Annotated in this window: 33 protein-coding genes, 1 tRNA gene, 1 other RNA gene and 1 pseudogene; 11 read left to right on the top strand and 25 right to left on the bottom strand. The window is 61.3% G+C overall.

Going from position 1 to position 55,062, the window contains the following annotated elements; genetic code table 11:
• Positions 1 to 115 precede the first annotated feature (115 nt).
• Positions 116 to 994 (bottom strand): LysR family transcriptional regulator, encoded by an 879-nt coding sequence (locus tag DW003_RS08155; protein WP_118388507.1) that lies wholly within the window; start codon positions 992 to 994, stop codon positions 116 to 118.
• Positions 995 to 1,228: 234 nt separating this feature from the next.
• Between DW003_RS08155 and DW003_RS08150 the strand changes: the two genes are divergently transcribed.
• The 4 genes from DW003_RS08150 (at position 1,229) to DW003_RS08135 (ending at position 6,874) form a co-directional block, all read left to right on the top strand.
• Complete coding sequence (locus DW003_RS08150) at positions 1,229 to 2,110, top strand: SDR family NAD(P)-dependent oxidoreductase (RefSeq protein WP_118388506.1); 882 nt, start codon at positions 1,229 to 1,231, stop codon at positions 2,108 to 2,110.
• Between the two features lie 66 nt (positions 2,111 to 2,176).
• Positions 2,177 to 3,433 (top strand): MFS transporter, encoded by a 1,257-nt coding sequence (locus DW003_RS08145; protein ID WP_117646283.1) that lies wholly within the window; start codon positions 2,177 to 2,179, stop codon positions 3,431 to 3,433.
• Positions 3,434 to 3,502: 69 nt separating this feature from the next.
• Positions 3,503 to 4,543: a Gfo/Idh/MocA family protein gene (locus tag DW003_RS08140; RefSeq protein ID WP_118388504.1), complete on the top strand. Its 1,041-nt coding sequence runs from the start codon at positions 3,503 to 3,505 to the stop codon at positions 4,541 to 4,543.
• Between the two features lie 183 nt (positions 4,544 to 4,726).
• Positions 4,727 to 6,874, top strand: coding sequence for a Tex family protein (locus DW003_RS08135; RefSeq protein ID WP_118388502.1), 2,148 nt, complete (start codon positions 4,727 to 4,729; stop codon positions 6,872 to 6,874).
• Between the two features lie 885 nt (positions 6,875 to 7,759).
• Here DW003_RS08135 and DW003_RS08130 read toward each other — a convergent pair.
• From DW003_RS08130 to DW003_RS08110, 5 genes are all read right to left on the bottom strand, one after another.
• Positions 7,760 to 8,464, bottom strand: coding sequence for a transaldolase (locus DW003_RS08130; RefSeq protein WP_233506782.1), 705 nt, complete (start codon positions 8,462 to 8,464; stop codon positions 7,760 to 7,762).
• Between the two features lie 324 nt (positions 8,465 to 8,788).
• Positions 8,789 to 10,180 carry a PTS ascorbate transporter subunit IIC gene (locus DW003_RS08125; RefSeq protein ID WP_117635569.1) on the bottom strand — a complete coding sequence of 464 codons (1,392 nt, stop codon included), beginning with the start codon at positions 10,178 to 10,180 and terminating at the stop codon, positions 8,789 to 8,791.
• Positions 10,181 to 10,251: 71 nt separating this feature from the next.
• A complete protein-coding gene (locus tag DW003_RS08120; RefSeq protein WP_022094539.1) occupies positions 10,252 to 10,527 on the bottom strand; it encodes a PTS sugar transporter subunit IIB in 276 nt (91 codons plus the stop codon).
• Positions 10,528 to 10,602: 75 nt separating this feature from the next.
• Entirely contained in the window at positions 10,603 to 11,049 is a 447-nt protein-coding gene (locus tag DW003_RS08115; protein ID WP_117564351.1) for a PTS sugar transporter subunit IIA, read from the bottom strand.
• A gap of 9 nt (positions 11,050 to 11,058) precedes the next feature.
• A complete protein-coding gene (locus DW003_RS08110; protein WP_117564350.1) occupies positions 11,059 to 11,769 on the bottom strand; it encodes a transaldolase in 711 nt (236 codons plus the stop codon).
• A gap of 348 nt (positions 11,770 to 12,117) precedes the next feature.
• Here DW003_RS08110 and DW003_RS08105 point away from each other — a divergent pair, with 348 nt between their 5' ends.
• Positions 12,118 to 12,909 (top strand): DeoR/GlpR family DNA-binding transcription regulator, encoded by a 792-nt coding sequence (locus tag DW003_RS08105; RefSeq protein WP_158548938.1) that lies wholly within the window; start codon positions 12,118 to 12,120, stop codon positions 12,907 to 12,909.
• Between the two features lie 45 nt (positions 12,910 to 12,954).
• On the opposite strand, the gene DW003_RS08100 is transcribed toward DW003_RS08105, so the two are convergent.
• Entirely contained in the window at positions 12,955 to 13,782 is an 828-nt protein-coding gene (locus tag DW003_RS08100; RefSeq protein WP_158573214.1) for an HAD hydrolase family protein, read from the bottom strand.
• 75 nt (positions 13,783 to 13,857) lie between these two features.
• On the opposite strand from DW003_RS08100, the gene rlmKL reads away from it, so the two are divergent.
• The gene (gene rlmKL / locus DW003_RS08095) at positions 13,858 to 16,425 is read left to right on the top strand and encodes a bifunctional 23S rRNA (guanine(2069)-N(7))-methyltransferase RlmK/23S rRNA (guanine(2445)-N(2))-methyltransferase RlmL (RefSeq protein ID WP_118388498.1); all 2,568 of its coding nucleotides are present in this window, start codon (positions 13,858 to 13,860) and stop codon (positions 16,423 to 16,425) included.
• 95 nt (positions 16,426 to 16,520) lie between these two features.
• On the opposite strand, the gene DW003_RS08090 is transcribed toward rlmKL, so the two are convergent.
• The 5 genes from DW003_RS08090 to DW003_RS08070 all read right to left on the bottom strand — a co-directional run bounded on the left by DW003_RS08090 (position 16,521) and on the right by DW003_RS08070 (position 22,269).
• On the bottom strand, positions 16,521 to 17,234 hold the full coding sequence (locus DW003_RS08090) for a response regulator (RefSeq protein WP_199665671.1): 714 nt from the start codon (positions 17,232 to 17,234) through the stop codon (positions 16,521 to 16,523).
• Between the two features lie 4 nt (positions 17,235 to 17,238).
• The gene (locus tag DW003_RS08085) at positions 17,239 to 18,864 is read right to left on the bottom strand and encodes an ATP-binding protein (protein WP_118388496.1); all 1,626 of its coding nucleotides are present in this window, start codon (positions 18,862 to 18,864) and stop codon (positions 17,239 to 17,241) included.
• Between the two features lie 113 nt (positions 18,865 to 18,977).
• The gene (locus DW003_RS08080; protein ID WP_147352194.1) at positions 18,978 to 19,172 is read right to left on the bottom strand and encodes a hypothetical protein; all 195 of its coding nucleotides are present in this window, start codon (positions 19,170 to 19,172) and stop codon (positions 18,978 to 18,980) included.
• A 61-nt stretch (positions 19,173 to 19,233) separates the two neighbouring features.
• Entirely contained in the window at positions 19,234 to 21,261 is a 2,028-nt protein-coding gene (locus DW003_RS08075) for a KUP/HAK/KT family potassium transporter (protein ID WP_118388492.1), read from the bottom strand.
• A 159-nt stretch (positions 21,262 to 21,420) separates the two neighbouring features.
• On the bottom strand, positions 21,421 to 22,269 hold the full coding sequence (locus DW003_RS08070; RefSeq protein WP_118388490.1) for a nitroreductase family protein: 849 nt from the start codon (positions 22,267 to 22,269) through the stop codon (positions 21,421 to 21,423).
• Between the two features lie 213 nt (positions 22,270 to 22,482).
• Here DW003_RS08070 and DW003_RS08065 point away from each other — a divergent pair, with 213 nt between their 5' ends.
• On the top strand, positions 22,483 to 24,783 hold the full coding sequence (locus tag DW003_RS08065; protein ID WP_118388488.1) for an LTA synthase family protein: 2,301 nt from the start codon (positions 22,483 to 22,485) through the stop codon (positions 24,781 to 24,783).
• A 602-nt stretch (positions 24,784 to 25,385) separates the two neighbouring features.
• Here the strand turns inward: DW003_RS08065 and DW003_RS08060 are convergent.
• The 4 genes from DW003_RS08060 to DW003_RS08045 form a co-directional block, all read right to left on the bottom strand.
• Positions 25,386 to 29,474 carry a fibronectin type III domain-containing protein gene (locus DW003_RS08060; RefSeq protein ID WP_118388487.1) on the bottom strand — a complete coding sequence of 1,363 codons (4,089 nt, stop codon included), beginning with the start codon at positions 29,472 to 29,474 and terminating at the stop codon, positions 25,386 to 25,388.
• Positions 29,475 to 30,275: 801 nt separating this feature from the next.
• Entirely contained in the window at positions 30,276 to 30,827 is a 552-nt protein-coding gene (bilS, locus tag DW003_RS08055; protein WP_118206638.1) for a flavodoxin family protein BilS, read from the bottom strand.
• A 111-nt stretch (positions 30,828 to 30,938) separates the two neighbouring features.
• Positions 30,939 to 32,798 carry an ABC transporter ATP-binding protein gene (locus DW003_RS08050; protein ID WP_118388485.1) on the bottom strand — a complete coding sequence of 620 codons (1,860 nt, stop codon included), beginning with the start codon at positions 32,796 to 32,798 and terminating at the stop codon, positions 30,939 to 30,941.
• Entirely contained in the window at positions 32,799 to 34,643 is a 1,845-nt protein-coding gene (locus DW003_RS08045; protein WP_118388483.1) for an ABC transporter ATP-binding protein, read from the bottom strand.
• 209 nt (positions 34,644 to 34,852) lie between these two features.
• Here DW003_RS08045 and DW003_RS08040 point away from each other — a divergent pair, with 209 nt between their 5' ends.
• Positions 34,853 to 35,845: a hypothetical protein gene (locus DW003_RS08040; protein WP_118388481.1), complete on the top strand. Its 993-nt coding sequence runs from the start codon at positions 34,853 to 34,855 to the stop codon at positions 35,843 to 35,845.
• A gap of 353 nt (positions 35,846 to 36,198) precedes the next feature.
• Here DW003_RS08040 and ffs read toward each other — a convergent pair.
• The 3 genes from ffs to tadA form a co-directional block, all read right to left on the bottom strand.
• Positions 36,199 to 36,294, bottom strand: an RNA gene (ffs, locus tag DW003_RS08035) — signal recognition particle sRNA small type.
• 94 nt (positions 36,295 to 36,388) lie between these two features.
• Entirely contained in the window at positions 36,389 to 43,708 is a 7,320-nt protein-coding gene (locus DW003_RS08030) for a Spy0128 family protein (protein WP_147352193.1), read from the bottom strand.
• A gap of 403 nt (positions 43,709 to 44,111) precedes the next feature.
• Positions 44,112 to 45,893, bottom strand: coding sequence for a tRNA adenosine(34) deaminase TadA (gene tadA / locus DW003_RS08025; RefSeq protein WP_118388477.1), 1,782 nt, complete (start codon positions 45,891 to 45,893; stop codon positions 44,112 to 44,114).
• A 51-nt stretch (positions 45,894 to 45,944) separates the two neighbouring features.
• Between tadA and DW003_RS08020 the strand changes: the two genes are divergently transcribed.
• A tRNA-Ser gene (locus DW003_RS08020) sits at positions 45,945 to 46,034 on the top strand.
• Between the two features lie 2 nt (positions 46,035 to 46,036).
• Here the strand turns inward: DW003_RS08020 and DW003_RS08015 are convergent.
• The gene (locus DW003_RS08015; protein WP_158573212.1) at positions 46,037 to 46,621 is read right to left on the bottom strand and encodes a TetR/AcrR family transcriptional regulator; all 585 of its coding nucleotides are present in this window, start codon (positions 46,619 to 46,621) and stop codon (positions 46,037 to 46,039) included.
• 211 nt (positions 46,622 to 46,832) lie between these two features.
• Between DW003_RS08015 and DW003_RS08010 the strand changes: the two genes are divergently transcribed.
• Positions 46,833 to 47,384 (top strand): LemA family protein, encoded by a 552-nt coding sequence (locus DW003_RS08010; protein ID WP_082421874.1) that lies wholly within the window; start codon positions 46,833 to 46,835, stop codon positions 47,382 to 47,384.
• Positions 47,385 to 47,682: 298 nt separating this feature from the next.
• Here DW003_RS08010 and DW003_RS08005 read toward each other — a convergent pair whose 3' ends face one another.
• On the bottom strand, positions 47,683 to 48,735 hold the full coding sequence (locus DW003_RS08005) for a branched-chain amino acid aminotransferase (RefSeq protein ID WP_022093821.1): 1,053 nt from the start codon (positions 48,733 to 48,735) through the stop codon (positions 47,683 to 47,685).
• A gap of 288 nt (positions 48,736 to 49,023) precedes the next feature.
• Complete coding sequence (locus tag DW003_RS08000; protein ID WP_117848562.1) at positions 49,024 to 49,671, bottom strand: DedA family protein; 648 nt, start codon at positions 49,669 to 49,671, stop codon at positions 49,024 to 49,026.
• A gap of 224 nt (positions 49,672 to 49,895) precedes the next feature.
• Here DW003_RS08000 and cysE point away from each other — a divergent pair, with 224 nt between their 5' ends.
• Positions 49,896 to 50,600 carry a serine O-acetyltransferase gene (cysE, locus tag DW003_RS07995; RefSeq protein WP_118388475.1) on the top strand — a complete coding sequence of 235 codons (705 nt, stop codon included), beginning with the start codon at positions 49,896 to 49,898 and terminating at the stop codon, positions 50,598 to 50,600.
• 111 nt (positions 50,601 to 50,711) lie between these two features.
• Here cysE and DW003_RS07990 read toward each other — a convergent pair whose 3' ends face one another.
• From DW003_RS07990 to DW003_RS07980, 3 genes and pseudogenes are all read right to left on the bottom strand, one after another.
• Positions 50,712 to 52,715, bottom strand: a complete 2,004-nt coding sequence (locus DW003_RS07990) for an ABC transporter ATP-binding protein (RefSeq protein ID WP_118388473.1) — start codon at positions 52,713 to 52,715, stop codon at positions 50,712 to 50,714.
• Between the two features lies 1 nt (position 52,716).
• A complete protein-coding gene (locus tag DW003_RS07985; RefSeq protein WP_118388471.1) occupies positions 52,717 to 54,441 on the bottom strand; it encodes an ABC transporter ATP-binding protein in 1,725 nt (574 codons plus the stop codon).
• 149 nt (positions 54,442 to 54,590) lie between these two features.
• Positions 54,591 to 54,683 (bottom strand): annotated as a pseudogene (locus DW003_RS07980) (GTP-binding protein); the annotation flags it as partial.
• Positions 54,684 to 55,062: the final 379 nt, after the last annotated feature.

Raw genomic sequence — 55,062 nt, 5'->3', positions numbered from 1 at the left:
AGGATGTTTTTTCTGGGACGGGGATTAAATAATCATTGTGTACCGAATGATTATTTAATCCCCGTCCCAGAAAAAACATCCTCGAAGTAGCTAAAAGAGCCCCGTCCCAAATGAGCTAGTTGAGGAGTTGGGCCATGGCGTTGACGAATTTTTGGACTTGGAGGGTTGGCTCGAACGGATAGTGCAAAAAGACCGGCACCTCGCGGCCACAAAGAAACGGCACGCCCACAAAGGCCGGGTGCACGCCCGACCACGATCCGCAGGTGAGCACCGCATCGCCCTTTTCTTCCGCATCGTTAAAGAGCGCAAAGTCAAAGCTGTCCACGTCGATCACGTCCACGCCGCCGTCGGCCAAAAGATCGATACGCAGACTGTCCATGGCGTCGTTGCCGTGACGAAGCACGCGCAGGCGCATGCCCTCGAGGTCGGCAACCGTGATGCGCTTTTTGCGCGCGAGCCGGCTCGTGCGCGGCACGTCGATATAAAACGGCACGTTGACGATACGGAGTTTTTGACAGGCATCGCCCCAGCGCGGAGTCGAAAAACTCGACTGCACTACATCCACCTCGCGGCCCAAGCTGCGCATGACGGTCTCGCGCTCGTCATAGAGGTCGCTTACCGGCACGATCTCAAATCGCAGCGACGGTTCTAGATCGTGGATGCCCGACCACATCGACAACGTTTGGCGCCCCGGGCACATCATCGACACGCCCAGGCGCACGGCACCGCCATCGCCCGCCGCGCGTCGGGCACGGCGCAGCGCGTCCTCGGACTGCCGCATGATCGAGCGCGCGTCGTCCACCAGCAGAGCGCCCGCCGGCGTCACCTTGACGCCCGAATGCGAGCGCTCAAACAACGTGATGCCAAACTCGGCCTCGAATCCCGACACCTGCTTGACGAGCGCCGGAGTCGACACACGCAGTTTTGCCGCCGCGCGCGAGAAGCTTCCCAGCTCCGCGGCGGCCGTTATGGCCTCGAGTCGTCGATCGTACACGTCAATCTCCCGTTTCCAGACGTATGGACATGAGCTGCCGAAGGGGGTCGTTTTGGCAGGTCACACACTCAACTAAGAACAAATTGCCTTGCGTGCTATAAACCACAGGTTTACGCCATTCTAACAAATATGCAATTCACCTGCGCAAATTCAAAGCATACGATAACCAGAGAAAAACCGCGTGGGTCGAGTAATGGAAGCGGCCCACAGGGAGGTACAAGAAGGGAAGTTCCTATGAGCAACTGGCTTAAGCTCGAGGACGATGTCTGCGCCGTGACCGGCGCGCTCGGCGGCATGGGCGTCGAGATCTGCCGCGAGTTCGCCCGCAACGGCGCCAACGTCGTCCTGCTCGACCTGGATGAGGAGAAGGTCAAGGCCGCAGCCGCCGACCTCGCCGCCGAGTTTGGCATCCACGCCGAGGGCTACAAGATGAACGCCACCGACGAGGCCGAGGTTCAGGCCGCCGTCGATGCCACCATCGCCGACTTCGGCCGCGTCGACGTCCTCGTCAACACCGCCGGCATCCTGCGCTTCGCAGCCATGGAAGACCTGCCGCTGAGTGACTGGAACGAGGTCATCAACGTCAACCTCACCGGCTACTTCATCACCTCGCAGCGCTTTGGCCGCGAAATGATCAAGGCTGGCCAGGGTCGCCTGGTGCACATCTCGACCGTTGCCAGCCACTCCCCCGAGACGTTCTCGGGTGTGTACAGCTCCACTAAGGCCGGCGTCAACATGATGTCCAAGATGCTCGCCGCCGAGTGGGGCCCCTACGGCGTGCGCTCCAACTGCGTCGAGCCCTGCTTTGTCAAGACCCCCATGTCGGCGAGCTTTTACGCTGACCCCGAGGTCGAGAAGAGCCGCAGCCGCCTTATCGCTACGCGCCGCATCGGCGAGGTCAGCGATATCGCCAACGCCGTCATGTTCCTGGCGTCCAGGCGCTCGGACTTTACCACCGGCGACGCCATCAAGGTCGACGGCGGTTTCTCCAATATGATGGGCGACCTCACCGCCAAGCCCGGCGGCCGCCGAGCCTTTGCCGACAACTACCTTAAGAACAAGGGTGTCGAGCTTTGGTCTGACGAGTCCGGCGTCGCAAAGCCGACCGACCAGTAAACCAGCCTGACAGGGAGGCCCCGCGGACGTGTCCGCCCCTCCCCCGCATCGATCAGAAAGAGTCCAATGGCTTCCACCAACTCCAACAAGGGTCGCGCCGTCGTGCTTTCCGCCGCGTGCGTCACCATGTTCTTTATCAGCTCCATCGCGCTGTATTCCGTCGTGAGCAAGAACCTGCTCGCCGTCTACCCCGAGTGGTCCAGCGCCCTTACCTGGGCTTTCCCGGTCTTTCAGACCATCATGGCCGTGACGGGCATCTTCGCCGGCCGCATCTCCGATAAGATCGGCCCCCGCAACGTCGTGATCGCCGCCGCCGTGTGCTACGGCCTGGGCTGGTTCATGTCTGGCACCGTCACCGAGCCGTGGCAGTTCTACCTGTGGTTCTCGCTCGTCGCCGCCATCGGCAACGGCCTGGGCTACAACCCCGCGCTCACCACGGGCCAAAAGTGGTTCATCGACAAGAAGGGCCTCGCCTCCGGCATTACGCTCGCCGCTTCGACCGCCGGCCCCGCCGTGCTGTCCCCGGTGCTCGCCTCACTGCTCATCCCGAGCCTGGGCATCTTTGGCGCCCTCAAGGCACTCGGCGTCATCTTCTTTGTGACGATCGCCGCCTCCGCCCTGTTCCTGAAGGCCCCCGAGGCCGGCTGGCTGCCCGAGGGCTTCGAGGCCCCCAAGGGCGGCGCACATGCCGGCACCTTCGGCGACCTCACCCCGGGCGAGATGGTCAAGACCCCGCGCTTCTGGGTCCTCATCGTCACCTTCGCCTTTGCCGCCACCGCGGGCACCCTGCTCGTGGGCAAGGTTGCCTCCATCGCCGCCGTCCAGCTCTTCGCTGACCCCACGAGCGCCGCGGCCGTCGCCCTCGGCGGCGTGGTGGTCTCCGTCAACACCTGCGCCAACCTGGTCGGCCGTCTGTCCTTTGGCCAGATCATCGACAAGCTCGGCGCCTACAAGTCGCTGCTCATCAGCCTGGTCGTCACCATCGTCGCGCTCGTCATCATGTCGATGAGCTTTACGCAGAGCATGTTCTTTGTGGCGCTCGCCCTGCTCGGCTTTAGCTTTGGCGCCCTGCTCGTCATCTACCCGCCGCTCACCGGTGGCGCCTTCGGTACCAGCAACATCGGCGTCAACTACGGCATCATGTTCCTGGGCTACGCCGCCTCTACCTGGATCAGCCAGCCCATCACTGCCGTGCTGTATCACGCTGAGGCCGGCAGCGCCGCCTACCAGCAGTCCTTCTACGGCGCCATCGTGATCGCCGCCATCGCCGTCGTGCTCACCGTCTACATGATGGTCTCCGACAGCAAGAAGAAGTCCGCCTAGTTTTACCGCTGCGACAAAGGGACAGTCCCTTTGTCGCATTCCACCGGTCACCAGTATTAAGGAGTCGAAATGTCTGAGCTCAACCCCGTCCGCATTGCCGTTATCGGCGCCGGCGCCATGGGCCGCAACCACATCCGCTTTGTCACCGAGGAGCCCGAGGCCGAGCTCGTCGCCATCGCCGACGCCTTTGAGGGCGCCCGCGCCACGGCCGAGGCCGCCGGCGTGCCGTTCTTTACCGATCCCGCCCAGATGATGGACGAGGTCAAGCCCGAGGCCGTCATCATCGCCACCCCCAACGACCTGCACCTGGGCGTTGCCCGAGAGGCCATCAAGCGTAACATCGTGCCGCTGGTCGAAAAGCCGATCTCCAACGACCTTGAGGATGCCCAGGCCTTCGCCGCCGAGGCCGAGACCGCCGGCGTGCCCGTACTCGTGGGTCAGCACCGTCGCCACAACCCGTTTGTGAACAAGGCCAAGGAGATCATCGAGTCCGGCGAGTTGGGCAAGCTCACCGTGTCGAGCTTCCACTACATGATCTATAAGAACGATGAGTACTTTGATGTCGAGTGGCGCCGCAAGAAGGGTGCCGGCCCGATCCTGGTCAACCTGGTTCACGACGTCGACCTGCTCCGCTATCTGCTGGGCGAGCCCGTCGCCGTCCAGGGTATGCAGTCCAGCGCCGCCCGCGGTTTTGAGACCGAGGACTCCGCCGTGGTCAACGTCCGTTTTGCCGATGGCGCGCTCGCAAGCATGACCATCTCCGATGCCACCGCCAGCCCCTGGAACTGGGAGGCGACTGCTCGCGAGGACCCGCAGTACCGCCCCTTCGACGCCGATGCCTACTTTATTGGCGGTACCAAGGGCGCCCTTTCGCTGCCCCGCCTGCACCAGTTCTCCTACGCCGGTGCCTCCAACTGGCACAAGCCGCTGCAGATGGAGATCCCGGCTGTGGACCCAGCGCTGCCGCACAAGATGCAGCTCAAGCACTTTGTGAAGGTCGTCCGCCGCGAGGTCGAGCCCGTCGTGACCCCCGCCGACAACGTCAAGACGCTCACGCTGCTTAACGCCATCAAGGAGGCCGCCGAGACCGGCCAGCTCGTCGAGCTGTAACGCCTTAAGAGCGGCCGCGACAGAAACCCCATGCCGAGCCCCTCGGTCCGCCACAAATAAGCCCCTCTTCTTTGCCCCGCGAGCAGCCTCCTGCCCGCGGGGCTTTCTTTGCAGCCGCGGCGCGGGCGGGTGGTAGACTGGGTGGCTCATGCACCTGTAACGTACTCACAGACAGGAAGTTCCATGGATCTTATCGCCCAGCTCGCCCGCGAGCTCAACCTTAAGGCCGCCAACGTCGAGGCAGCCGTCAAGCTCATCGACGAGGGCAACACCATCCCCTTTATCTCGCGCTACCGCAAGGAAGCAACGGGCGGCATGGACGACGTTGCCCTGCGCGCGCTCGACGAGCGCCTGTCCTACCTGCGCAATCTTGAACAGCGTAAAGAGGACGTCATCCTGCTCATCGACGCCCAGGGCAAACTCACGCCCGAGCTCGAGCAGCAGATTCGCGAGGCCACACAGCTCCAGCGCGTCGAAGACCTCTACAAGCCCTACCGTAAAAAGCGCATGACCCGCGCGCAGAAGGCCCGCGAGGCAGGTCTGGAGCCGCTTGCCAACATGGTCATCATGCAGGCCTCGGCCAAGGGCAGCGCGCTCGACGCCGCCGCGGCATACGTCAACGAGGAGGCCGGCTTCGACACGCCCGAGAAGGCGCTCGCTGGCGCCGCTGACATCGTGGCCGAGACGGTAGCCGAGGACCCCGAGAACGTCGCCGACGTGCGCGCCTTTACGCAAAACACCGCCGACATCGTCGTCGAGGCAACCGACCCCGCCGAGAAGACCCCCTACGAGCCCTACTACAGCTATGACGAGCCGTTGCGCCGTATACCCAACCACCGCGTGCTGGCTATCGACCGCGGTGAGCGCGAGGGCAAGCTCCGCGTGCGCGTGAACGTCGACGGCGTTGCCGCCACGGCGCGCCTCAGCAGCCGTTGGCCCCGACGCCAGGGCGTGTTTGCTCCCATCTTCGATGCCGCCATCGCCGACGGCTACAAACGCCTCATGGCTCCCTCGCTGGAGCGCGAGGCCCGCGCCAAACTCACCGTTCGCGCCCAGACCGAGGCCATCAACGTCTTTGCCAAGAATCTCGAGGGCCTGCTCTCGGCGCGCCCCGTGCGCGGCGCCCGCGTACTCGCGCTCGACCCGGGCTACCGCACCGGCTGCAAGGTCGCCGTCATGGACGAGACCGGCAAGCTGCTCGACCACGGCGTGGTCTACCCCACCAAGCCGCGCCACGACGTCGCCGGCACCAAGCGCGAGCTCGCCCGCCTCGTCAAAAAGGACGGCGTCAACACCATCGTCATCGGCAACGGCACCGCCAGCCGCGAGACCGAGGAAGTCGTCTCGGAGTTCATTGCCGAGCAGGCGTCCAGCCTTCGCTACACCATCGTTAACGAGGCCGGCGCGTCGGTGTACTCCGCCTCCGAGCTCGCCAGCCAGGAATATCCTGACCTGGACGTCACCGTACGTGGCGCCATGAGCTTGGGCCGTCGCCTGCAGGACCCGCTGGCAGAGCTCGTCAAGATTCCGCCCCAGTCCATCGGCGTGGGCCAGTACCAACACGACCTTGACCAGGCCGAGCTCTCGCGCACCCTGGGCCACGTGGTGGAGGACGTCGTCAACCGCGTGGGCGTCGACGTCAACACCGCGAGCGCAAGCCTGCTGGGATACGTATCGGGCATCACGCCGAGCGTGGCAAAGAACATCGTGGCGTACCGCGAGGAAAACGGCGCCTTTACCGATCGCCGCCAGCTTAAGAAGGTCCCCAAACTTGGACCCAAGGCATATCTCAACGCCGCGGGCTTTTTGCGCATCAGCGGCGGTAAGAACCCGCTCGACGCGACAAGCGTCCACCCCGAGAGCTACGAGGTGGCCACGGCCGTCCTGGAGCGGGCCGGCGTTGCGGCAAGCGAGCTCAGCCGCGGCGGCGTGCCCGACATCGAGCGCCGTCTGGGCAGCATTTCGGCACTGGCAAGCGACCTGGACTGTGGCACCCTGACGCTCATCGACATTGTCAACGAGCTCAAGAAGCCCGGTCGCGACCCGCGCGACGACGCGCCCGAGGTGGTCTTTAGCCGCTCGGCACTTTCTATTGACGACCTGGAGCCCGGCATGGAGCTCAAGGGCACGGTGCGCAACGTCGTCGACTTTGGCGCCTTCGTCGACGTGGGCGTGCACCAGGACGGCCTCGTGCACATCTCCAAGCTGGCCAGCCGCTTCGTCAAGCACCCCAGCGACGTGGTGCGCGTCGGCGACACGGTGAAGGTATGGGTAGAAAAGGTCGATCGCGACCGCAAAAAGATCTCCCTCACCATGGTGCGGGGCAAATAAGCCGCTGCAGGCGCTCGGCGGGTCCCATTCCGCCGAGCGCCTCTCCTTCTAAAACGATTTGGCGATATCCCGAAGTGCGAGACGCCGTTTCCGCTAATCATCACCTGCAATTTTTGAGATATTCGGCCTCGCTGGGCCGCGATAACACTTCTTCAAAGTGCAAGCTCAACAAATAGGCATCAGATATTCCACAAACGTCCCATATCTGCACCCGCAGAGGTGCGGTACGGGACGTTTTTCAGCCATATTGGCAATCTTGACGGCACTCTGAGGCCGAATATCTCGATTTCTGTTGGTGGGACACTTATGGGCACGAGCCGCAAAGACCTCGTTTGCCCGGTAGAGCTGTTCAACCACGTCAAGCATGAGATCTTGCATGCGCGGAACAAAGGGATAATCGAAGGGTCTTGGGCGACTTGCGCATCGCCCCGAACACATAGCCGGCAGGGTCCTTTGCCTTGGCGATGACTGCCAACTCGGGGCCGGATCGTTTTCGATACTTGATAGATATGGATTAGAAGATCATTAGATTACAGGTTGATCCATAATGCGGAACCGCGTTGTCCACGCGATGCCGTCGGAGCCCACGCCGCCGTCCGAGGTGACGCCGGCCGCGTAACACGAATCGTCATCCGGCGAACGAAGCCGCCAGTGGCACGCGGCGTTGCCATCCGAGCCCAGCCCCATTACTGCCCGAGACAGTTGGCGGGGTAGCACTGTCGACCCCCATCGGAATAAAGGTAGCGATTCAGCTCAGGACCTACCGACGGGTTCGTGTCGGCAGCCCCGGCCTTTCCTTTGCCTAGCGCGACCCTCGCGAAGCGCGTGAGCGATAGGGAAAGGAAAGGCCGGGGCGAACAACCCGCGGCGCAGCCAGTGTTCGCGTTACGGCAGGATATGGAAGCCCAAAGCGGCGATATCCTTGGCAAAGCCGCGCACGGTATCGAGCGAAACCTCATACGGGTCGCGACCGATGTTCTTGCGCTTGGCCAGGATGCTGTTGGGCACCGTGATGATCTGACAGCCGCAGGCCTGCGCCTGGTAAATGTTGATAAGCTCGCGCGTGGACGCCCACAGGACCTCGCAGTTGGGCTTGGCGGCGGCCTTCTTGACCGACTCCGTCATAAACGGAATGGGATCGACACCCGTGTCGGCGATACGGCCGGCAAAGAGCGAGATGATGGACGGCGTCTCGGCGTCGACAGCGTCGACCATCTCGTCGACCTGCGCAGGCGTAAAGATGGTGGTGACGTTGACCTTAATGCCGTCGGCGGAAAGCTTGCGCACCAACTCGGCCGTGGACTCGCCCTTGGTAGTCACGCACGGAATCTTGACGTAGACGTTCTCGGCCCAGGTAGCGATCTCGCGGGCCTCGACCTCCATGGTCTCGACGTCGTCGGCAAAGACCTCAAACGAGACGGACACATCGGTGATGTGGGCCAGGACCTCCTTGGCAAACGCGCGGTAATCCGTCACGCCGCCCTTCTTCATAAGGGACGGGTTGGTCGTGAAACCCTGAACGTTGCCGTTCTCGTACATGTCGAGCATGCCCTCGAGGTTTGCACCGTCAGCGAACACCTTGATTGCCATCTGCCTGATTCCTTTCGTTAGCATACGGCCGATAAACTGCTAAACACTTTACCTACGTTTATCAAGGCGTGAGCTGCGGGTTTTCATCTTCTCGGCGAACGGTTTTGCAGTTTTACCATTTTTATATCGACACCCCAGCGGCAAAACGTTTTTGCTGATCATCGCGGTTGATTCCGTTCGCGGCGCAGAGACAGCGCTTCACCGGTGCGTTTTCACAACCAGTCCAAAACAAAAAGCGGTGACGCCTCATTTGAGACGTCACCGCTTCCGTGTAGGAGCCGGTTATCGGAGCTCCGCCCGATTAGGGCTTAACGTATGCCTGGATTACTCTTCCTCAACGTGATTGATCACAGCACCCTTGGTGTGGATGAAGTTGGGGACGAAGGCGACGATCAGAAGGACAGCAAGAATCGCGTAGACACCGGTGGTACCGAAGGCCTCGGCAGCGCGGCCAAGCGTAATGCCAATGACGGAGAAATCAAAGTCGCCGAACGTAGTGTTCTTGAAGCCAAAGACGTCAAGAACGGGCAGGAGCAGGGCCGGGGCAAAGGTGATGAGCAGGCCGTTGACGAAAGCGCCAAGAGCTGCGCCCTTGCGACCGCCGGTAGCATTGCCGTAGATGCCCGCGGTAGCACCGCAGAAGAAGTGAGGAACCATGCCCGGGATGATGAAGATGCCCAGGGTAGCGCCCACGATGAACATACCGACCACGCCACCGATAAAGGAAGCGACAAAGCCGAGGATGACGGCGGTGGGAGCATAGGGGAAGAAGACGGCGCAGTCGACGGCGGGGATGGCACCGGGGATCAGCTTGTTGGAGATGCCCTGGAAAGCCGGGACCAGGTCGGCAAGGATCATACGAACGCCGTTATAGACGATGGTGACACCAACGGCAAAGGACAGGGCACAGGTCAGGGCATAGACAATCACGTTGTCGCCGCCAGCGGTCTTGGTAACGACCGCAGGATCTGCGATGTAAGCGGCGAAAGCGGTAACCAGGTAGAAGAAGGCCATGGTAAGAGCCGTGGAGATGGTAGTGTCGCGCAGGAAGGCGAACTTCTCGGGAACCTCGATCTTCTCGGTGCTGTTCTCCTCGGCGTCCTTAGCAAAAAGCGTACCGACTGCAGCGGAGATGTAATAGGCGAGTGAACCGAAGTGGCCCATGGCGATTTCATCGCCATCGGTAACCTTCTCGGTGAAACGCTGACCAACGGCGGGAAGCATAGCGCTCACGAGGCCCAGGAACATGCCGCCCACGATGACAAGCTGGACATCCTGGAAGCCAGATGCCTGCAGAACGGCAGACAGCAGGCAGGCCATAAACATGCTGTGATGGCCCGTCAGGAAGATGTACTTAAACTTGGTAAAGCGGGCAATGATAATGTTCACGACATAGCCGAGAATCAGGATCATCATGGTCTGAACGCCGAGGACGCTCTGAGCCATCGAAACAACGACCTCGTTGTTGGGCACGACGCCGGTGATGTGGAAACCGGTCTCGATGAAGGTACCCAGCGGAGCAAGGTTCTCCTGAACAACAGCGGCGCCGGCGGACAGCATGATGTAACCAAGAATGGGCTTCAGGGTGCCCGTCATCACCTTGTGGGCAGGACGCTTAAGCGCGACAAGGCCCACAAAGGCAAATAGACCCATAATCCACGCTGGCTTGGTCAGAATCGATTGGATAAACTCAAGTATGGGAAGGATGGCTTGCATCTGCGCTTCCTTTCTCTCTAACGTGGGCGCGTTTCCCTCTTCCACAGGGAACCGCCCTTTTTTGTGCCGCTTTAGGCGTTAGCGGCGGCCGCCTTGATTGCCTCGAGGGCGTCTTCGCGGATCTTCTTCTTGTTCACATAGCTGCGAACGATCACAACGTTGCCGTGGAGCTCGGGGGCGAGTTCTTTAACGGTGATGAACAGATCCGGATTTGCGGAAGAAGCACCGTTCAGGTCCATAGACTCAACGTCGGCCTTGATGCCCTCCTCCTCGCAAAGCTCCTCGACTTTGCCAGCGAGCATCAGGCTGGACCCGATGCCGTTTCCGCATACGGTGATGATATGCATGGCAACCTTCCTCTCCTACACGTGACGGTTTTCCGTCTATCCAAAAGCGGCGACGCATCGCCGTGCCATTAAGGCCTAAAAGAATGAACGCATGGTCTCCAAAACCTGCTCGGGCGTATCGCATGCGCTGAGCTTGGCAACGCAGTCCTCGTCCTCGAACATCTGCGAAAGCTCCGCCAAGCAGCCAAGATGAGCCTTGGGGTCGGGTGCGCAAATACCCACGAGCACGTGAACCGGATCGAAATCCTCGTGTCCAAACGCAATGGCAGGGTCAAGCGTGACGATACAGATCCCCGCTTCACTCACATTGCCATCTGCCTGAGCGTGGGGCATGGCGATGCCCTCTTCCAAGACCATATAGGGGCCGAATTTGTGAACCGATGAAATCATGGCGTCAACATAGCTCTGGTCGCATTTGCCAGCGTCTACGAGCAACTTACCGCATGCCTTGATCGCTTCCTCCCAGTCGGAGGCCTCGACGTGGCAGGCAACAAGCTCGGGCTTAAGAAGATCGGTCAGCATGCTCGTCCCCTACTCCTCGGGCAGGATATGAAAACCAAGCGCCTGAATGTCGCGGGCAAAGCCCTTGACCGTATCAAGCGAGTACTCAAGCAAATCTTTCCCGAAATTCTTGCGCTTGGCAAGAAGGGCATTGGGGACCGTAATGATCTGACAGCCAACGGACTCCGCCTGGAAGATATTGAGGACCTCGCGCGTAGACGCCCAGAGAACCTCGGCAGCAGGCTTAACGGCAGCCTTCTTTACGGACTCCGCCATGAGGGGCAGCGGATCGACGCCGGTATCGGCAATGCGACCGGCAAAGATGGACAGAATAGAGGGGGTCTCAGCAGAGACGGCATCGACAAACTCGTCGACCTGCTCGGGCGTGAAGATAGTGGTGACATTCACCTTGATGCCGTCGGCAGAAAGGCGCTTGACCAGCGCGGCAGTGGACTCGCCCTTAGTGTTGAGCGCCGGGATCTTAACGTAGACGTTGTCTGCCCAGGTTGCGATCTCGCGAGCCTCGGCTTCCATACCAGCCTCGTCGTCGGCGAATACCTCAAAAGAAACCGACACATCGGTAATGTGCTCAAGAACCGTCTTGGCAAAAGCGCGGTAGTCAGTCACGCCACCGGCCTTCATAAGGGAAGGATTGGTCGTGAAGCCCTGAACGTTGCCATTGTCATGCATGTCAAGCATGCCTTCGAGGTTAGCGCCGTCGGCAAACACCTTAATCGCCATGTTCGGTCCTTTCTCATCTAGCACTATTGCTATCGAAAGCCTTCTTCTTTGTTTCAAAAGCTTTTCGGCTTTCTTTTATAAACTATTTCAAAAGCCATCGAAAGCTCAATTGTCAACTTTCCGTGAACGGTCGAATATCGGGTGTGAACGTACTTCTTTTGGGCGGCACCTTCAGAATGAGACTCTTTATAGCCCGTCTACGTGCGAACTATCTGCTACGCATGCATTTGTGACATGCCATTCCGTTCTTTTGATTCATTCGAATTTGCCTTGTTCTTTTCATATCGATACGTTATATTTCGATTACGAAAGGCGCATCTTTTACCTTTTGTTCAAAAGGAGCGGCATATGGCATCTACTTCAGACCTTTCGCCGGCTGAGCGCCAGCGATTTATCATGAATTGGCTGGCCGAAAAGCCAAATATCTCGGTATCCGACATCGTTCGCCGTTTTTCGGTTTCGGAAGTCACCGCACGACACGACCTCATCTCGCTGGAATCCGAAGGCAAGCTGCGTCGCGTACGCGGTGGAGCGGTATCGCTTTCTCGCTCCAACGCAATCTCGTATCCCGAGGAGCGCATCAATGTCCAAGTCGAGGCCAAGGAGGCCATCGCCGCAACCGCAGCAACTCTTGTTGATGATGGCGATGTTCTGGTAATTGATATCGGCACCACAGGCTTTTACTTCGCTAAGGCCCTCATGGACAAGCGTGAGATCACCATTATCACCGGCGATCTTGCAATCGCGAACTACGCCAGCTTCAATCTCCCCAACGCTTCGGTAGTGCTGCTGGGCGGCTCCGTGCGCAAGGGCCACCTCTATCTCGCGGGCGCACTAACACTCGACTGCATGAGCAAACTACATGCCGACAAGGCGTTTGTCAGTGCCGATGGATTCCACCCCGACCACGGTTTTACCGTCGAGCACGACTTCTCGGCCATGATCAAGCATATGTACCTTACCAACTCAAACCAGGGCTACATGATGGTTGACCAGGGAAAGTTCAACAAGACCAGTTTTTATCAGTCCGCGCAGATCGATGACCTCGACGGCATCATCGTTGATGGAGACGACGAGGGCATCATGACGGCGGCGATCGAGAGCAGTCGCAGTCATCCCAAGCTCTATATTGCAAAATAGCTCAAATGGCCGGGTCGCCCCCACTGCGGGCGACCCGGCCATTTATTAAATCAACCCAAAGTGGCGCATCGCTGTGACGGTGCCGTCGTGTGCGACGTCGTCGGTCACGTAGTCGGCGAGCGCCTTGACCTCGGGCATGGCGTTGCCCATGGCGACAGCCGTCTCGACAGCGGCGAGCATGCCCAGGTCGTTGCCCGAATCGCCAAAGCCAAAGGTGCGCGCATTTCCCTCGCGCCCCAGGTACGCCAGCGCTCGCGCCACGCCCACGCCCTTGTCGATGCCCTTGGGGCTCAGCTCGCGATTCTGACCACCGGTGTTGCACAGCTCAAACTCGCGATCGATAAAGCCGTCATCGTTGGCAACGCGAGCCAGGTTGCACGCGTTAATGCACACCTTGCCTACGCGCAAGCGGCCATCGACGCGCATCTGATCAACGCCATGCACCACGCCGGCGCCTAGCAGAAATGACTGTTCGACACCAACTGGCTCAAGTGAATAGGTGGCACCGTTCGTCTCGAACAACGCCTCACCGCCCGCCGCGGCAATGCGGCGCGCAAGCTCCGCGATAACGTCCTCGTCAAAACAGTCCTCATGCACCACGCGGCCCTCGACCTCGAGCGTGGCGCCCGCCACGGCAACGATGCCCGCCGGATTCAGGGCACGCAGACCATCGGCAACCAGCCACAGGGGGCGGCCCGTGCAGATAAATGCCTGGTGACCCGCATTGCGCAGGCGACCAAATGCATCGACAACGGCCTTCGACGGATGGATTGCATTGAAGTCCTTATCGGTCATATCGTCGGGATCGAACGACGTCAGCGTGCCGTCCACGTCAAAAAAGAGCACAGCGGGTTCGGGACACGCATCAATCATATGGGTTCCTTTCGAGGATAAGGGCAAACGAAGCATCCATCATATAATGGAGCGACGCAACCAGAGAGGTCACCCATGGAATTTTACGCAAGCTGCCCCGAGGGCTTTGAGTCCGCACTCGCCGATGAGCTTAAACGCCTCGGGCTTTCGCATGTCCGCCGCCTGAAGGGCCGCGCTACATTTGAGGGCGAGCTCGAAGAAGGTTACCGCGCCTGTCTGTGGTCGCGCCTGGCCAGCCGCGTGTTTGTAGTGCTTGGGCGCTTTGAGGCGCAGGATGCCGATGAGTTGTACGACGGCGTTTACGACATCGCCTGGGAAAGCATCGTTCACCCGGGCGCTACCATCGCCATCACCGCCCGCGGCGTGACCGAGCAGCTGCGCAACACGCGCTTCTCGGCCCTGCGCGCCAAGGACGCGCTGTGCGACCGTCTTGCCGAGACCACGGGCCGTCGCGCCGACGTCGATGCCGCCGACCCCGATGTTCACCTACTGCTTTCGCTGCGTCAGCGCCGCGCGAGCATCAGCCTGGACCTTTCGGGCGACCCGCTGTTCAAACGCCTGCCGCCCGCTGCGACTCGTGCCGGCGAGGGCGCACACGTGTTGCGCCCCGACTACGCCGCCCTGGTGCTGGCGCAGGTCGGCTGGACCGCACTATGCGAGCGCGAGCTGACGGCCGACGATTACGAGAACGAAGCCCTTCCCACGCTGATCGATGCCTCGTGCGCCGGCGGCGGTCTGCTGCTGGAGGCCGTGAACATTCTGACCGACCGCGCCCCGGGCGCCACACGCGAGCGCTGGGGCTTTGAGGGCTGGCAGCTGCACGATGCCGCCCTGTGGGAGCAGCTGCTTGCCGAGGCGCGCGAGCGCGAGGCGGCAGCGCGCGAGCGCCAGGCGCGCATCGTGGCCGTGGATGTTGACCCCGCCGCCCGCAAGACCGCTGAGCGCATGGTTAAATGTGCCGGCTACAAGCGCTTTGTCGATTTTTGCGCCGCCAAGTCCGCCACCGTACTGGACCACGCGGGCGCTGTCGCCGGCGCCGCCGTGGTCGCGGATACGACCGAGACACCGCTTTCGCTCATGCATGACACCATGACGCTCATCGGCGAGTTGCGCCGCGCGCCCGAGCTTGCCGCGGCGCCGGTCGCCGCGCTCACCCGCGACGGATTGCTGGCCCGCGCGCTCCACACCGAGCCCGAGCGCTCGATCGCCGTCATGCCCAACAACGAAGAGGCGACCGTCGAAGTCTGGCCTTCGCTCGACCACGCCGCCGCAGCGTTTGAGGCTGCGACCAGTGCGGATGCCGAGGCCGAGGCTGCGGATGCCAACGAAGTCAACGATGAAGCCGCCGTTTCCGCCATGCCCGAGCCTGCCGCCATGCTCGACCTGGGCGACGGCAAGCCACTGCCCGTGCTCATCCCCGAGTCCGAGCAGTTCGCCAACCGCCTGCGCAAGAACGCACGTCTGCGCCGCAAGTGGGCCAAGCGCGAGGGCGTGAGCTGCTACCGCGTCTACGATGCCGACCTGCCCGACTACTCCGCCGCCATCGATCTGTACGAGGGTTGTCCGCAGACGCCGGGCCGCTGGCTCGTCATCGCCGAATACGCCGCGCCCAAGACCATCGACCCCGCACTGGCCCAGGCCCGCATGCTCGACATTCTGGCCATCGCGCCGCGCATCCTAGATGTTCCCGCCGAGCACGTGCACGCCAAGGCCCGCATGCGTTCGCGCGGCGGCTCGCAGTACGGCAAGCAGGGTGCCGGCAAGGGCGGATCGGGCGAACGCGCCAACATCGCGCGCCGTCGCCTCCCGCTCATCGAAGAGGGCGGGCTCACCTTTGCCGTCAACTTTGACGACTATCTGGATGTGGGCATCTTCCTGGACCACCGCGTCACCCGCAACCTAGTGCGCGAGCACGCCAAGCAGGCGCGCCGCTTCCTCAACCTGTTTGCCTACACCGGCACTGCCACCTGCTATGCGGCAGACGGCGGCGTCGAGGAGACCGTGACGGTCGACCTCTCCAACACCTATCTGGACTGGGCCGAGCGCAACATGCGCCAGAACGGCTTTGTGGGACCGCAGCATCATTTTGTGCGCGACGACGTGCTCGCCTGGATTCGCGACCAGCGCCAGACGCGCAACCGCTGGGACCTGATCTTTGTCGACCCGCCCACGTTCTCGAACTCGTCCAAGATGGGCCGTCGCACCTGGGATGTTCAGCGCGACCATGTTGAGCTTTTGGCCGGCGTGTCGCGCCTGCTCGCACAGGGCGGTCATGCCATCTTTAGCTGCAATCTGCGCGGCTTCCGCCCCGAAACGCGCAAGCTCGCGCGCGCGGGCGTCGTGCTGGAGGACATTACAGCGCAGACCATCCCCGAGGACTTCGCACGCAATCAGAAGGTGCACCATTGCTATATCGTGCGCCGCCTGCCCATCGAGGACGCCATGGCCGAAGCCGGCTTTAGCGCCGAGGAGATTGCCGAGCGAACCGAGGAGCTGCGCAACCCCGAAGCCCGCAAGCCTCGCGCAGCATCGCCCGCGCACGCGCAGGCCGGCGACCGAGGACCGCGCGGCGACGGCAAGTCTGCCGGTGCAGGCAAGCCCAAAAAGAAGAAGTTCTACGCCAGCAAGCCCAAGGGCAAATAAACAAAGTTGCGGTGGAATAGTTCCTAAAAATGCCTGGTAAAGGCCCAAACAGGAACTATTTCACCGCAGCTCATAGTGGGATGGCGGGTGCCGTCCTACCCTTGGGTGACCAGGCGATAGCCGATACCCACGTGCGTCTGGATGTAGCGCGGGTGCGCGGGGTCGGACTCGATCTTCTTGCGCAACGTGCCCATAAAGACGCGCAGGCTCGCCAGGTCGCTCTTGGTCGCCGTGCCCCAGATCTCGTGCAAGATAAACTGGTGCGTCAGCACCTTGTCGGCGTTATGCGCCAGCAGGCACAGCAGCTTGTACTCGATCGGCGTCAGGTGCAGCTCCTCGCCGTCCATCGTTGCGATGCCGGCGTCAAAATCGATATGCAGCTCACCGGTATCGAACGAGCCCTCGGAGGCAACGCCGCCCGCCTGCGCATACGAAAGGCGCCTGAGCGTGGTGCGAATGCGCGCGAGCAGCTCCTCGACCGAAAACGGCTTAGTCAGGTAGTCATCGGCGCCGGCATCGAGCGCTCGGATCTTGTCCGCGTCCTCGCTGCGCGCCGAAACCACGATGATCGGCATGCCCGACCACGCGCGCACTGACTCCACCACCTTGACGCCGTCCATATCGGGCAGGCCCAGATCGAGCAGCACAATGCTCGGCGCCTGCGACGAAGCGGCGGCGATGGCGGCGTGGGCGGTCTCCACAGCCATATGGCGCAAACCGTGCGCCTCGAGCGCGGCGACGATAAGGTTGCGGACGGCGGGATCGTCCTCAACGACCAAGATGAGCGGTTTCACGGCAGAGTTCGGCACAGCGCTACTCCTTATCAAACGAAACGTCGGCGGCGGGAAGCTCAATCGTAAAGACCGAACCGTGAGGGTCCGCCGCGGTAACCTCTATGCTACCGCCATGTGCCAGCGCAATGGAGCGGCAGAGCGAAAGCCCCAAGCCCACACTGCGGCAGCTGTCGGCCAGGCCATGGTTGGCGGTGTAGAACGACTCAAAGATTCGCTCGCGGTCCTCGGGCGCAATGCCCGGGCCATCATCAGCAACCGAGCACGCCACGCATCCATCATGGACGCCAATCGAGATTACGATATGCGAGCCCGCAGGCGTATAGGCGATGGCGTTGTTCACCAGATTGACCACCAGCTGCACCATCAGGCGCGCGTCGACGTTGACGAGCGCCGGCTCATCGCACGCCACTACCTTAAGGTCATGCTCGCGCACAGCCGGATTTACATGACGCAGCGCCTCCTCGACGATATCGTCCATGAGCTCGAGCGTGGTCGACAGGTGCATGCCGCCGCCCTCGAGCTTGGTGATGGCGAGCAGATTCTCGACAGTGGCGTTGAGCCATTGCGCGTCCGAGCGAATGGATAGGAGCATGCCGCGGCGTGTCTGGTCGTCGAGCACGGCCGTGCCGGTCGAGCCCTGGTCGAGCAGCACATCGGCATTACCCGAAATACTGGTAAGCGGCGTGCGCAGGTCGTGCGAGATGGAGCGCAGCAAGTTGGCACGCAGCTGTTCGTTTTTGGCGAGCACCGCCGCTTCCTCGCGAGCCTCCATGGCGCGGGCGCGATCGAGCGCCAGCTCGCCTTCGCTCACGATGGCATCGGCAAGCGTCCGCTCCTCGGGCGTCAGCGCATCGGGCTCGGCGACAATGGCGAACACCCCCACCACCGAGGCGGGATCGCCCGCGCGCACCATGGTGTCGCCCGAGCGCACGGTCAGGTATATGCCGTAGAACGCCGAGGCGCCATAGGTGGCATCGAGCGGCGTTCCTACATAGGCGGACGCCGAGAGCCGCGGCGGCATCTGCGGCGCCAGCTGGTGTACCGGCGCGACATCGCCCACGGCCGTGTACGTCGTGCGCGGCAGCAGGTCATCGTTATCGGCATCGGCGCTATACCACACGACCGGACAGTCCGAAAGACGCGCCAGCTGCGTTGCCATAGCGTGCACAATCTGTTGCTGATCGCCACACCGCTGCAGCATGCGGTTGGTCTCGAGCACCATCTGCGTGCGACGGTCGCTGGCGGCAGCCTGCGCCAAGGCGCGGCGCAGGGCCAGCGCGATTGAGCTCGACACGAGCGAGACCGCAAACATAATGAAGAACATGCCGGGATAGACGCGGTCGATAAACGACAGCGCGTAGCGCGGGTCGACAAACAAGAAGTTGTAGAGCGCCACGGCGGCAGCCGAGCTCAGCAGGCAGTACAGGCGGCTCCAGGTAAAGAAAGCGCACAGCTGCACGGCGAACACATAGACGATCATGATGCTCGGCGCGAGCCCCGGATGGTCGAGCAGCGCGCCCACAATCGTCGCCGCGACCAGTAGCCCCACCGACACGCAGGCGTCATACAGAGGAGTGCGGCGCGTCAGCGTTGTGCGCCGCCACCAAAAGCTATCGGCAATATCGCCGTCCGTACGGACGTCCATCAGCGCCCCGCCCCTCTCTCAAAAACAAAAACCACCACAAAGGGGACAGGCACCTTTGTGGTGGTTCTCCCTTGTGGTGGTTTCAAGTGTATAGCCTTTGCAGCCCGCGGTCGCTAGACAAACAGCACGTGCGCGAGCAGCGCGCACACGCATGCCGCGGCAAACACCGTCACCACGATCGAAATCACGCGATCGGCCATGTCCATGTTGGTACGATTCGTAAAGAACCGATCTTCGGCGGCGTCGGCGCGTGCCTCACGCACCATCTCGGCAGCCACCTCGCGGCCATCAAGTATCTTTGCATCCATGTTTGCCTCCCCGGTCTCAACCTCGTCCATCGAAAACCAACTCCATGCAACCTGTCGGCGCTTACGGGCGCTCGTTGGGGGCTAGGCGATGCATCTTGTTCACGGCCTTGAACTTGGTGAACAGCGGCACATACTCAAAGCTCACGTTGGAGTTCTCCAGGCCATACCAGCGCGCCGGCGTACCGGCAAAGCGGCGGATGATGTACTTGAGCGTGATGGCCGTACGCTCGCTCGGCTCCACGTCACTCTCGGGCGCCAGGAGCTTGCGGATCATGACGAACTTGAACGTACCGATGTTGCCCGGATCCTTGTAGACCGAGTAGTCATGCATCTGCGGCGGCAGCTCGCCAGTGGCGGCCAGATCCTGAACAACCTGGCGCAGGTAGGCGTTCACGCGCTGGTTAACCTTGTAGCCCAGGTACAGATGCACGCGGAAAACATAGTCGGTGCCAAACGTCTCGACCGAATAGGCAAAGGTATGCGGCTCGTCCATGGTCTCGACGTTCACGAACCACCAGGCGCGGGCGCGCTTGGGATGCTTGTCCAGAATCGAGTAGACGATATCGCGGTCGATGTAGTCGGTATTGGTGTCCTTGGTCAGGTACACGATGTTGTCGCTCATAGGCTCGTAGCGATCGTCGTCGCGCAGGCGCTTGAGCTGCGGCAGATAGCTGCGCAGCGGCAGCAGCGTAAACTGACGCCGCTCGACCGCTGTGCCGTTGTACCAGCACACCATAACGCCCATGATGAGCAAGGCCATAAGGATGGTGAAGTAACCGCCGTGGAAGAACTTGGTGAGCGAACTCACGAAGAAGAAGCCCTCGAGCATAAGGAAGAACGCGACGAAGATATACGGGACGACCTTAAGGCCGCGATCAACATGCAAGTAGAAGAAGAGCAGCAGCGTCGTGCACATCATGGTCAGGGTAATCGCCAAGCCGTAGGCGGCCTCCATGTGCGCCGAGCTCTGGAACAGCAGCACCACGACGACGCAGCCCACAAGCATGACGTTGTTGACCATGGGAATATAGAGCTGGCCCTTGGTCTCGGCAGGATAGAAGACCTGCATGTGCGGCATGAGGTCCAGGCGACTGGCCTCGGACACCAGCGAGAATGCGCCGGTGATGAGCGCCTGCGAGGCAATGATGGCCGCGACGGTGGAAAGGCCGACGGCAAAGGGACGCAGACCCGGGGCGAGCATCTGGTAGAAGGGGTTGAGGTCGGCGATACCCATGAGCTCCGGGTTGCCGGCGTTGTTGATAAGCCAAGCGCCCTGGCCCATATAGGACAGCAGCAAGCAGCACTTGACGAACGGCCAGGTGGCGTAGATGTTGCCGCGGCCCACATGGCCCATGTCGGAGTAGAGCGCCTCGGCACCGGTAGTGGCGAGGAAGCAGCTGCCCAGAATCATGATGCCCGCATGGTTGTTGGGGCTCAGCAGAAAGCCGATGCCGCGCAGCGGGTTGAGGCACAGCAGCACCGCGGGGTACTGGAAGACAAAGAACAGGCCCGTACCGCCCAGGAACAGAAACCACAGCGTCATGATGGGGCCAAAGGCACGGCCGATCTTGGCCGTACCGATGCGCTGCACCAAGAAGAGCACAATGATGATGGCAAGCGTGATGGCCACGACGCGGCCCTGATCGTCGCCCAACACAGCATGGACTGCCGGGATGGTGCGCAAGCCCTCGATGGCCGTGGTGACGGTAACGGCAGGCGTCAGGATGCCGTCGGCAAGCAGCGCGGCGCCGCCCAGCATGGCGGGGATGATGAGCCACTTGCCGCAACGCTTGACCAGGCTGTACAGGGCAAAGATACCGCCCTCGCCGTGGTTGTCGGCGCGCAGCGAGATCAGCACGTACTTGACGGTCGTCAGCAGCGTGACCGTCCACACGACAAGGGAGAGCGCGCCGAGCACGAACTCCTGCGTAACGCTTCCGATGCCACCATTGCCGGCAACGAGCGCCTTGGTTACATACATGGGGCTGGTGCCGATATCGCCATACACCACGCCCAGCGTGACGAGCATCGCCGAGATGCTCACAGGAATCGCAGCGTGCGAGGCTGCCTCCTTGGCCTTTTGTTCCATAAGCCGGTTTCCTCCCAACTTTAATGTTCGAAGGGATTATAGGCAATCGGCCTGCGCTTGCACGGCACCGTTTTCCCAGCTAGATAAAGATTTATACAGTCTTTAGGCCACCGCGGCGATATGGAATGTGACAAAGGGACTGTCCCCTTGTCACATTCGTCATTTTCCGAGCCAGTTTTTGAACCACCACTCCATGGAGCGGCTCATCTCGGCCATAAAGGGACTGGTGTGCTTGCGGGTGTAGATATCCACCACGCGCTCGCCCACCTCGCGGGCGTGCGGGCGAAACATCGCATCCATCTCGGCCACCTGCGCGTCCATGGTCGCGGCATCCGCACGGCAGTAGCGCTCCTCGTGTACCAGGTTCACCACGGGATGCGCGATCGCCGGGCGCTCCTTGCGGGGCGTGCCGATGATGAGCATCGACAGCGGCATGGTATACGGAGGCAGATCCAGCAGCTCGGCCACTTCCTCGGCATTCTCGACGATATCACCGATATAGCAGCTCCCCAAGCCCAGAGCCTCGGCGGCAACCACGGCGTTTTGCGCGGCGATCACGGCGTCCTGGGCCGCGATGGCAAAGTCGCCCAAACCCGGCGCGCGGCGGGGCGCCTTGCCCGTACGCTCGACAAACTCGGGCTCAAAGCAGCCCACGTGCTCAAACAGATCGATCCACTTGGCATAATCGACCACAAATATTAGTGCCCAGGGCGCCTTGGCGATCATGGGCTGGTGATCGCACAGGTCGGCCAGACGATCCAGCGTAGCCTGCTCGCGAATGCTCACGATGGAATACATCATCATGGCGCCTGCCGACGGCGCACGGCTCGCCGCATGCAGAATCGCCGCCCGCTGCTCGTCGGTCACCGCCACGGGCCGGCCGTCGTCATCGCGCGCAAAAGCGCGCGTGGAGGAACGGTGCTCCAACGTGTCCAGCACCGCGTTGCCCGTGGTCTCGACCGGATAGCCACACGTATCCACAGCCTTGGTGCAAACCTGCTCGTTCATCGCCTCATCCTCGCTAATTCTTTAAGAAGCCTTTACGTTTCCGTGTAATTCCCGTCCATTATCGCGCAGGTCGCCGCTACATTGCGCAACACCGCCACGCACGCGCGTTATTATGGCTGGTTGTTGTGCGCAGTCACCAAATGCGGCGCATATCTTGGTAACAATCGGGTAAACCCCCGCTTTCGTAGGTTTTAGTTTGTGAGGAGTCTCAGCATGTTCGCTGCCGCCATCTCGCTCGTCGGTCTTGCGGCGACCGTCTACCTTGTCTTGCGCGAGGCCAAGGCCATTCGCGCTCAGTCGGGCACCGTTGCCAAAAGCGCTCTTGGGTGGAGCGTCGCCTTCGGCCTGTTCCAGCTCTTTTTGACCATTTGGGGTGCCATTGGCCTCGTCGCCCAAAACGAGCCGCTCGCCTTTGTGATGCTCATCCTGACCAACGCCATCCTCACCGGATGCGCTTGGGCCAGCATCGCCCGCGACCGCATCGCCCCGCGCGTCTTTGCGTTCGCCGAGCCCGACGCCCCCGCCCCCACCGGCAAGCTCGCTCGCCTGCGCGGCGCCTTTGTGGGCAAACCGCTCGTCGCCGCCGTCCTGTGCCTGCTGCTCGCCGGCGTCTTTGCGCTGCTGGGCATGGAGGTCTCGTCCAACCACGACTTTACCTGGGTCTACCCCCTGTGTATCCTGCTCGAGTGGGCCATCATCACCACGCTCATGGCCGGCTTGTTCTTCCTGTTCCAGCGCCACGGCGCAGCCCCCGCCGTCCTGGCCTTTGCCCTCTTTATCCTGGGCATTGCCGAGTTCTTCGTCATCACGTTTAAATCCATGCCCATCCAGCCGGGCGACCTTTCGGCCATCTCCACCGCCGCCGCGGTCGCCGGCAACGGCTACACCTTCTCCATCTCGCTGTTCTGCGTGCTGTCCATGGGCTTTACCGCCATCGCCATGCTGCTGTGCGAGTACGCCGGCCTGGTGGCACCGCACCGCCAGAAGGGCGCCGCCAACGCCAAGCGCATGCTGCTCACCAACCTGCTCGTGGCGGTGCTATGCCTGGGCGGCGTGACCGCGCATGTCACGCTCATTGACTACTACAACACCCTCGGCATCACCGTCTACACCTGGCGTCCGCTCGAGAGCTACTGGCGCGAGGGCTACCTGCCTGCCTTTATTAGTGCGGCGCAGTCCATCAAGCCGCCCAAACCCGCCGACTACTCCGTCGACGATGCCAAGGCCACGCTCAAAAAGTACGCCAAGGCCTACGACAAGTCCGACGCGGCCAAGAGCGACGAGCGCGCCGCCGCCCAGGAGCAGTTCGACAGCGAGAAGCCCACGGTCATCGCCATCATGAACGAGACGTTCTCGGATCTGTCGATCTACCAGAACATGCGCGCCGGCTACGAGGGTCCGCAGTACTTTAAGAGCCTGTCCAACTGCCTCAGCCGCGGCAAGCTCTATGTGAGCGCCTACGGCGGCGGTACGGCCAATACCGAGTTTGAGTTTATGACCGGCAACTCCATGGCCAACCTGGGCTCGGGCGTGTACCCCTACACCATCTACAACATGGAAACGACCGGGAATCTGGCAGAGCAGTTCAAATCGCTCGGCTATTCCACCACGGCCATGCACCCCAACCACGCGACCAACTGGAACCGCGAGAACGTCTACAAGGACTTTGGCTTTGACCAGTTCCTGTCCATCAACGATTTCCAAGGCGCCGATACCCTGCGCGGCATGGTGACCGACCAGGCAACCTACGACAAGATTCTTGAGCTGCTCGACCAGAACGCCGATCCGCAGTTCATCTTCGACGTGACCATGCAGAACCACTCGGGCTACGACACGGGCCTGCTGCCGGTCGACAAGCAGATGCACCTGAACATCGACACGACCGACCTGGACGCCAAGACCGTCGAGGACGGCACGCTCTCCGATGTCGACGAGTATGTCTCGTGCATCGAGCAGTCCGATCAGGCGCTGCGCTACTTCCTCAACGCCCTGAGCAAGCTCGACCGTAAGGTGGTCGTGGTGTTCTGGGGCGACCACCAGCCGTTCTTCCCGTCTAAGTTCAACGATAAGTGGTTTACCGGCGAGGACGATGCCACCCATCAGGAGCGCTTGTGGCAGACCGACTACATCATTTGGGCTAACTACGACGTTGCCGGTTGCGACCAGACGAGTGAGACCGACGACCTGTCCACCAACTACCTGTCTACCCAGCTCATGCAGCTGATCGGCGCACCGCTGACCGACTACCAGAAAGCGCACATGACGCTGCGCGAGTCGCTGCCCGCCATCAACTCGGTGGGCTACGAGGACGCCAGCCTGCGCTGGGCACTCTCCTCCAACGTCACCGGTGACGACGCCGCCGCAGCAGCCGCCACCAAGGCGCGCGAGGATTACGCCAAGATGCAGTATTACGAGATGTTCCGCGACGGCAAGAACGTCTACACCGAGCATTTCCAGACCGAGGCCAACGAGACCGACCCCAACCTGGCGCCGGGTACGACCAAGATTAAATAACGGCTAGCTGCGAGTTCATAACTGAAACGTCTGTCCGGGCGGAGGCATATAAGGTTCCCTGCTCGGACAGACGCCATGTTGTTGGAGCGCGGCTTGTCATAGGGGTATCCGCTGAACATATATAAGTCGAAGGCCACGTCTTGTGGCCTTTTTTGCATCCGGAAACCGTGTCCCAGAATTCACGTCCGGAATGGGATGCAGTTTCCGCTTGGGACCCGATTGGGAAAGTGTGTCCCACTATTCAGCTGGATTCCGGGATGTATTTTCCGGTTGAGGCTCGTTGGGAAAGTGCGTCCCACTTTGGGGGCTGATTCTGGGACGTGGTTTCCGGTTGGCTCTCATTGGGAAAGTTCATCCCATTTCTCGGCCTAATTATGGGACGCAGTTTCCCGTTGAGGACCCTTTGGGAAAGTGCGTCCCGGTCTGGGCGCTCAAACTGGGATGGATTTTCCGGATGAGGGCTTGACGGAAAATGTGTCTCGTTCCGGGCGCTAATTGTGGGATGCAGTTTCCGCTTGCGGAGTCTCCACTCAACAGAAAACCCGGGTGGCCTGTTTTTTGGCTACCCGGGTTTTTGGGTTGTCGATATGTTCGACTGGCTACTAGTGGGTCTTGCGGCGCTTGATCAGCATGATGAGGGCTATCACTACGAGCGTTGCTCCCGCTGCTGCTGCGGTGGCGACTAGGGCGAATGTTTGGTCGCCGGTGTTTGCGAGGTTCTTCGCTGTGGTCGTAGTCTTGACCTTGGTGTCGGTCTTAGCTCCGTTGTCGGACTTGGGCTTGTCCGGGTTCGTCGGGGTCTCAGGAGTCTCGGGGTCCTTTGAGCCTTCGGAATCGGTTGGGCCGGCGGTGTTTACCAGCGTATGGTCCAGGAACTTCTTGGCGCCCGCACTTGCCTGTGAGAACAGGCGGCGCGTGCGGATCGGGGTGGCGTTCACCGTTGTGGGCGCCGTCTCCTCGGCCTCGATATTCACGAGCGTCGTGCCGGTGTCGAGGCCCACGTCGCTGTATCCCACGTGGCAGTAATACTGCGCACCGTCATCGTCTGCGGTCAGGTCAATCTCGAGCTTTGAGGCCGTTCCAGCCGCGAGGTTGCCATCGGCACCCACGAGCTTAAACTCTGTCTCGCCGCGGCCCTTGCGGTACCACATATAGGTCGGTGCCAGCCCTGTTTCGCTATCGTCGGCACCGAGTTGCTTCACATGGCCAATCGCCGAGAGCGTCAGGTGGCTTCCCGCCGTGCGCTCAACCGAAGAGTCGTATCCAAGATCCGACCCCTCCGCAGTATCCGCCGCAGGTCCGCTCACGGTCATCGTCATGCCATCGGGCATGGTCTTGACTGTGATGATTGCCGAGCGAATACCTGTTTCGGTCGTGGATCCATTCTTAACGGCGGCGATGGCGAATCGATACTCCGTATTGGGCTGCAGCCCATCCCACTTGAGCGAGGTCTGCGTGTTGTCGGCAATCTTCCAGCTATTGACGACCGCATCCGCCGCATTGCTCTGCAGCATGCCCACGCCGTAGCTAAAGCCACTCTTGTTTGCGAGTACATCGTCCCAGCTAAACGTAACGCTGGTCGAATCGACGGCGTTTGCCGTAAAGCCCGTCACGGCCGGCGCTTCGGGCATCTCGACGTCCTTAACGTCATAGCCCACGATCCAGAACTGGTCGGTGTCCTTGGTGCCGAGCTTGTCGCCCGAGTCTGCCTCGAACTTGTCGACATCCACCGCGTTGACGCCCAGACGCCGCACAAAACCGTACTTGCCCTGCGCGGCCTCGGGCAGGTTGTCGACGGTGCCGCCGTATTCGGTCGATTCACTCGAGGAGTTACCCGTAGTAAAGCCGGCGTTGGCACCAAAGCACAGGCCGCCAAACAACTCGTGCTTTGCGAGCTTCGCGCCCATGACAACGCTGCCGTTCAGCGTCAAGCCGAGCTCGAGCTCCTGCTCCTTGCCCTCCTCGACTTCGATGGTCTGCTCAATGCTCGCCCCCGACTGCGCGGCGGCGCCGTTAAACCCATCGTGCGTGTAGGCGCGCGTTACGCCAGGCTTGCCCAGGCCAAAGGAATCCCCAATGGGAGTCTCGCCGTTGAGCGTCGTTTGATAGGTTCCGGGTTCTCCCGACCGGTTGGTCAAAAAGTAGCTGAGCGGCGTCATATTGTGCTGTTTGGCAATGCGGTCATAGGCCTCGACATTAACGACCGAGGTCTGCGCGCCGAGCGACACGGGCGCCGCCATCACGCCCTTGCCACCAGTTTCCTCATTTTCGATCTCATACTCGTAATAGACCATCGGAATCGTGTAGAGCACGGCCTTGTCACCCTCGCCGGCATGCGACTCATAGCTTACGCTTGCGCTGACCGTGCGCTCGCTCCGGTAGTCATAGCATCCCTCGGCGGCAAAATCGACTGAAGCATTCATCGCGACCAGGGGCGGACCGGTCTGCACCTCGACGGCAACGCCCAACTCGGCGCCAATGGTATAGCCCTGGGATGTCCCCGTGCCCTTTTCCTCTCCGTATGACGTGCCGCCCAACACCAGATAGCCGTATGCCTGCTCCAGATCCTCAACATAGGGCGCATCCTGCAGCACGGCAAGCACGCGCGGGTTGGTATAGACCTTGTAGCGGTCCTTGTACGTGATCTTGACGCTGTCGTTGTCGACATCGGGCAGCGCGAGCGAGATAAATGTGCCATAGGTAGTGCCGCGACGGTTGCTCTCGCTAATCACCTGCTCCTCGCCGCGGCGCACCTTTCCGTTCTCGTCGAGCGAAAAATGCGAGGCGGTCATCCAATAGTAGTCATCGTTCTTGCGCAGGTCCTCGTCGCGGTGCTTGCCCACCACGGCGATAAAGCTCTCGTTATAGCGGTCCGAACCCGAGACGCTGCCCGCCTTGACGTCGCTGATCCACACCTGCTCTATACCCTTGTGGTCATGCTTGTTGCTGCTGTTGTATTGCTGACCGCTCATGCTCATGGTTCCGACCATGGACCCCAAGCCCTGAGCCCCGCTCTGTGCCGTGTTGCAGGCAAAGTCGCGGAACACATCGCCGCCCACGAGCACCTCGTCGACCGCCAGCTGCTCGGACAGGCCGTCAAGGTTGGCAGTGGCAAGGGCAATAGGCGCCAAGGTGCACGGATAGCGCTTATCCTGAGCGCTATCCTTCCATGCGCTGTTGGGCACATGCATCAGCCCATAGGAGGCGAGGAGCCCGTCTCTGCATTCCTTGCAATCGGAAAGCTTGAACTCGCCAGACTCCGAGTCATAATACGCGTAGCGGTACAGCGCGCCGTACAGCCCCTTGCTGCCGTCAGAAGCGCCGTAATCAAAAGCGCTGCGTTGCCAGTCATAGCCCGCAAGAATAAGGCCCGTGACGGTTTCACCCGTCTTCTTTCCTTCTTCATCGTAGGCGGCAAACGTGCCGAACGTCGCATTCGCAGCGACCATGGTCTTGCCGTTCGCGGAGAGGGAGATTGCGCCCGCGTCGCCCAGAGCATCGACATGGACGAGCGCACCCTTGGATGCATCCCACGAAAACAGCTCGCAATGCGTCGACTTATCAATATTCTTCTTGCCGTAGGGTGCCGAGACCACGATGGCGAGGTCATCGCAAAAATCGCGATCGAGGTCGCCGGCCGCTAGCGAAACGACAGGAGCTGACTGAAGCTGCGTCCAGGAGTCGTTCCCGCCCTTGTTGTGCGTGGTGTAGTCCGCGGCGTTACCGGCATCGATCTTGACGACGCTTTGCTTCCAGTTGCCGCCCTCCAAGTCATACATGTCGACTACAGCCTTGCGCACGCCGTTCTCGTCGACATAGCAGCCCGCGTAGACAAAAAGCTCGTCGACGCCGTCGCCATCGACATCGCCCGCCTCGACATCAAAGACGGCGTCGTGCTCTTGCAGGTAACCGGCATCCAGGTACTTAAAACGGCCTTCGTACATCATATTAGTGTTGACCGTCACCGGCAGGTGTGTGTCGAGAGTGCGCGTACGCCCGTTGCTAAACGAGTAGAGGACCAGCTCAACCTTTCCGGCGTATGACTTGCCGTCAATCGTCGTGGAGGAACTGTCGCCGTAGGCACGGAGCTCGGCAACGCGGCTCTTTTTGCCCATGCTGGCGTCGCTGCAGAACTCAACACTCGTGGCGTGAATGCCCGAGAAACCGTTGTTGTCGTTGGCGAGTACTGTTGAGGACTCATTGTTGCTTAGGTACGACCAGGTGCCGCCACCGTAGTCGCTATGCTTGTAGAGACCGCTGTTCGTATCGAAGTTGTTGACGTTTTGCCAGAACTTTGCGGCGCCCCACACACTTCCATAGCCATCGGTGAGTTTGCTGCTGCCGCCAATGTCACCGCGCTCGACGTTCTCGAGCTTGTCGCGCAGAGTGTAGCGATTGCCATGGCTACCGTTAGCTGCCATATAGACCTCGCTGCGCGTGGCAAACGTCGTGGGGGTATCAGTGGAATAGGGGCCAACGGTATCGGCCGGAATGTCCTCGCTCGTGCCCAGACCCAGGGCTTGATAATCCTGCTCGGTCATATCGGTGATTGCGGGCGCGTCTGCCGCCTGGGCAACCTGGGGCGTGGCCGTGAAGCAGGCGACGCTCGTGGCGATCAACGCAGCAAGCGCCGCCGTCCCAACAAGCGGGATTTTCGACAGCCTACGGATACGGGGGTGTGGAACGTACATGAGGGACCTCGCTTTACTCGAGTGGAGTGGACTCATTTTTGCAAATGATACGTCCGATGCCCGATATCACGTGTCTCATTTTCGCCAACGGCGTGTCTCATTTTTGAGAATCCGAGATGCCGCGGAAATCTTATCCCAGCTCAAAGGCCATTTCTGGGATGTATTTTCCGTCGAGTGCCTCATCGGGAAACTGCATCCCATTTCAAGCGTCGATTCTGGGACGCACTTTCCCCTTAGACCCTCAACCGGAAACCGCATCCCACTTTGAGCGCAAATTCCGGGATGCATTTTCCGCTTGAGCCTCATTGGGAAACGGCGTCCCACTTTGAGGGCTGATTGTGGGATGCATTTTCCGGTTTTGCTCTCATTGGGAAAATGCATCCCGTTTCTTGACCGAATAATGGGACGCAATTTCCCGTTGGAGCGCCTTTGGGAAAGTGTGTCCCACTTCGACCGCCCAGAGTGGGATGCACTTTCCGCAAAGCACCTCAACGGGAAACTACGTCCCATTCCAAAGGCAAATTCCGGGACGCATTTTTCGAAAGCCTGCCCATCCGGAAAGCCCGTCCCACTTTGGACGCATCCGGGCACGGAACCATCGACCTATCAGGCCTCCCATCAATAAAGAGGCGTCCTCCCGGACGGCGGGGCACGAAGTTCATCGCGAGTTCCGCACGCAAAGAAGGCCACTTAATGTGGCCTTCGTCTTGCGCAGGACTGTAGAGCAGGGAACTTCGTGCCCCGACGCCCGGGAGGACGTTTCATTTAGAAAGATGGACCGACCGCCGTCAGCGATGGGAGCTACTCCCCCAGCACGGCCTTTTTGGCGGCTGTAGCCATGTTATCCAGATCTTCCTTGGTGGGGTGATCCTTTGCGGCAACCCAGTTGTCGAGAAGCATCTTAGCGCGGGCGTTGTCGGGATCTTGCTCGAGCATGGCCTCGTAGCGCTGCTTGACCGCAGGGCCCATCTTGCCCTGGCACATCGCCCAGCCCGCAAGCTCGGCATCATTGGCCAAATTGGAGGTCACGCGATCGATAATCTGCTGGTAATAGCTCTGATCGGCGCCAAAGCCGCAGGTGCCAAACAGGAACACGCGCTTGCCGTGCAAGGCGGAGAGCAACGCCGCGACCGAAGGCGTGCACGCGCCCTTGTCGCACCAAAAACCGACGAGCACCATGTCGGCCGCGCAGGCGCCCTGCGCCTCGAGCGCAACCTGATCTGCATCCGCATCGTCGCTCAACGCCGCGGCGTGGACAAACTCAACGCCCGCAGCCTGCAGAGCGCGCTTAATCGCGCCCGAAACCATCCTGGTATTACCGCTCTTGCTGTTAACCACCAAAGAGCACGTCATAGTCACGTTGCCTCGTTTCCCCCAAAACTAAAGCCACTAATGCAATTTATTAGATGAATATCTTAGTACTAACGACGCAGATGTAAACCATCTGCCGCCAATCGGTGGCCCCTACTGGGCAAACTGGCTGCGGTAGAGTTCGGCGTAGAAGCCGCCTGCCGCTAGCAGCTCGTCGTGTGTGCCGCGCTCGATAATCTGGCCGTCGCGCATGACCAGGATGCAGTCGGCGTTGCGGATGGTGCTCAGGCGGTGCGCCACGACAAAGCTTGTGCGACCTGCCATGAGCTCGTCGAATGCCGCCTGCACCTGCAGCTCGGTACGCGTATCGATACTCGAAGTCGCCTCGTCCAGCAGCAAGATCGCCGGGTCGGTGAGCATGACGCGCGCGATGCACAGCAGCTGTTTTTGGCCCTGGCTAAACGTGCCGCCGTCCTCGCCAATCACCGTATCGTAGCCGCCTGGCAGCTGCACGATAAACTTATGCGCATGAGCGCGCTTGGCGGCCTCGACAACCTGCTGGCGCGTGGCATCCGGGCAACCGTAAGCGATGTTTTCCGCCACCGTGCCCTCGAACAGCCACGAATCCTGCAGCACCATACCAAAGGCACGGCGCAGGCTTGCGCGCGTGTAATCACGCGAAGACCGGCCATCGACCATGATGCGTCCGGCATCGATATCGTAAAAGCGCAGCAGCAGGTTGATGAGCGTCGTCTTGCCGCAGCCCGTGGGGCCGACCAGGGCAAAGCGCATGCCGGGTTTGGCGTCAATGCAAATGTCCTGCAGCAGCTTGCGATCGGGTACGTAGCTAAAGTCCACATGCTCAAAGGCGACCTCGCCCTTCGGGGCGGCAAGCTCCGCGGCATCCGTCGCATCGGGCTCCTGCTCGCGCGCATCGAGCAGCGCAAACATGCGGCGCGCCGAGGCGTACGCGGTCTGGATCTGCGTGATGACGTTGGTGACCTCGTTGAACGGCTTGGTGTACTGGTTGGCATAGGACAGGAAAATCTGCACGCCGCCCACCGTAAGCGCCGCTGGCACGCCCGTGATCACGCCCACGCAGCCGATCACAGCGACCACGGCATAGATGATGTTATTGATAAAGCGCGTGCCGGGGTTGGAGAGCGAACCCATAAACTGCGCGCGTTCACCTGCTGTATAGAGCTCGGCGTTAAGGGCATCGAAGCGCTGCTGAGCGTGCGGGCCGTAGGCGAAGGCGTCCACCAGCTTTTGCTCACCCACATACTCCTCGATATGACCGCCGAGCTGCCCTTGAATACGCTGCTGAGCCGTAAAGCTTTTGTTGGAGAGCTTGGCGATGGCGCCAGCTGCAAAGATGGAAAGCGGCGTGACGAGCACCACCACGAGTGTCATGGTCAGGTTAATGGAGAGCATAAACGCAAGCGTGCCCACGATGGTGATGACGCCGGTAAAGAGCTGGGTAAAGCCCTGCAGCAGACCGTCGCCCACCTGATCGACGTCGTTGACCACGCGGCTCATAAGGTCGCCGTGGGCATGGCTGTCGACAAAGCCGAGCGGCATGCGGCTGAGCTTGTCGCTCGCCTCCACGCGCATGTCGCGCACCGTCTCGTAGGACAGACGGTTGACGCAGTAGCCCTGCAGCCACTGAAAGGCCGCAGCACCCATCACGACAATCGCGAGTTTGGTAACGAGCGGCAGCAGCGCATCGAAATCCACCTGGCCCGCGGCAACGATCAGGTCGATACCCTCGCCGATAAGGATAGGCGTGTAGAGCTGCAGAATCACCGAGATAGCGGCGCTCACAAACGACGCCGTAAACGAAATACGGTGCGGACGGACGTAGCCCATCAGGCGGCGGGTCACCGCGCCCACGGGATAGCGCTCGGGGTCGCCGGGCTGGCGCGGGCCGTCGCCCAGGTCGTTGAGGCTATCGTTGCCGGACACGTTGGCCGTCATCGTGGCGACCGAACCGGAAGAAGTGTACGGATTCATTTAGCAGCCCTCCTTTGCGCAAGTGGATGCCGGGGCAGCCGGGACAGACGCGGGCGTCGCGCTCCCCTGCCGGCCCTCGAGCTCCTCGCGGCGCAGCTGCGACTGGCAAATCTCACGATAGAGTTGGCAGCTTGCATACAGCTCGTCATGCGTGCCCAGGCCCGCAACCGAGCCGTGATCGAGCACGCAGATCATGTCGGCGTCGCGCACGGTCGAGACGCGCTGGCTCACGATCACCGTCGTGAGCGGCAGCCCGCCCTCGGCGGCACCGCGCACGCTGCGCTCGCGAATGGCGTGGCGAAGCGCCGCGTCAGTCTTAAAGTCGAGCGCCGAGGCGGAATCGTCCATGATCAGGACCTGTGGCGAGCCCACCAGGGCGCGCGCGATGGTCAGGCGCTGGAGTTGGCCACCGCTGAAGTTCTTACCGCCCGCCTCGACCGGGGCATCGAGCCCCTGCGGCTTGTTGCGCACAAACTCGCTCGCCTGCGCCATGTCGAGCGCCGCCCAGAGCTCCTCGTCGGTCGCAGCCTCGTCGCGCCAGGTCAGGTTGCTGCGGATGGTGCCGCTCACCAGCGACGCGCGCTGCGGAACGGTCGCGACCACATGACGCAGCTGGTCGAGCGGCCAGGTGCGCACGTCGGCGCCCATCACGCTCACGCTGCCGGCGCCCGCATCGTACAGGCGCGGGATAAGCGAAACGAGCGTGGACTTGCCGCTGCCCGTGCCGCCGATAATGCCGAGTGTTTTGCCCAGCGGGAGTTCCAGGGTCACATCGTTGACGGCGTTGGCAGCGCCCACGCCAAACGAAAAGCTCGCATGGCTCAAGCTCAGCGCGGGGGCCGGGGCGGCATTGCCCGGCTCGGGCAGCGCGACCGGCTCGTTGTCCTCGTCGGTGATGCTCGGCGCGCAATTGAGCACCTCGTTGATACGCGACGCGCTGGCGCTCGCCTTGGTAAAAACAACGACCAGGTTGGCCACGTAGACGATGGAGGTGAGGGTCTGCGTCATGTAGTTCACAAACGCCATGACCTGACCCTGCGTGAGCTCGCCCACGTTGACCTGGATGCCGCCCACCCACAGGATGGCGCACACGCCTAGGTTCATCACAAGAAACGTGACGGGGTTGAGAATCGACGAGAGCTTGCCCACCGCGATGGCAGTATTGGCCTGGTCATCGGCAGCCTGGGCAAAGCGCTCGCGCTCGTGGTCCTCGCGCACAAAGGCGCGAACCACGCGGGCGCCCGAAAGGCCCTCGCGGCAAATGAGCGCAATGCGGTCGAGCTTTGCCTGCAGCTGCTTGTAGTAGGGAATGCAGTGCGCCATGACAAACCAAAACACCAGGCCAATGGCGGGCGTGCAAATCAAGAAAATCACGCCAAGCTTAAGGTCGATGGCAAGGGCCGCGACCATGGAGCCCACCGCCAGGAAAGGCCAGCGGATGAGCATGCGCACGCCCAGCGCCACGGCAAGCTGCACCTGGTTGACGTCGTTGGTGATACGCGTGATGAGCGACGGCGTGCCAAAGCGATCGAGCTCGGCATAGCTCAGCTTGTTGATGTGCTCGTAGAGCGCGCCGCGGATATCGGTACCCATACCCTGCGAGGTCAGCGCCGCCATCTTTTGGCAGACGAGCGTAAACGAGATACCGATCACAGCCATGGCGCCAAGTACCATGCCATAGTGGACGACGGCACTCACGTCGTGCGCACCGATACCTTTATCGATCATCTGGGCAATCACCAGCGGCGTCAGCAGGTCAAAAATCACTTCGATCAGCTTGCACGCAGGACCAATCACCATATACCGGCGAAACTTGCCACCAAAACGCCTGAGCAGCTTAATCATAAAAAGGCGCTCCCTATCATCATCCACATTCAATTCGAACCATGATAGTACCGCCACCCCAAAAGAAGCGTAAACAACTCGTCATTTCTGACGGGATTCAGTTTTCAGAGGAGCATACGCGCACACCCAGCCAGTGGCGGGCCAATCGCTTGGTATACTTACATTAGTGCTACCAAGTTAGTCGCCGACCCTTGAAATGAGGTGCCGAGATGAACGACATTCTCGCGAGAAGAGCAAGACGAGCAACCTTGGGCATCGCCCTTTCCGCGGCACTTATCGCGGGAATCGCCCCCGCAACGGCGATAGCGGCAGAAACCAGCTCCCCCACCGGTGCAGTTGCCTTGCAGACGGAAGATGCGGCCGCCGCAAAAGAAAAAGCGTATGCAGCCATGCAGGAAGCGCTCAAAAACCTCGAGGCCGCAAAAGTTGCCGCAAGTCCCGAGAAACTTGCGGAAATCGATGATGACATTGCCGCTTTTCAAGAGATCTACGACATGGTGGTGACGGGAGCCGCCAAACGGAGGGAACCCCTTCCCGCCATGCAAGCGAACGTCGATGCAGCCCAAGCCAAATACGATGAGGCCCACAACCGGACAAGCGACCTTCAGGCAGAATTAAATAAGGCAATCGACGACGGAGCTTCTAACGAAACTATTAAGCAGTTGCGAAGTGAGATCATGTCGGCAGAAAGGCGAGAGAAATCTTGTGAAGATGATCTTCACTCCTACCGACGCCGGCTCGAAAGCCAGGAAAGACAGGTTCAGGATTCCGAAAGTGAGGCGCAGGAAGCCAAAGCCCACATCGACGAGGACATAGCCAAGCGAGATGCGCTCCTCGGCGATTTGGAAAAGGCGCAAGCGGCCTATGACGACGCCTGCAAGGCATACGAAGAGGCTAAGGCCGCGGCAGACAAGGCCACCTCGCCCGAGATAACGAAACCGACCGAGACAGTGCCTCCCTCCGGCTCAACGCAACCCGCCGAGGCGACACCGCCCACCGGCTCGTCCGCGACCGGTAAAGACACCTCGCCAAGCTCCACCAAGCAGGCGAACTCGAGCAACGGCAAGCAAGCAGATACGACCGCCGGCAAGCTCGCGAACACGGGCGACGCAGCGCCGAGCGCAATCGCACTCGCAGCAGTCGCCGCCGCAGGCCTCGGAATAACCGCCGCAGCCACACGTCGCATCAAGAACTCAAAATAGCTGCCAGCGGCTATTGTCTTTGCCAATCCACAAGCCCATAGACAAAGAGGCCCGTTTCCCCAACCAAAACCAGGGAAACGGGCCTCTTTTACTTGTAAAAACAGATGGTAATGCCACTGTCTCTTGAAGCACATCGCCACCGCGCTCCAAACAACGCCAACGAGCAGCATTCCTTAAGGGATAGATTTAATTAGGCTAACGCGCCTTTACGGGTGATTTTTGGACGAAGTGGTCCCGGTGCCGGCGGGCTGTTTGGTAGTCGAGCGATCCCGCAGGCAAAGCCGAGGACCAGCGAGACACCAAACAGCCCGCCGGCACCGGGACCGCATCGCGGCACCAAAAAAGCGCCCGTGCGCTCGATGGATTCGGATGCCCGACAGAGGCTCCTTATGGCTGCTTCCTTCCGGACCTGACCAGATTCGGAACATGTCGTCATCCGAACCCATCGAACGCGCTAGGCGCTCGGTATATCTTACCTGCTCCCGTCCAGCAGGGCAAGTGGGGCGAACCCATCGGATGGATTCGCCCCACTTGCCCATATCGCTAGCGACGCCTGCGGTACAGGACCGCGCCGCCCGCTGCGGCCAGCGCGCCGATGCCGGCCATGGCGCCGAGCGCCTCGACCGGCAGGCTGCGGTCGCCGGTGTCGGGCATGCCGCCCTTGGAGCCGTCGCCGCTAGAGCCGCTGCCGGAGCCGTTATCTGAACCGCCGTCCGAGCCGCCGCCCGGCGTGCCGGGGTTCTCGGGGGTGTCGGGGGTCCCGGGATTCTCGGCGTAGCTGTTGGTGAAGACCGGCGGCAGGTTGGCGTCGCCCTCGTAGGAGACCTTCGCCGACAGATAGCCCGTCTTGGTTCCGTCTGCCGCCTCGTCGCTCACCGTGACGACGATCTTATGCACCGCCTTATCGTAGGTCACGTGCGCCTGGCCGTCGTCGACCTCGCTCACCGTGAATGTGTAGGTGCCGGCCTGCTTGAAGGTCAGCGCATCGAACGCGACGCTGCCATCGGCGGCATTCTTGGCGGTCGACATGACCTTGCCGTCCCGGCCCCTGAGCTCAAAGCTAAACTGGCCCGCCTTGAGCTCAGCGCCCTTGAGCACCTTGGCGGCGCCCAGCTTGAGGGTGACGGGTGCGGCCTGGTAGCCGTTGGTGAAGGTCACCGAGGTGTCGCCCTCGGCATCCGTCAGCTCGTGCTTGACGGTAAGCGTGCCGTTTTTGGCATCGGTGACCGTCGTGCGCACGCGGTACGTCGTCTTGTCGTACGTCACGCCGCCCGCCGTGCCGGCGACCTCGCGCAGTTCGTAGCTGTGCGTGCCGGGCGCGGTGTAGGTGACGGGGCTGAGCGCGACCGTGCCGTCGGCGGCGTTCTTACCCGTCGCCGCGACGCTCTCGCTGCCGTCAGCGGCAATCTTGACCAGCTGGAACTCAAACTCGCCCTCGGCCAGATCACGGCCCTCGAGCTTCTTGTTCACCTTGATCTGGTCGGTGACGGAGCTCGGCGTCGGATTCACGCCGTAGGTGTTGGTGAACTCGAACGCGCCCTTGCCCTCGGGCGTGCCCTCTGCGGGCAGGACCTTCGCGGCAAGCGTGCCCGCGGCGGTGTCCTCGACCACCCTGACCGTGAAGGTCCTGGTCGCCGTCGCGTCATTGACCACGCCGTCGACCGAACCGGACTCGCTCACCCGGTAGGCGAACGTCTTGGTGCGCAGGCCGTCGCCATCGATCTCGACGTCATCAAGGTCGCTCGGCTGCTTAAACGTGACGTGGCCCAGCGCGACGTTGCCGGTGGCGTCGTTGGTCGCCTCGGCCACCGTCTTGCCCGAAGCGTCAACCGGTGCGGGCGCGCCGTCCTGCGGCTCAATCTTAAAGGTGTACTTGCCCGCGATGTCGGCCTGCGTGAGGCCGAGTCCGGCCTGGCCGAGCGCCAACGTCTTGGTGCCCGCGAGGTCGACCGTCGCCTCGCCGGCGCTATAGGCATTCACAAACGACAGCGTGCCGTCGGAGCCCTCGGGGTAGGTCACGGCCACATCCAGCCCGCCCTTGCCGTTATCGGTCACCTTGACCGTGATGCCGAAGCTCGACGTGGCCGCCGTCACGCCCGCAGGCAGCCGGTCCGTACCGTCCTCGGAAACGGTATAGGGAATGACCCAGGAGCCGTCGGCGGCCCTGGTAGCGGTGCCGTCTCCCACCATCCGCTCGAGCGCGTCAGTAGTGTAGGCAATAGGCGAGAACGCAAGTCCCGCGGCCTCGCCGTCGCCGGAGGCCTGGTTGGTCGCGGTCGCGACCACGTTGCCCCGGGCATCGCGGACGGAGAACGAGAACTCGCCCGCCGCCGCGGCGCGGCCCGTCAGCGTCTTGGTAGCGTTGATAACCGCGCCGCCCTCGCCGCCGAGCGTTCCGGTGGCCTCGTAGGAGTTCTGGAACGCGACCGTCACGGGCGCGGGCGTCGCCATGGCGTCATCTGCCGTGGAGACCTCGCTGCGGGCGACCTCGACACCGTCCTTGGCAACTGTGGTCGTGACCGTGAGCTTGCCCGTCGCGGCATCGTAGCTGGGCGCGATGGTCACCGTGCGCGGCGCGGTGTCGTTGGCGTAGCCATCGCCGCCGAGCTTGGTCTCGGTGGCGGTGAAGCTGTAGGTCTTGCCCGCGTCGGCGTCGGTAAACTTCACGTCGCTGCCCGCAGCACCGCCGATGAGGTCGACTAGGTCGGCCTTCCCGTCATCGGCCGCGGCCACGGCGTAGGCGTCCTTTTCGGTCTTGAGGCCGAGCTTGGCGGCCGTCTCGGCATCGGCGGTCACGGTGAAGGCGAACTGCCCCGCCTCCATGGCGTGGCCGGAGAGCGTCTTGGACAGGCGCACGCCCACGCGGGCCGAGTAGTCGAGCTCGGTCGTGTAGGTGTTGACGAAGTCGCCGCCGCTCGCCTGCGCGATCGCGGGCGTCGAGGCCGTGAGGTTGCCGGAGCCGTCGTCGGTCACGGTCACCGTCATCGTGGCGACGTGGTCGTCGTAGGCCACGCCGGCGATGGCAGAGCCGTCATCGGGCCTGACCTCGCGCACCGTGTAGGTGAAGGTCTTGGCGCGCACGCGCTTGCCGCCGACTTCGGCAAACTCGGCGTCCTTGATGTCATCGAGCGTGTAGCGGATGGCTCCGAAGTCGAAGGCGACCCTATCGCCCGGCTTGGTGCCGGCGGCGGCCGTCACGCTGACGGTCTTGGAGCCGTCGGCAGCACCCTCGGGCATGGGAGCGCCGCCCTCGCCCGCGAGCGTGAACTGGAAGCTATCGCCCTCCGCCCAGTCGCGGCCCTTGAGCGCCTTGGTGAAGAGTCCCGCGGTGGAGACGTCTCTGCCCTCGGTGGCCGTTCCGTACGTGTTGGTGAACGCTGCAGTCGCGCCTGCCTCGGTCACGGTGCCCTCGGCCCCCTCGGCCGTGGTCGCGTAGCCCTCGGCGGCATCCTCGGTCACGGTATAGTGCGCGCCCACGGGTAGGCCGGAGATGATCTTCTCCCCGCCATCCTTAAGCGTGAAGTTCGCCTTGCCGTCCGCGAACGTCACGGCGTGCTCGCCCTTGCCGAAGGTGCCGGAGACGGGCTCGCCGTCCCCGTCGGTCAGCGCGACCGTAAAGCCGAACTCTCGCTGGCTGTCGCCGCCGACGACCGTCTTCTTGACGGTGAGGCTGCCCTCGCGGGACACGCTGTTGTGGGTCGTGTTGGTCTGGGATTCGCTCTCCCCCACCTTGACCGTGGCGGTGTTGGAGATGTCGTCGACCACGGCGGCTTCGGCGGAGACCTTCACGTCAAAGCTGAGCGTGCCCGTGGCGCCCGCAGCCTGCTCGCCGAGCGACCAGGTAAGGGTGCGCGTCGCGGCGTCGTAGGCGGCACCGTCGGCAGAACCCTCAACATAGTTAACGCCCTTGGGCAGGACATCGGTCACCGTCACGTCGGCCGCCTGCGCGGCGCCCCTGTCGTCGACGCTGTTATTGGCCCAGCCGATGGTATAGGTGAGGGTATCGCCCACGCCCACCAGCCTGCCATCCACATTGACCTTGGCACCCGAGGCGTCCGCCTTGGTGACGGTCTTGGTGTTGTCGTGCGGCGTGAAGGTGTTGGTGAAGGTCTTCTTGCCCCGCTCGTTGAAGATCTCGGCCTTAAGGCCGGCACCAGTCTGAGTCACTGCGATGTCGAAGGTGTAGGCATGCGCATCGTCCTCAATCAGGACATCGCCGCTTGCTTTCTCGGTCACGGTCGCGTGGTAGGTGCCCAGATTGGTGAAGCTGAGCTCGCCAAAGGAAACCTTGCCGTCCTTGTCATTCTTCGCCTCGATTGGGTAGCCCTCGAGGACATTGCCCGCGCCATCGGTGAGGGAGAGCTCGAAGGTGAATTCCCCCTCCTGGAGGCCGGGCTTGCGGCCTCCAGCGAGCACCTTGGTGAGCTCGGGGACGGACGCCGTGGCGGGGGCGGGGTCGAAGGTGTTGGTGAAGGCGGCGGAGGCGACCTGATCGGCCGAGATGGAGCCATCGGCCCTGGATCCCTCGGCTCCGTTCACCGCGGTCGTGTAGCCCTCGGCGGCACGTTCGGTCACCGTGTAGGCAGTTCCCGCGGGCAGCCCCGTGATCCTCGCCGTCTGGCCATCTTTGAGCTTGAGGGTCGCCTTGCCGTCCTCGAACGTCGCGTCACCGTAGGTGCCGGATACTTTGCGGCCCATGGCATCGGTGGCCTCAACCACAAACTTAAATATCTTGTCCGCGTCGACCGCCAGGCCCTCGCGCGCCACGACGGTCTTGGAGACGTCGAGCTCGCCCGTCTTCACAGTGTTGGTCACGGTGAAGCCGCGCTCGGCGTCGCCGGTGACCTTGGAGCTGTAGCCCTCGACGGGGTCCTCGGCCACGGCGTAGTCGATCACGGAGCCGGACTTGGAGTACTTGGGCAGGCCCTCGAAGGAGCCCTCCCAGCCGTCAGACTCGCTCAGGGTGATCGAATCGATGACGGTATCGCCGTTCTTGAGATTTACTTTGACCTTATTAGGATGGGGGATCCTGGGGTTCTCCCAGACCTTTTTGATGGGAATGCTGATGTTCTCGGACTTACCGATGACGACACCGCCGTTGGCGCCGATGCCGCCTCCCAACGGCGCCGTATTGCCAGAGATCGTCAGCGACGCCTGGCCGCCGCCGAGGTTATACACATCCTCGCTCATCACAGATTTAAGCGCGACGTTCGGCGTGGCGTCGGTAAAGGACAGGGGATCGCCGTTGTCGCCATCGGGCGAGAATCGCGGGATTTTGGGGTTTGTTGCCGCAATAGTGCCGTAGGGCTTAAACAGCCCACCGTCTCTGTACCAGCTGACCTTTCCGCCGCCCGGAGCGCGGTTGGCCAAGGTCAGTTTGTATTTGGCGTCTTTGGCGCCGGTGAAGACGAAGTCGTCTCCCGCCTCATCAGCCGTGTTCTTGGCGATCAGGCCGCCGTCCTGGACGTAGACCTTGGCATCTCCGGTCGGGCAGAACCACATGCCGCCGCCCTGCTTATCCGCATGGTTATCAACAACGAGGGCGTTTTCGATGCGGAGCGTGCTATAGCCATGAGCCTCGTTGCCTTCGCTATACACGCCGCCGCCCATGCTCCGAGCAGTATTACCCTCGATCTTGCCCGCGCTGAGCGTGACGCCATTCGAATAGGCATAGACGCCTCCGCCGGCGGAAGCGGAGTTGCCAGATATGGACCCGCCTTGCATGGTGAAAGCAGTATTCCCTGTTTCGCCGCCCTGACAGCCCGGGTCGACCACACACACTCCGCCGCCTTTGCCGTTGCCAGACGCAACGTTGTTCTCAATCTCTCCACCCTTCATGGTGAACTCGGCGTTGCCCTCAATGTGAACTGCTCCAGAGGGATCTAAGGGCCCCGCCTCCAGTTTACTGCTCCTGTTGCCGGAAATCTGACCACCAGTCATCGTGAACTTGGCTCTTTGGCTATCGCCCTCCCTCTCACTGTACGCAAGGACCACGCTGCCTCGATAGCCGCTGTTGCCCTCGATGCTGCCTCCGCTCATGTCGAAGCGGGCATTGCCCACCAACATGACGCCAGAAGATGTGAGGTGATAGCCGTTAGTGTCTCCGGTAACGACGATTCCGTTTTTACGGATAACGCCGCCCTTCATGACAACATGAGCGCCGTCCTTCGCGTGGACAGCGCCGCAATACGCGTCCTTAAGTTCGCACTGCTCGATAACGCCGCCCGTCATGGTAAGCGAAGCCTTGTCTCCCGACACGTCGACAACACCAGTATTGACGGTGCTCGCAGCGCCGTCGCACACAACGGCCTCGTCAGAGAGCACAACTGCTCCCTTGCTAGAAATAATGGCGCCCTTGTTGTAGCGACCACTCAGGGACACTTTCCCCGACAGCTCGAGGGATGCCCTCTCGGCAACATTGACCAGTACGGAGAAGCCGCTTTTCTTTGCCAAGATGGTATAGGGCTCATCCGACGTGATCTTAATCATCTTCCCGGCAGGAATCGTGAGCGTGGAGTCAAGCTTCACGTGCTTTTTCAGGGTGATGACGGTTTCCTTGCCATCGGGGGCCTTGTCGACCAGATCCTGAAGGGTCTTGGTGCTGCCATCGCTCACGGTATCGCCGACGCTGTCATCGATGGACTCGCGCGTGTAGACGATATCGACGCCAGAGGACGGGAGGTTCTCCGAGCCGGTGATGTCGTCCCTGCTGTTTTCGATCGTGATCTTTTGAACCGTGCTGCCGTCAAACATGTCCCGGGGTATTTTGGTGAGGCCGCGCCCGATCGTCACATCCTTCACGCCATCTACGCCCGAGAAGGCTGCCGTGCCAACGGAAGTCACGGAATCTGGAATGGAAAGCTGCTCCGGCAACGTGCCGCGAAAGAAGGCGTAGTTGCCAATTTTCTCAAGTGTCTCGGGAAGCTGGACGGCGACGTTGCTCCAGATAAAGGCCCAGTCACCGATACTCTGCAGGCTGTCGCAAAGCCCCACGATCTTAACCGGCGCGTAGCAGAACGCATAGCCCGGAACGCTCTGAAGCGAGGACAGGTCCACGGACGCCCGTAGCTTTTTGCACTTGTAGAAAGCCCCCCAGCCCATGTTTGTCACCTTGCTTAGATTGGGCACGCTCACCAGGCTGGCGCACCCCTGGAAAGCAGAGGATCCGATGCTCGTCAATGTGCCCGGGAAATCGATGCCGGTCAAACTCGAGCAATTCTGAAACGCCCCATCCCCGATGGACTCAATTTCGCTCAGCGCGGTGACGGACGTTAGAGAGGTACATCCGTCAAACATGTGCGAGGGGATCTTCGTAACCGAAGCGGGCAACGACACGCTTGTCAGAGACGTGCAGCCTTTGAGCAAGCCCGTTATGGTGTCGGCGAAGGCGACATCTTTTGGAAACTCGATGCTTGTAAGGGCCGTAGCCCCCCCGAAGGCGCTCGGGCCCGAAATCATTTTGAGGGTGGAGGGGAGATCGATCTCCGAAAGGCTTTTGCAGCCCGTGACCATCGAGTTGGCGCTAATCTTCTCGACGCCCTCATCGAAATAGAGTTTTTCGAGCGAGCCGGCGTTTTGCAGCGTGCAACTGAAGTCCTTGATGGAGCCAGGGATATGGAGCTCCTTGACCTTTACGAACTTCCGGAAATACCATCCGCGCACGTTTTCGAGCGTGTCGGGGAGCGTCAGCTGCTCAACGTTCTTGGCCACGATACCAGACGAGAAAAAAAGTTCGGTGACTTTGTAGGTCTGGCCACCATGCGCGATGGAGCTGGGTACACTCACCGCGGTCACACTGTCGTCGGCAACAATACATGTGATTTCCGCCGTGCCCTTATCCGTGGTCTCGCACGAATAGGTCACGCCGTCCTGGGTGATCTTAAACTCCTCCGCAGTATACGCAGTCCGCGATTCCGTGGCCGCATATGCGACACCAGCCGTCGCGCCAACGGATAAACATCCGAAGCCGAGAACCAGCGCAAGGCAGAGAGCAGCGACTCTCTGCCCCCCCCCCGCCGAAAACTTTCCTCTCCAATTCCCTTCTCCCCCTCTGGTGTCGCCTTCTCTTTCCAAGAGCGATCTATTGATTAAGGACAGTTAAAGACAACATTATGCCCAAAGAGGCCCATCATGGAGATAATCCACGTCTTCGCCCGAAATGGTAATTAATTGGCAGGATTAATTGGCGAACAACTGAACGAAGAGCAATCTACTAATGGCACATGAATGACAGCGTCAGCACCTGAAGTGCAAAAAGACTACTTTTCTAGATGCGGCCGAGGTCGTAGGCTCGCGCGGCAGACTCGCCGGCGCAGATGAGGTTGGTTGCGGCTTCTTGCGGATCGAGTGCCTGCTCCAGGTCCATGGGCTTGCGGCAGACCGGCAGCACAAGGTCGATGCCCTGCCCATACACCGCGTCCAGATTGTCGGCGCGACCACCCACGACGGCGACCACCGGCTTGCCACACCGCTTGGCACGGCGCGCCACGCCCACCGGCGCCTTACCGGCGGCGGACTGCTCGTCCATATTACCCTCGCCCGTTATGACCAGGTCGACATCGCGCACGCGCTCGTCAAACCCCACGAGATCGAGCACCGTCTCCACGCCCGAACGCAGCTCCGCCCCAAGCGCCAGCAGCGCGGCACCCAGGCCACCGGCAGCGCCCGCGCCGGGCACGCCGAGCACCGAGCAAAATGTCCGCGCACCCTCGGGCACGCGCAACAATCCCTGAGCCCGAGCCTCGACAATTGCCGTATCGAGCAGACGACCGTAACCGACCATCCAGCTGTCGCACCTGCTCAGTGCCTCGGCGTCACCCGTCGGCAAGCCTTTCTGCCCGCCAAACACCGCCAATGCGCCCCGACGCCCCACGAGCGGATTCTCGACATCCGAAAGCGCAACGATACGAGCGTCATCCAAAGTCTGCAGCGCTGGCGCCAAATCAACGCTCGCCACCTGCTCAAGGCCGGCAAGACCGGGGGCGACATCGCAGCCCCGATCATCGACCACACGCGCGCCCAGCGCCTGCAGCATGCCGGCGCCACCGTCGTTGGTGGCGCTGCCGCCCAGACCAATATAGAGTGTCTTTGCGCCCTTGCGAACCGCACGGAGCATCAGCTCGCCCACGCCATAGGTCGAAGCCGCAAGCGCCGCCGATTCCGTGCAAGGTGAGTACCCGATGCCTGCGGATTCGGCCATCTCAATAACAGCCGACTCGTGCTCGCCGTCCACTAACATCCGGGTAGGCACACGCTCGCCAAAGGGACCTGCCACCTCGCAGGTCACAATCTCACCGCCGCACGCGGCAACGGCATCGAGCGTTCCCTCGCCACCATCTGCCAGCGGCAATGCGTGCACCTCGGCATCGGACCAAACGCGGCGCACGCCTTCGGCAACCGCCGCCTCCGCCTGCGCACTCGACATGCTGCCCTTAAAGGAATCGATCGCCAGCAGCACGCGGCGGGGCCGGCGGCGCGCAAGACCAAAGTCAACCGCCGTGCCAGCATCCTCACCGGCACCTGCAAGCGCTGCGGCGTGAGCGGCGTGCGCGTCAAGATCGGTCCCACAACCGCAATCAGCGCCGCCCGCTCCGCGCAGACCGCCAAAATAGCTACTCAGCAGCTCGCGGCATTCATCCGCCAAGACCCCAGCCGTCACGTTAAACCGATGATTCAGGCGCGAATCGGCATTCAGGTCATACAGCGAGCCCAGCGCACCCGCCTTGGCATCAGCCGCGCCATACACGCAGCGCCCCACGCGCGCGTTGACCATAAGCCCCGCGCACATGCAGCAGGGTTCCAACGTCACATAGACCGTGCAATCGGAAAGGCGCCAGCGGCCAAGCGCCTGGGCGGCGGCGCACACGGCCGCAAACTCGGCATGCGCCGAAGGGTCCTGGTCGAGCTCGCGACGATTATGCGCCCTCGCGACAATCTCACCCGCGTGCACCACCACAGCGCCAATGGGCACTTCGCCCACCGCAGCGGCGGCGCGCGCCTCGGCCAGTGCCTCGCGCATGAACTTCTCGTCGATTTCGGTGATCGTCATCGTTCGCCTTCCCTGTTGCAAATTCAAAACGATGCTATCATTACGACTCACGGAGAGATGGCAGAGCGGTTGAATGCGGCGGTCTTGAAAACCGTTGAGCGCGAGAGCGTTCCGGGGGTTCGAATCCCCCTCTCTCCGCCACTTTAGTGATGCACCGGCGTCATGGTCCGCTCAAACAGTGCATCGACCACGTCGGCCATCTCAGGTCGACGCTCAAGATTGTGGCCCGATTCCCACCATATCGTGAAAAGTCGAATAATACCGCCGGCGACAAACTCAGACGTCGTCTCGAGCGACACGGGGGCCAGGGCATCCTCGGGAAGCACGTTCATCACACGCTCGCGGATGGAGCGAGCAATGCGGTCGCAAATAACGTTGGTCAACATGCCCGACATGCTGCTTGCCAAAATGTTATCCATGAGCTGCTCGTGCGCCAGAATCAAATCCATGGCATCGTCCAAAATCGCGTGCCGAAGCGCGCGCACGTCCTCGGCAGACACTGCACCGGCCTCATCGGGCTGTTTTTGCGGCAAACCCGACATAAGCTCATCGATATAAAAGGCAAAGTAATCGTTCTTGTCGCGAAAGTGCTTGTAGAACGTCGTGCGGCGAATCATGGCGCGGTCGCACAGCATGGCAACCGTCAGGTCCTCAAAACGATGCTCCTCGAGAAGCTCGGTGAAGGCATCGAACAGGGCGCGGTAGGTTTTCTTAATGCGAAGGTCCACTGGTATCGCCATCCTCAGGGCAAAGACAACACTCGTCAATCTGTCGCATATCTTACACCTGTACCTCGCGCGCTTTGCCCCGGTGCCGACCCCGCCGAAAACACAACGCTTGCCGGAAAGTTCGGCACGGCAAAACGTTGCGGGTATACTAGTAGCGTTATACCAACGGCAGCTGGCGCATGCCGCCGCGGCCATTCGAAACGGAGACATCATGATTACCGTCATCATCGGCATCGTTGTTGTCATTGTGATTGTCTGCGCCATCGCCGGCATCTACAACAACATGGTCACCAAGCGTAACCGCATCGATAACGCCTGGCAGAACATCGATACGCAGTTGCAGCGCCGCAACGACCTGATCCCCAACCTGGTCGAGACCGTCAAGGGCTACGCCAAGCACGAGCAGGAGACGCTCTCCGCCGTGATCAGCGCGCGTAACACCGCCGTCAAGGCCACCACACCCGAGGCCAAGATGGAAGCCGACAACGTGCTGACCGGTGCGCTGCGCCAGCTCTTTGCCGTGGCCGAGGCCTACCCCGACCTTAAGGCAAACACCAACTTTACGCAGCTGCAGGCATCGCTCGAGGATACCGAGAACAAGATTAGCTATGCACGCCAGAGCTACAACGACTGCGTGCTCAGCTACAATAACGCCATTCAGACGTTCCCGGCTGTCATCTTTGCCGGCATCTTCCAGTTTAAGGAGCGCCAGGGCTTCGAGGCCGCCGAAGCAGCCCGCCAGGCCCCGACCGTCAAGTTCTAAACAACAAGGCCGAGTCTTAAGCCAGTTCATCAACCCTTTGGGGCCCAAGGCACAAACCTTGGGCCCTTTTCGTATCCACGCACAACGCGCGGCCAAAAGGCCGCGCACCATCTTTATTCAGATCTATATTGCCTGTAACGGCAGCGCCGAGCCCGCAGGGCGGAGAGCAAGTTCCCTCCCGGCGCACTCCGCAGGACGCAAAAAGCCCTCGCCGCACGAAGTGCGCAGCGAGGGCTTCTTGCATGTCCGAGGACGCGCCGGGAGGGAACTTGCTCTCCGCCCGGATGGGTAAGACAGCTTACGCGACGGTGTAAACCCAGTTGTGCTTATCCTCGACAGCACCGGACTGGATACCAGTCAGGGTCTCGCGAAGCTTCTTCATCACGGGGCCGATCTCGGTGTAGCCAGCCGGGAAGGTCACGGTCTCGTCGGCACCATAAACCTTGTTGTCGATCTCGCCCACCGGGGAGATGACGGCAGCGGTGCCGCACAGGCCGCACTCAACGAAGGTGCCGGCCTTGACCTCGGCCCACTCGACGGGACGCTGGTCGACGGTCATGCCCAGATCCTCGGCGACCTGAACGAGCGAACGGCGGGTGATGGAGGGCAGGATGGAGTCGGTGTGGGACTGCGGAACGACGAGGGTGCCGTCCTCCTTCACGAACAGCACGTTAGCGCCGCCGGTCTCCTCGACATAGGTGCGGGACTCGGAGTCGAGATACAGGTTCTCGGCATAACCCTCGCGGTGAGCCTCCATCGTGGGCTTGAGGGACATAGCGTAGTTGAGGCCGGCCTTGATGTTGCCGGTGCCGTGCGGTGCGGCGCGGTCGTACTCGGAAACGCGCAGCTTAACGGGCTTAAGGCCACCCTTAAAGTACGGACCGACCGGGGTCACGAGGATGCGGAACGTGTACTCAGGAGCGGGAGCCACGCCGATCACGTCACCGGAACCGATCATAAACGGACGCACGTACAGGGTCGCGCCGGAACCGAAGGGCGGAACCCAGGCGGCGTTGGCAGAAACGACCTGCTTGACGGCCTCAACGAACTTGTCCTTGGGGAACGGGGGCATCTCGAGGCGCTGGGCAGAGTTATACATGCGCTCGGCGTTCATGTCGGGACGGAAGCAGACGATGCTGCCGTCCTCGGCGGTGTAGGCCTTCAGGCCCTCAAAGACCTCCTGGCAGTAATGGAAGATGCCACCGCACTCGGAGACATGCAGGGTGTGGTCGGTGGTCAGGCCGCCCTCGTCCCACTCGCCATCCTTCCAATGAGCCTCGTAGCTGTAATCGGTCTTCATGTAGCCAAAGCCGAGGCTACCCCAATCGATATCCTTCTTCTCGACAGTCATATGTCGCTCCTTACATACACAGTTGCATACTCGCGAACCCGCACGCAAGGACCGAGGCCGATCGCGTCGCAACGTCGCACGCCCGGAGCGTAGAGCCGGACGGGACACGCGAACAGCATCGAAGCCGATGGCACGTCGATTCGCATGCACGAGATTGTACTCCGCACGCGCGTAGGATAAAACGTTTTTCTTTAACTAACTAAAGTATTTTCATTTGACCGAAGCAAAAAGGCCCGCCACCGTAAGCGGTGACGGGCCTCGACTGCACGGTTTGCGCGCCGGCTCGAGCTACGCGTTCTTTTTGCCCAGCTTTGCCTTAACCAGACCGACCACGGTAGGGATGATCGACACGGCAACGATGCCAACGATTAGCAGCTCAAAGTGCTCCTGCACAAAGGGAATGCCACCAAAGAAGTAGCCCAGCAGCGTAAAGAGCGTCGACCAGGTAATGCCGCCTAGCACGTTAAAGATGACAAAGTTACGCCAGTGCATGCCGCCCATGCCGGCGATAAAGGGCACAAAGGTGCGAATAAACGGGAAGAAGCGGCCCAGGAAGATGGCCAGGTGACCCCACTTGTCCAAGAAATCCTCGGACTTTTTAATGCGCTCGGGCGTCATGGCCTTCACCTTGCCCGAGGCGATGATCTTTTTGCCGAAGAAGTGACCAATCATAAAGTTGCATTGATCGCCCAGGATGGCCGCGGCCCATGCGGTGGCCAGAAGCGCCACGATGTTAAAGCCGCCGTTATGGGCAAAGAAGCCCGAGGCAAACAGCAGTGAGTCGCCGGGAAGGAACGGGAAGAACACCACGCCCGTCTCGATAAAGATGATCAGGAACACGCAGCCGTAGGCCATGAGCGGGCCGGCGGCGATCCAGCTGGCGATCGCAGTGCGCGGATCCTTAAGCAGCTCGGCGATAAAATTGATGAAACCCATGAAGTAAAACCTCTCAGTTGTGGGCGCGGACACGTCCAAGTTGACCAGTATACGGTTGCGGCGCGAGGACAGGCCAAACCCCTCAAAAGTCTTACTTCATTACCAGCAAGTTTGCATAACTGACACCTGTCGCCTAAAGCAAAGCAAGATTGCCCTTCCTAATCCCTAGCGAATCGCTATACTTTATTGAATCGCATTGCCATGGCGCTAAGGGAGGGCGGCCGGTGAGCTTTATCAATACCATTCGCGAGGACATCAAGACCGTCCAGGCGCAGGACCCTGCCGCGCAAAATGGCCTGGTCATCTTCCTGTCCTACCCCGGCCTGCACGCCAAGTGGAATCATGTGCCCGAACACTGGCTGTGGGAACACGGCCATCGATCGCTTGCCCGCGTGCTCTCGCAGTTAACCCGCCATATCACCGGCGTCGAGATTCATCCCGCCGCGCAGATCGGCAAGCACTTCTTTATCGACCACGCCATGGGCGTCGTTATTGGCGAGACTACCATCGTGGGCGACAACTGTGTGCTCTACCAGGGCGTCACGCTCGGCGGCACCGGCAACGAGACCGGCAAACGCCACCCCACCCTGGGCAATAATGTCACCGTGGGCACGGGCGCCAAGGTGCTTGGCAACATCCACATCGGCAACAACGTCAAGATCGGCGGCAACTCGGTCGTCGTCAAGGACGTGCCCGACAACTGCACCGTCGTGGGCGTGCCCGGGCGCATCATCAAGCGCAACGGCTGCCGCGTGTTCGAGGAGAGCTTCGACGCCAAGCAGCATCGCGAGTACATGCCCGACGATGCCGCCGAGCAGAGCGCCCTCAACCGTCAGGGCATCACCGAAAACGCCCGTCGCGTCAAGGAACTCGAGCAAGAGGTGGCCGAGCTCAAGGCCCTCGTCGCCAAGTTCGTGGACGAGCGCTAGGGCCGCGGGCAACCGCCACAGCATGAACGCCAACACAAAAGGCGTGCCAGGGAATCCGCCCCCGGCGCGCCTTCTTTTCGATGTGACATGCGGGACTGTCCCTTTGTCACCTTATGCGAACTGGCTTAGGTAGAGGTCGGCATAAGCGCCCTCGGCAGCCAGCAGCTCCTTGTGCGTACCCTGCTCGATGATATTGCCGCGATCCATGACCAGGATGAGGTCGGCATCGACGATCGTCGACAGGCGGTGCGCGATCACAAAGCTGGTGCGCCCGCGCATGAGCGCGTCCATGGCGCGGCCGATGGCGAGCTCGGTGCGCGTGTCCACGCTCGACGTCGCCTCGTCCAGGATGAGAATCGCCGGGTTGTTGAGCAGCACGCGCGCGATGGTCAGCAGCTGGCGCTGGCCCTGGCTAATGCTCTCGGCATCGTTGGCCACCCGCGTGTCATAACCCTGCGGCATGGTGCGCACAAAGAAGTCGACCTGCGCGGCGCGCGCAGCCGCCACGATCTCGTCGCGCGTTGCCTCGGGGCAGCCGTAGGCGATGTTTTCGGCAATCGTGCCATCGAACAGCCAAGCGTCCTGCAGTACCATGCCAAACTGCTGCCGCAGCTCGCCGCGGTCCATACGGTTCGTGTCCACGCCGTCGAGCGTAATGCGGCCGCCGTCGATCTCGTAAAAGCGCATGAGCAAGTTGATGAGCGTGGTTTTGCCCGCACCCGTGGTTCCCACCACGGCGATCTTCTGACCCGGCTCGGCGGTAAACGACACGTCTCGCATAAGCGGCTTGTCGGGCGCATAGCCAAAGCGCACATGCTCAAAAGCGACACGGCCTTCCACTTTGCCCGGCAGCTTGGCGGCGGCCACCGGCAACGGATCGGCCTCCATCTCGGGCTCGTCGAGCAGGTCGAACACGCGCTCTGCACTCGCCAGTGCGCTCTGCAGCGAGTTAAAGGTAAACGACAGCTCCGTCATGGGCTCGGACGCCTCGTTGATAAACTGGAAGAACGCCTGGAACACGCCGACGGTCATATGCCCGGCAACCAGCATGCTGCAGCCCACCAGCGCGATCACGATCTGCGCCAAACGGCCGATAAAGCGCACCGCGGGGCCGACGGCGTTAATCATAAAGTCGGCCTTGGTGCTCACGCGCGCCAGCTCCTTCGAAGCCTCGTGCACCTCGGCAGAGCTCTGGCGCTCGCGGTTAAACGCACGGATCACCAGACGGCCCGAGTAGCCCTCCTCGACCGCGCTCGTAATCTTGGACACCCACTCCTGGCGCTCGCCCGTCACATCGTGCGTGCGGCGCGACACGACCTTCGTCACCAGCAGCGAAAGCGCCGTAAAGAACAAAAAGACGAGCGTGAGCGGCACGCTAAACACGAACATCACGCTCACGGCGCCCACCACGGTACCGATCGACACCAGCAACTGCAGCAAGCCGCGTTGCATGCTCTCGGACATCTTGTCCAAGTCGTTGGTCGCACGGCTGACGACCTCGCCGGGACGATGCGCGTCAAAGTAGGCAAGCGGCAGACGGTTGAGCTTTTGTGCGATGCGGTTGCGCAGGCGCAGGTTGAGGCGTTCGGCCACGCTCGACATCAAAAAGCTCTGGAGCGCGTAGAACGAGGCGGCGGCAGTCCAGATCATAAAGTAGATAAAGATGGTCCTGCCGCAGTTCTCCCAGGTAATGCTGAAGGTGGTGTTGTTGGCAAACGCCAGCTTCATGTGCCCCCACAGCTCATCGATCACGCGGGCGCTGTAAGCCGGCGCCGCGGTGTTAAAGATGGCATAGAACACGATACTCGCGAACACGATATAGAAGCGCCAATGGTCGCCGGCGGCCTCGCTCCACAGGCGGCGCACCGTCGCCCAGGTGTCGCGGGGCGTCTCGTCCTCGTCCTCGTCGTCAACGTCGCGCATGCGCTCCGCCTCGGCGCGGGCGCGCTCGTCCTCGGCGCGCTCGTTTTCCTCGTAGAGTGCCTGGCGGCGAGCCTCGCGCTCCGCCGCTGCCTTGGCGTTTTCGTCCAGGTCGGACGTGGCGCCCGTCTCCTCGACTGTTTCTGCAGCCGCGGCGTCATCGGCGATGCTCCACTTCTTGAGCTCCTCGGTCATGCTACTCACCTCCCTTCATCTGCGATTCCGCGATAGCGCGGTACACCTCACAGGTTTCCATGAGCTCGTCGTGCGTGCCTAGGCCCACGACCTCACCGTCCTTGAGCACCACAATCTGATCGGCATGCAAAATAGTCGAGATGCGCTGGGCGATGATGAGCACCGCGGCATCGCGCGTCTCGTCCTGTAGCGCATGGCGCAGTGCCGCATCGGTCTTAAAGTCCAGGGCCGAAAAACTGTCGTCGAAGATATACAGATCAGCGTGCTTCATGAGTGCGCGGGCAATCGCCAGGCGCTGGCGCTGACCACCCGAGAAGTTCGTGCCGCCCTGGGCCACCGGCGTATCGAGCCCCTGGGGCTGGTCGAGCACAAAGGTGCTCTGGGCAACCTCCAGCGCATGGAGCATGTCAGCCTCGGTCGCGTCTTCGTTGCCAAAGCGCAGGTTGCTCGCCAACGTACCCGAGAACAGCCATGCCTTCTGCGGCACATAGGCGATACGCCCGCGGATATCGTCTTGCGAAAGGTCGCGCAGATCGACGCCGTTCAGGCGAATGGCGCCCTTCGTGGCATCGTGGAAGCGAAGCAAGAGCTTGGCCACCGTTGACTTGCCCGAGCCCGTCGAGCCCACGATCGCGGTCGTCTGTCCGCGGCGGCAGGCAAAACTCAGGTTGTACAGGGTGTCCTCGTCGGCATCGTCAAAGCGAAACGACATGTGGTCGAACACGGCCACCGTGTCGGCCCCATCTGCGGACTCAGGTGTCCCGTCGCCCAGCGTAGCCTTACCGTCCACGATGCTCGGCTCGATTTCGAGCACCTGCTGTGCACGGCTGAGGCACGCCGCGGCACGCGGAAGCGTCAGCACCACCACCTGCGCCATCATCACAAAGAACAGGATCAGGATCGCGTACTCCAGCACGGCCGAGATGCTGCCGATTTGCATGGCATGGACGCCCACGCGGTTGCCGCCCACCCACAGCACCGCCACCTCGGCGATATTCATCAAAAAGAAGCTGGAGCTGTCGAGACCCACAAACAGGTGGTTGACCTTGATGGCATTGGCTGCGTAATCGCTAAACACCTCGTCCAGGCGCTGCTCCTCGTGGCGCTCCTTGTTAAATGCGCGGATGACGCGCACGCCCACGATGTTCTCGCGCAGCACCACGTTCATGCGGTCGATAAAGCTCTGCAGGCGCATAAAGATCGGCGCGGCGTTGGCAACGGTAAAGACCGCCGCCACCAGCAAGATCGCAACGACCACGCCCAGCAGCGTGCCCATGGCAGGATCGATAAACCAGGCAAAGATGATGCCCGCCACGGCCAAGAACGGTACCGGTAACACCAGCTGAATCGTCTGCAGGATCGCTTGCTGGATCACGTTGATGTCGTTGAGCGAGCGCGTGATCATCGAACCCGTACCAAAGCGCTCAAAGTCGCTGGCGGACAGCTCGAGCGACTTATCGTAGACGGCGTTGCGAATGTCGCAGGCCACATTGGCCGCCAGACGGGCCGAAAGATAACAGCCCAGCACCGCACCACCGCTGGCCATGCCGGTCGCGATGAGCATATACACGCCGTTGCGCAAGATGTAGTCGATATCACCCGTCGTGATACCAGTATTGACCATATTCGCCAGCATCGTAGGCACCAGCAGCGTGCCGACGTTATCTATCAGCAGTACAAACAGCGTCACCGCAATCAGCCCGCGATACGGCCTCATAAATCTCATTAAGAGTCGCATGTCTCCCCTTCGCCTTTGTCGTCAGCCTCGTTCTCGGCGGCCACTTGCCGTTTAAATGCCTCGCACTCTTCGTTAAGAACATGGGAGAACTTACCGACCAAGCGCATGATCTCGCGCTGTTCCCACGGCTCGAGCGCCTCGATTGCTCCGCTGGTATATAACAGGCTCTCCGTCAAGGTCGTCTTACCTGCGTCTACATGAGCAAGAATGCCAATATTGATGATTTTCATATGATTGTCCTCCATACAAGGCCCAGAAGGGCGCAAAAATCCCCAGCGACAAATACTTTTACCGCTGGGGATGATAGGTAGGACACACATGAAAACTGCGGCCAAGGCTGGCCGTTGTCTATCACGATATGAAATGAAAAGGCAAAAGTATTCTAAAATTGGGTACAAAAACCAAGCCCTCTCCTTGAGGACGTTTGTCTTTGTTCCCATTATCAAATTTTATTTAAGAATACCTTGCCGCATATTGATAAACTCCTTTGCTTGGATTTTTATAGTATAGCATATCAAATTCCCAAAAGCAACCCTGTTAAGATAAATTTTTTCTGTCACTGCACCTCCCTTGATTGGCAACTTCATCCGAACACCTCCCATATTCATC

Origin of the sequence: Collinsella sp. AF36-3AT (genome assembly GCF_003475205.1) — a bacterium.
Classification (GTDB): domain Bacteria; phylum Actinomycetota; class Coriobacteriia; order Coriobacteriales; family Coriobacteriaceae; genus Collinsella; species Collinsella aerofaciens_AF.
Note: the sequence above shows the minus strand (reverse complement) of the source record. Positions and strands in the feature narration are given on the sequence as shown.

Bases quoted from the DNA above. Each gene is read 5' to 3' on its own strand.
- DW003_RS07985 (WP_118388471.1), bottom strand. From the start codon at position 54,441: ATGAGATTTATGAGGCCGTATCGCGGGCTGATTGCGGTGACGCTGTTT.
- DW003_RS08100 (WP_158573214.1), bottom strand. From the start codon at position 13,782: ATGATTGATGCGTGTCCCGAACCCGCTGTGCTCTTTTTTGACGTGGAC.
- DW003_RS08040 (WP_118388481.1), top strand. From the start codon at position 34,853: ATGAACGACATTCTCGCGAGAAGAGCAAGACGAGCAACCTTGGGCATC.
- DW003_RS08050 (WP_118388485.1), bottom strand. From the start codon at position 32,798: ATGAATCCGTACACTTCTTCCGGTTCGGTCGCCACGATGACGGCCAAC.
- DW003_RS08145 (WP_117646283.1), top strand. From the start codon at position 2,177: ATGGCTTCCACCAACTCCAACAAGGGTCGCGCCGTCGTGCTTTCCGCC.
- DW003_RS08120 (WP_022094539.1), bottom strand. From the start codon at position 10,527: ATGCATATCATCACCGTATGCGGAAACGGCATCGGGTCCAGCCTGATG.
- DW003_RS08115 (WP_117564351.1), bottom strand. From the start codon at position 11,049: ATGCTGACCGATCTTCTTAAGCCCGAGCTTGTTGCCTGCCACGTCGAG.
- DW003_RS08080 (WP_147352194.1), bottom strand. From the start codon at position 19,172: ATGGATGCAAAGATACTTGATGGCCGCGAGGTGGCTGCCGAGATGGTG.
- bilS (WP_118206638.1), bottom strand. From the start codon at position 30,827: ATGACGTGCTCTTTGGTGGTTAACAGCAAGAGCGGTAATACCAGGATG.
- DW003_RS08075 (WP_118388492.1), bottom strand. From the start codon at position 21,261: ATGGAACAAAAGGCCAAGGAGGCAGCCTCGCACGCTGCGATTCCTGTG.
- DW003_RS08110 (WP_117564350.1), bottom strand. From the start codon at position 11,769: ATGGCGATTAAGGTGTTTGCCGACGGCGCTAACCTCGAAGGCATGCTT.
- DW003_RS08065 (WP_118388488.1), top strand. From the start codon at position 22,483: ATGTTCGCTGCCGCCATCTCGCTCGTCGGTCTTGCGGCGACCGTCTAC.
- DW003_RS08005 (WP_022093821.1), bottom strand. From the start codon at position 48,735: ATGACTGTCGAGAAGAAGGATATCGATTGGGGTAGCCTCGGCTTTGGC.
- DW003_RS08060 (WP_118388487.1), bottom strand. From the start codon at position 29,474: ATGTACGTTCCACACCCCCGTATCCGTAGGCTGTCGAAAATCCCGCTT.
- DW003_RS08125 (WP_117635569.1), bottom strand. From the start codon at position 10,180: ATGCAAGCCATCCTTCCCATACTTGAGTTTATCCAATCGATTCTGACC.
- DW003_RS08000 (WP_117848562.1), bottom strand. From the start codon at position 49,671: ATGGGTTTCATCAATTTTATCGCCGAGCTGCTTAAGGATCCGCGCACT.
- tadA (WP_118388477.1), bottom strand. From the start codon at position 45,893: ATGACGATCACCGAAATCGACGAGAAGTTCATGCGCGAGGCACTGGCC.
- DW003_RS08150 (WP_118388506.1), top strand. From the start codon at position 1,229: ATGAGCAACTGGCTTAAGCTCGAGGACGATGTCTGCGCCGTGACCGGC.
- DW003_RS08105 (WP_158548938.1), top strand. From the start codon at position 12,118: ATGGCATCTACTTCAGACCTTTCGCCGGCTGAGCGCCAGCGATTTATC.
- DW003_RS08010 (WP_082421874.1), top strand. From the start codon at position 46,833: ATGATTACCGTCATCATCGGCATCGTTGTTGTCATTGTGATTGTCTGC.
- DW003_RS08070 (WP_118388490.1), bottom strand. From the start codon at position 22,269: ATGAACGAGCAGGTTTGCACCAAGGCTGTGGATACGTGTGGCTATCCG.
- DW003_RS08140 (WP_118388504.1), top strand. From the start codon at position 3,503: ATGTCTGAGCTCAACCCCGTCCGCATTGCCGTTATCGGCGCCGGCGCC.
- DW003_RS07990 (WP_118388473.1), bottom strand. From the start codon at position 52,715: ATGACCGAGGAGCTCAAGAAGTGGAGCATCGCCGATGACGCCGCGGCT.
- rlmKL (WP_118388498.1), top strand. From the start codon at position 13,858: ATGGAATTTTACGCAAGCTGCCCCGAGGGCTTTGAGTCCGCACTCGCC.
- DW003_RS08135 (WP_118388502.1), top strand. From the start codon at position 4,727: ATGGATCTTATCGCCCAGCTCGCCCGCGAGCTCAACCTTAAGGCCGCC.
- DW003_RS08130 (WP_233506782.1), bottom strand. From the start codon at position 8,464: ATGGCAATCAAGGTGTTCGCTGACGGTGCAAACCTCGAGGGCATGCTC.
- DW003_RS08085 (WP_118388496.1), bottom strand. From the start codon at position 18,864: ATGGACGTCCGTACGGACGGCGATATTGCCGATAGCTTTTGGTGGCGG.
- DW003_RS08045 (WP_118388483.1), bottom strand. From the start codon at position 34,643: ATGATTAAGCTGCTCAGGCGTTTTGGTGGCAAGTTTCGCCGGTATATG.